This window comes from Gymnodinialimonas ceratoperidinii (assembly GCF_019297855.1).
GTDB lineage: Bacteria > Pseudomonadota > Alphaproteobacteria > Rhodobacterales > Rhodobacteraceae > Gymnodinialimonas > Gymnodinialimonas ceratoperidinii.
In genome coordinates this window covers 560,834-602,500 of record NZ_CP079194.1, presented here as the reverse complement: position 1 = coordinate 602,500, position 41,667 = coordinate 560,834, and the positions used below count along the sequence as shown (strand labels likewise).

The window sequence follows — 41,667 nt, the reverse complement described above, 5'->3', positions numbered from 1 at the left end:
ATTCACCCCCGATTCAGGCCGAGTCACCGGTGCGATTCACCCGACTCGAGTCGCGTGAATCGGTGAATCGCCCCAAATCAGCCGCCCACACCCCGGAATCAGGCTCTCAGGATCGAGTCCCTTGGGTGAATCGCTCGCAAACACCCCGTCATCGGGGCGCGTCAGCGGTCTCCTTCCCGCCCCCGCCCCTCGATTCACCTCTCCCGATGCCCTTTGCCCCGCGATTCACCCTCTCCGGAACGACGAAGGGCCCGAACATCTCTGTCCGGACCCTTCTTCTCGTCTGTCTCTCTCTTCTTCAGGCTGTCGCGCGGCGGCGTTGAGGCCAGAATCGCGTCGCCAGAAGGAGTATGGTGATCGCGAGGTAGATCAGCGGCTCGAACTGGAGCCCCTTCACCAGCCAGACGTAGTGCAACGCCCCCAGAACCGCCGCTGGATAGACCAGCTTGTGGAGCTTGCGCCACCGGATCGGGCCGAGCTTGCGGACGGACCAGTTGTTCGAGGTCACCGCCAGCGGGATCAGCGTCAGGAACCCGGCCATGCCGATGGTCACGTAGGGCCGCTCGAGAATGTCGGCCCAGATCGCCGAGAGGCGCTGCACGTCCAGCACGGCCCAGACAAGGAAATGCGCCAGAACGAAGAAGAAGGCGGTCACGCCGAGCGCGCGGCGCCAGCTGATCAGGTTGATGCCGACCCACTGGCGCAAGGGCGTCACCGCGAGCCCTGCGATGATCAGCTTCAGGGCAACATCCCCGTAAGCATGTTCGAGCGCTTCGATCGGCTCCACGCCAAGGCCGCCCGTGAGGCCAAGGAAGAACAGCCACCCGGCATAAGCGGCCCCCACTATATACAACACCCAACCGGGGACCCGGCGGACGGCCTTGTTGATTGTGGAAGTGACGGTCATGAGCGGCCCCGAAAAGTGGTGTATATAGTGAGCCCCTCACCCATCGCGCTCATGCGCTGCAGACGAGGGGCGATCTGGCGATCCGTGCCGCGTCAGAAGTTGGCGTTCAGGTCCATGCCTTCGTAGAGGCTGGCCACTTCTTCTTCATAACCGTTGAACATCAGGGTCGGCTGACGACGGGCGAAGAGGCCGCCGCCGATCTCGCGCTCGCTGTCCTGACTCCAGCGGCGGTGAGGCACGTTCGGGTTCACGTTACTATAGAAGCCGTACTCGCTCGCGTTGGCCATGTTCCAGCTGGTGGGCGGCTCGTCTTCGGTCAGGGTGATCCGCACGATGCTCTTGATCGACTTGAAGCCATACTTCCACGGCACCACCAAACGCATCGGCGCGCCGTTCTGGTTCGGAATATCGCGGCCGTAGATGCCGGTCGCCATCATCGTCAGCGGATGCATCGCCTCGTCGAGGCGCAGCCCCTCGCGGTAGGGCCAATCCAGAACCGGCACGCGGACCCCCGGCATCTCGTCCGGGCGCAGCGCGGTCTCGAAGGCCACGTAGCGCGCGCCGTCCTGCACGCCCACGCGGTTCAGCAGGTCAGCCAGCTCGAAACCGTTCCACGGCACCACCATCGACCAAGCCTCGACACAGCGGAAACGGTAGATGCGCTCCTCGATCTCGACCTCCGAGAGGATGTCTTCCATGGAATAGGTGCCGGGGTTGTCCACCAAGCCGTCGATCTCCACCGCCCAGGGCGAGGTGGTGAGCGTATGGGCATTGTCGGCCGGGTCGGATTTGCCGGTCCCGAACTCGTAGTAGTTATTGTAGGTGGTGATCTCTTCCCAGCTGTTGGGCTCCAGCGCACCTTGCGCCCGTGCCGGCTCTGCGCCGCCGATCAGGCCCGCGCCCAACAGACCGCCCGCGCCTGCCATGATCTGACGACGGTTGAGGAACAGATGCTCCGGCGTGACATCGTCGTAGGTCAGTTTAGAGGTGTAGCGGCGCGCCATGGAAAGGTCTCCTTGTTCGGGGTTGTCGCGATGTTTCCTTACAATTAGCGCGCCGCCAAGTGCTGACATCTATTCTCACGGAAGGGTTAAGGCTGCGTGAGGCGCCGACCTAGCTTGGGAACAGCTGGTCCATCGGCAGGCTGCTCCCGTCCGGCTGCACCAGCCGCACGTGGGACCGGCGCAGGAGCCTCGGCTCGGAGACGCCGACGGAATGGGCGATGGTCTCGACTTCCTTCACGATGTTGCGGGCGTAATTCGCCACCCGCACCTGCTTGTCGCCGACATCCAGCCCGGCCTGATAGCGCGGGTCGTGAGTGGTGATCCCGGTGGGGCAGGTGTTCTTGTGGCACTTCAGGGCCTGAATACAGCCGAGCGCGAACATGAAACCCCGCGCGGCGTTCACGAAATCCGCGCCTGCCGCCAAGGCCCATGCCACGTCACCGGGGGTGATCAGCTTGCCGCTGGCCACGATCCGGATGCGCTCTTTCAGGCCCGCCCGGGCGCGGGCGTCCGACAGGATCGGCAGCGCCTCGCGGATCGACATGCCGACAAGATCCATCAGCGGCATCGGCGCCGCGCCGGTGCCGCCCTCGCCGCCGTCCAGCGTGATGAAGTCCGGTGCGCTCTCCTCGCCGCGCGCCTTGATCGCGTTGAACAGGTCATCGAAGACCTGCGGATCGCCCATGACGGTCTTGATGCCGACCGGCTTGCCGGTGACCCGCCGGATGCGCGCCACGAGGTCGAGCAGTTCCTCCACGTTCGCCGCTTCCCGGTGCCGGTTCGGGCTCAGCCCGTCGACGCCCCGCGGCAATCCCCGGATCTGCGCGATCTCTTCGCTGATCTTTGCCGCGGGCAGGATGCCGCCCTTGCCGGGCTTGGCGCCCTGGGCCAGCTTCAACTCGAACATCCGCACCTCGGGATGGGCGGCGACCTCGGCCAGCAGCCCCTCGTCGAGGTTGCCCTCCGCGTCACGGACACCGTATTTCGCCGTGCCGATCTGGAATACCAGATCGCAGCCGCCTTCCAGATGGTAGGGCGACAGGCCGCCCTCGCCGGTGTTCATCCAGCATCCCGCCGCCTTGCAGCCATGGGACAGCGCGGTCACCGCGGGCTTGGAAATCGCGCCGTAGGACATCCCCGACAGGTTGAAAAAACTTCTCGCCATATATGGAGTGTCGCAATGGGGTCCGATCACCAGCGGCTCGGAGCTGGCGAACTGGTCGTTCATCGGCGGAAAGGCAGAGGGGACGAACAGCGGCGTCCCCACGACCGAGATGTTCCGGGTGGAGCCGAATGGCACGGTCGAGGATCGTCCCTCGCCTGCGTGTTTCACCCATTCGCGCTGCGCGCGGTTGAACGGCAGCTCCTCGCGATCCATTGCAAAGAAGTATTGCCGGAAAAACTCGCCCAACTCGCTGAACAGGCCCCGGAAGCGTCCGAGCACCGGATAATTGTGCCGGATCGCATCCCGGCGCTGCGAGCGGTCGCGGATATAGAGCACGATGATCGCCAGCACCGCGACACCGATCACCAGCCAGAACGCGATCGCCATGGCCTCCAGAAAGATCGACACCGTCTCCATCGTTGGCATTTCCATCGCGCGCAGGCTCCTTGATCAGTTGCTCGCGTCACCATGGCCGATGCGCCCGTCTGGGTGCAATCACGCATCCGTCACGCGCGGCTTGAGCACGGCCACTGGCACCGCCCATAAAAAAACCGCCCCGCACTTCACGTGCGGGACGGCTTATTGCTTATCCAATCCCCGGCAAACGCCGGAGACCCTTAGTGGACGACAGCGTCATCGGGTGCCGGCCGGTTCGACGGCGCCACGCGGTCTCCCACGATCAGGCCGTCCGCCCCCGCCGTGACCGAGATCTCGGAGCCGTCCTCGGCATCACCGGCAAGGATCATCTCCGCGAGTTGGTCCTGCAGCGTGCGCTGGATCACCCGCTTCAGCGGACGCGCCCCGAAGACCGGGTCATAGCCCTCGTCAGCGAGCCAGGTCATTGCGCCTTCATCGAGGCGAAGCTCAATCTTGCGCTCTGCAAGGCGACGCTCCAGACGGCCCAGCTGGATCTTCACGATGCCGTCCATATCGTCCCGCGTCAGGCGGTCGAAGACGATCATGTCATCCAGACGGTTCAGGAACTCGGGGCGGAAGTGGGCCCGCACCGCGTCCATCACGTCTTTCTGCGCCTGCGCCGCGTCGGCCCCTTCGGGCAGATGGCTCAGCGCCTGGCTGCCGAGGTTCGAGGTCAGCACGATCAGCGTCTGCTTGAAGTCCACCTGACGCCCCTGGCCATCGGTCAGGATACCGTCGTCGAGAACCTGCAGCAGCACATTGAACACCTCCGGATGCGCCTTCTCGACCTCGTCGAAAAGGATCACCTGGTAGGGCCGGCGGCGAACGGCTTCGGTCAGGACACCGCCCTCGTCATAGCCGACATAGCCCGGAGGCGCACCGATCAGGCGGGCGACCGAATGCTTCTCCATGAACTCCGACATGTCGATGCGAACCATCGCCTGGTCGTCGTCGAAGAGGTACTCGGCCAAGGCCTTGGTCAACTCGGTCTTGCCCACGCCCGTCGGCCCGAGGAACAGGAAACTGCCCAAAGGCCGCCCCTCGTCCTGCAAACCGGCGCGCGCCCGGCGCACGGCACGGGACACCGCGCTCACCGCCTGCGTCTGGCCGATCACCCGCTTGCCGAGTTCCTCTTCCATCCGCAGCAGCTTTTCGCGCTCGCCTTCCAGCATCTTGGCCACCGGAATACCGGTCCAACGGGCGACCACTTCCGCGATCTGCTCGGGGCGTACGGCTTCCTCGACCATGACATCGTCAGGCTGCGATTCCGCGGCTTCCAGCTCTTTCTCCAACTGCGGGATCACGCCGTAAGACAGCTCCCCCGCCTTGCCGAGATCGCCGTTGCGCTTGGCCTGGTCCAGTTCGGCACGGGCATGATCGAGACGCTCCTTGATCGAACGCGCCGATTCCAGCTTGTCCCGCTCGGCCTGCCACTTGGCCGTCATCTCCGCCGATTGCTCCTGCAATTCGCCGAGATCCTTTTCCAGCGCTTCGAGCCGATCCTTGGAGGCCGCGTCGCTTTCCTGCTTCAGGGCTTCCGCCTCGATCTGCATCTGCAGGATCTGGCGATCCAGTGCGTCGAGCTCCTCGGGCTTGCTGTCCACTTCCATCCGCAGACGGCTTGCCGCCTCGTCCATCAGGTCGATGGCCTTGTCCGGCAGGAAGCGGTCGGTGATGTAGCGGTGCGACAGGGTTGCCGCCGCGACGAGGGCTGCATCGGAGATGCGCACACCGTGGTGCAATTCGTACTTCTCCTTGATGCCGCGCAGGATCGACACGGTATCCTCTTCCGTCGGCTCTTCCACCACGAGCGGTTGGAACCGGCGGGCCAGCGCCGCATCCTTCTCGACGTACTTGCGGTACTCATCCAGCGTCGTGGCACCCACGCAGTGCAATTCGCCCCGCGCCAGCGCCGGCTTGATCAGGTTGGCTGCGTCCATGGCGCCGTCGCCCTTGCCGGCCCCCACGAGGGTATGCATCTCGTCGATGAAGAGGATGATCTCACCCGCCGCATCGGCGATCTCGTTCAGAACCGCCTTCAGACGCTCCTCGAACTCACCGCGATACTTTGCACCAGCGATCAAGGCCCCCATGTCGAGCGACATCAGCGTCTTGTTGCGCAGGCTTTCAGGCACGTCACCGTTGATGATCCGCAGGGCGAGGCCCTCCGCGATCGCGGTCTTGCCGACGCCCGGATCACCGATCAGGACCGGGTTGTTCTTGGTCCGACGCGACAGAACCTGCATGGCGCGGCGAATTTCCTCGTCGCGGCCGATGATCGGGTCGATCTTGCCCTCACGCGCCGCCTCGGTCAGGTCGCGAGCGTATTTCTTCAGGGCATCGTAGTTGTCTTCCGCCGACGCACTGTCAGCCGAACGGCCCTTGCGCAGATCGTTGATCGCCGCGTTCAGCGCCTGGGCGTTCACGTTGCCCTTGTCCAGCGCATCCTTGGCGCCGGATTTGACCATCGCCAACGCGGTCAGGATACGCTCCACCGGAACGAAACTGTCGCCGGCCTTGGTCGCGACCTTCTCGGCCTCGTCCAGCACCTTGGCGAGTTGCTTGTCCATGTAGATCTGCGCGCCGTCGCCGGTGACGACAGGCAGCTTGGCCATCGCCGCATCCAGCGCTTCGCGCACACGTTCAGGCGCGCCACCAGCGCGTCCGATGAGGTTGGCAGCCAACCCCTGTTCGTCGTCCAATAGAGCCTTCAGTAGATGCTCGGGCACCAGTTTCTGGTGATCCTCGCGTTGCGCTATGGTTTGAGCGGCCTGAAGAAAGCCGCGAGCGCGGTCGGTGAACTTCTCTAAGTTCATGGTTTTTCTCCTTACGTTAAGCGCCCGGATCGCGTCACCCGCCTATGCGGCATGCCGTGCAAGGGCCTCAGAAGCCATATGGGAATGCCGCACGCGCTTCGCAACAGGGGAAGTGGCACGGGATTTTTCCCCCTCGCAGTGCGGCCGCACCCTCCCCATATGGAGTGGAGAAGGCGGTCCCCACCGTCTTGGCTTCGCCGCCTCCCCTTGTGCGAAGCCACCCCTCGCGCCTGCCTTGTCCCCGCAGGCGTCAGCCCGGATCACCGCCCCCAAGAGAACGGTGGTCCGGGCCTTTTTTCGGCTCGGTCTGAAAGTTTACGTTTCGTCAAGGGTAAGGGGAACCATATCTCGACATGTTGCGTTGGCTCATCACATGGTAACTAGAAATGGTGTCCATGTGGCCCGTTTCACTGGAGTAACGCCCATGTCGATCAACTGCCTCAGCCTACATCGCGTCGCCTACGACACAGCCGCCCGCGCGTTCTGCGCCGAGGCTCAGTACGTCAACGCTTCTGGCGTACAGCGTCGGAGAGTCCACTGGCGCGGCCCCTTCACCGCCGAGTTCCAGCGCATCGCTGGCGGCCTGCAAGATGCCGCGTCGCGCCTTGCCCAAGTGGACTTCCCCGACGCACGGGTCTAATCCAGCGTCAACCTCAAGGGGAGACGCAAATGTCGGATGATCGTTTAATCGTGGCGCTGGACGTGCCGAACGTGGTGCATGGCCTCGCGCTGGCCGAGAAATTGGGCGACGCCGTCTCGTTCTACAAGATTGGCCTCGGCATGTTGACCGGTGGCGGACTGGCTCTGGCGAACGAGTTGAAACAGGACCATGGCAAGCGCATCTTCCTCGACATGAAGCTCTTCGACATCAGCGCCACGGTGGAAGCCGCCGTGCGTGGCCTGGCGCAGTTCAACCTCGATTTCCTGACCGTCCACGGCGACCCCCACGTGGTCCGCGCCGCCAAGGAAGGTGCCGCTGGCAGTGCCACCAAGATCCTCGCCGTGACGATCCTGACCTCGCTGGATCGCAGCGACCTCGACGATTCCCTGATCCGCGACGGCGCGATCCCCGACCTCGTGGCCGAGCGCGCGGGACTTGCCCTCGAAGCGGGTGCCGACGGGGTGATCTCCTCGCCGAACGAGGCCGCGATGATCCGCGCGCTGCCGCAAGCCGAGGGCCGCCTGATCGTCACCCCCGGCGTCCGCCCCACAGGCGCCGCCGCCGGCGACCAGAAGCGCATCGCGACCCCCGCGAAAGCCATCGCCGATGGCGCCGACCACATCGTGGTGGGCCGCCCGATCTGGCAACACGAAGACCCCCGCGCAGCGGCGGAAATGGTGCTGTCAGAGCTGGCGTAGGCATTCGGTAGGGTTGCGACCGGGCCGGCGAACCAAAACGCCTCGGGCCGCGGGAACCGCGCCGCCGCTGCAAGACTGCGCGCGTGTCATCGCCGAATGCCAGCGCCGCCGCCCGCAGGGACAGCGGCGCAAAGGCACTCAACTCACTCGTTGATGTCGTGGTCGAAGGTCTTCACCTGGCTCTGATAGACGCCCAACCAGCGACGCAAGCCCAGCCAGGCCAGAAGCGAGACCACCGCGAAGATCAGCAGCAGCGCCGGGATCGAGCCGCCGATCGGGATGCCAACCAGCAAAAGCAACGCCACGACGCCCGCACCGATGCCAAAGCCCAGAAGCACGTAGGAGGGCAAAAGGACCTCGCCCACCGCGAGCGCCACGGCGGCGACGCCCCAAACCCACCATTGTGACCAGAGCGGCTCCATCAGCTGCGTCCTTTCAGCATCTGGAACGCCTTTCCGAAGGCATCCACGGCGTCGGCGGGGACAACGATCGTGTTGCTGCCCTGTCCCGAGGCCATGGTGCCGATGGCCTTCACCTGTTCCAGCGCGATGTTGTATTGCACCGCTTCCAGGCCGCCCTTGGCGATGGCCTCGGCCACGACGCCAGTGGCGTAGGCTTCGGCATCAGCGGTAATCCGGCGCGCTTCGGCAACTTGCTTGGCCTCATAAAGCTCCGCGTCGGCGGCAAGTTCGACGGCGCGGCGCTGGCCCTCGGCGCGTGTCACGGCGGCCCGGCGTTCGCGTTCCGCGTTGAGCTGTTGCAGCATCGCGTCCCGTGTCGCTTGATCAAGGTTCACATCGAGGATTTCTGCACGTGTCACCTCGATCCCCCAGTCGTCCACAGCGGATTCGACCTGCTGCTTGATGGAGGCGATCAGGGCAGAGCGGTTCGATTGCACCTCGTCGAGGTCCATCTTGCCCATCTCGGCCCGCACGATGCCCGCCACCGTGGTGGCAATCGCGCCGTCCACGTCCCGAATCCGGTAGACCGTCTTTTCCGGCTCGAGAATGCGGTAGAAGACCGAGGTGTCGATCTTCACCAGCACGTTGTCTTTGGTGATCGCGTCCTGCTCGGCATTGGGCAACTGCCGCTCCAGCACGGAGACCTTGTGAGCCACCCGGTCGAGGAACGGCACGATCAGGTTGATCCCCGGCCCCAGGACCGACTTCAGGCGGCCAAACCGCTCGACCACGTATTTCTCGGACTGCGGGACGATCCGGATGCCGAGATAGATGCACAGGATAATGAAAAGGGCGATCGCGACGGTCAGAATGCCACCGCCTCCGAGCCCGGCAAGAATATCATCAAGCATGGAAAAAACACCTCTGATTTGGTCTTCAGGCTTCATGCCCGCAGGATAGGCGGCAATGCGGGGCGGGGACTAGCTAAATCGTCACCGCGGGGTTCCGGGCGATGCGGTGCTGCGGATCGGGCGCCCGTGATCGCGGTTGCGCTTCCGGGGGGCTAGCCCCCCGTGCCCCCCAGGATATTTTTGGAACGAGGAAGGAGGAGGGGGGTGTCAGGGCGCTTGCTCAAAGATTGAGTGCGTATTGTGCCCGCCGCGCCTCGTCTTGCTGCTCGCAGAAGGCCTTTACCAAGCGTCTTGCCTTCCGGCCCCGTCCGATTGGGCGTATCATCGCGCCATGCCCGCCCTCTGCCGCGATTGCCTGGAAACCTTCGACGATGCACGCCGCTGCCCGGCGTGCCGCTCGCCGCGCGTGACCAGTCACCCCGAGCTCTATGACCTCTCCATCGCCCATATGGACTGTGACGCCTTCTACGCCAGTGTCGAAAAGCGCGATAACCCGGATCTGCGTGACAAGCCGGTGATCATCGGCGGCGGCCGACGCGGCGTGGTCTCGACCGCCTGCTACATCGCGCGCATCAAGGGCGTGCGCTCGGCAATGCCGATGTTCCAGGCCCTGAAACTCTGCCCCGAAGCGGTGGTGGTGAAAGGCCGGATGGATACCTACGTCCAAGTCTCGAAGCAAATCCGCGAGATGATGGAGGAGCTCACCCCCTCCATCGAGCCCCTTTCGCTGGACGAGGCCTTCATGGACCTCACCGGCACCACGCGCCTGCACGGCAAACCACCCGCGGCGATGCTCGCCCGGCTGGTCAAGCGGATGCGCGACGAGATCGGCATTACCGGCTCCATCGGCCTGTCACACAACAAGTTTCTCGCCAAGATCGCCTCCGATCTCGACAAGCCCCGCGGCTTCTCGGTCATCGGCGCGGCGGAGACGCAGGACTTCCTCCACGACAAGCCGGTCCGGATGATCTGGGGCATCGGCGCCGTGGGGCAGGCTTCGCTCAACAAGGCCGGCATCCACACCTTCTCCGACCTCAAGCGGTGGGAGCGTCAGGCGCTGCACGAGCGCTTCGGCACCATGGGCGAGCGTCTCTGGCACCTGGCCCGCGGCGAGGATCACCGCCCAGTCAAGCGCGACCGCGCCGTGAAGGGCGTCTCCAACGAGACCACCTTCAACGAGGACATCTCCGATCCCGATCTGCTCGACGGCCACCTCTGGCGCATGGCCGAGAAAGTGTCGGACCGCCTCAAGGCCAAATCCATTGCCGGGCGCACCGTGACCCTCAAACTCAAGCGTGCCGATTTCAAACTGATCACCCGGCGCACCACCCTGCCCGACGCCACCCAGACCGCCGACCGCATCTACAACACCGCCCGCACGCTGTTCGATCGCATGACCCACCCGACCCCCTACCGGCTTCTGGGCGTCGGCGTGGCCGACCTCATCCCCGACCATCTCGCGGACCGCGAAGGCAACCTCCTTGATCCGCAGGAGGCCGCGCGCCTCAAGGCCGAACGCGCCACGGACGCGATCCGAGACCGCTTCGGCGCCGATGCGATCCTGAAAGGCCGGGCGCTCCGCTGACGCCGCTCCCTCCTTCATCTTGGCCGATACAACTCCGGGGTCAGCGCATCTTGATGCGCAAGGGGCAGCGCCCCTTCTCTCTTCATGAAAGCAATCCGCCGAAGGCGGACAATGTCCAAGGATTACTCGGCGGCGAGCGGAATACGCCCCGGCATCGCGCCGATGACGCGGGCCAGAACCTGCGCCACGATCTGCGCGAGGGCGTCGAAATTGCCGTTCGGCCGGATCGTGCGCTCGTCCATGTAGAGTCGCCGGTCGATTTCGATCTGGATCGCGTGATGGCCGCGGTCCGGCTTGCCGTAGCGCTGCGTGATATAGGCGCCGGCGAAGGGCGCGTTGCGGCTGACGGTCAGCCCCGCCTCTACGAAACCCGCCTCCAGCACATCGACGATCTCGCTTGCCGCCGAAGCTCCAAATCGGTCGCCCAGCACGATCTCCGGGCGCGGCAGCCCGGGCCGGACCACTGACTCCAGCGCCTCGTGGGGCATCGAATGGAAATCGAGCAGCACCGCCCGGCCGAACTCGGCCCGGGCCGCGTCCATCAGCGCGGCCAGCTTGCCGTGGTACGGGTGCCAGATCGCGGCGATTCGCACCTCGGCTTCGGCGCGGGTCAGCTTGCCCCGGTAGATCGCGCGTCCGTTGGCCACGACCCGCGGCACTACGCCCAGCCCCGAGTTGATCCGCGGCGTCTGCGCCCCGCGCGCCACGCCCTCCACGACCGCCGGGTCCAGCTCGTCCACCGACCGGTTCAGATCGAGGTAGGCGCGCGGCCATTCCGCCACCAGAAGCGGCGCACCCAGCGCTGGCGCCTCGGCCACCACGCGGTCAATAAACGCGTCCTCCGAGGACCGGATCGCGCGCTCGTCCAGCACCGATGCCGCCAGGAAGGACGGCGCGTAGTGGCGTCCCGAATGGGGCGAGGCAACAACGACGGAGCTGGTCGTTTCCCGCGGCAGGTGAAGACGATAAGGGGGGTGCATTGAGGCTCCGGACGCGAAAGGACTGGGGCTGATCATAGCTTGAAATTTTGCCACTCCAAAAGCCCTTGCACGTGGGCAGGCAACCTTTTATACGCCCACTCACCCACGCGGTCTCCGCGCCCGGGGCCGTGTCGCAAGATGGGCCAAAAGGTGCGTTCCAAAGGGGCAAGGGCGATTAGCTCAGCGGTAGAGCACTTCGTTGACATCGAAGGGGTCACTGGTTCGATCCCAGTATCGCCCACCAGCTGCATTTTCCACGGAAAATGTCAGCAACCTGAGTTTCGGCTTTGCGTGCAGAGCCCGGAAACAGGACAAGGACAGAGGCTCCGCCAGGGGCCACGACATTCACCGGGCGCCGCGAAAGCGCCCAGACCGTAACCAGGCGCAGCTGACGCGCCGCGACGAAGGAGAGACCCATGAAGGTCAAGAACTCGCTCCGCTCGCTCAAGAACCGCCATCGCGATTGCCGCGTTGTGCGCCGTAAGGGCCGCGTCTACGTCATCAACAAGACGCAGCGCCGGTTCAAAGCCCGCCAGGGCTAAGGTCATTCGAGCGACCCAGACTTCGAAGAAGCCGCCTCACCGGGCGGCTTTTTTCATGGGCTGATGTAGCGAAGAGCCGCCCCCTCCCGCGCGATTTGCCGCCGCTCTCACGGGTCAGGTTCTCCGCCATATGCCGGCGGCACGCGTCGCGCTAACGTGCGCCGGTATTCGACCGAAAGGCCCTGCCATGCTGATCCGAACGCTTTTCTGCGCGCTCGTCGCTGTCGCCGCGCCGCTGCACGCCGTGGCGCAAAGCCAGCCGGACTGCGATCCGACGACCACCACCTGCCCCGCCCCGAGCCCGGACGGCACCACCGGGGTGAACGTCGATCCCTGAGTTGCCCCTAGCGCTCGCGGTCCTGCAACTGACGGTAAGTGTAGCTCGCCGCGATGGGGCCGGCGTCACCCGGCACGAAGCCCGGATCCTGTCCCATGCACCCCAGCCCGCAGACCTGTCGCGCCTCGGCGCGGCGGTAGTCAATGTACCACAGACGCCCGCCCGGCGTGGCAACATAGCCGTTCACCCGTTCCTCGATATCACCGCGCATGTCGTTGGTGCTCGGCACCTCGCTGTCGGCGCCACGGTCGAAGCCCGCATGGGTGTGAAAACTTGCGACGATTTCGACGAAACGGCTTTCGTTGGCGCGGCTCAGACAGCCCCAACTGTCGCCCCGCGTGACCTCGGTGGCCGTAAGCCGCCCGTCCGGCAGGCGTCCGACATAGCCGCAATATTCGACATTTTCGGCGAAACTGCGCGCCTGCAGTTGCAGCAGCGCGCCACGGGCCGCGGCCAGTTCGGCCGCGTCCTGCGCGCAGGCCGCACCGGCGATGGCCGCAAGAAGGGCCGCAAGGGCTGCGGCCCGCCAAGGGGTATTATTCAATCAACCACTCCGTTCAGCTGCAGGATGCCGCCGACGGTTTCTGCCAGCAGTCGCACGACGACGTTCTGGTTGAGATAACCCGTCACGTCCATCCCCCGCGATTGCTGATACCGCCGGATCGCGCGGCGGCTGCGGTTGTCGAACCGCCCGTCGACCCGCCCCGGCTCCAGCCCCAGGACCTCCAGCCGTTGCTCGATGAGGGACCGCGTGACCGTCGGCAGGTTCAGCGCGGCTTCGCGGGCCTCGAACTCCGCGATCTGCGCCTGGTTGAAGCCGCCCCCGCCGTTGCCGCGCCCGTTCAACTGATCGATTCGCGCCTGCGCCTGCTGTCGGAACGCGCCCTCGGGGTAGGTCTCGAGGTAGTCGCGGTAGGCGGCCACCGTATCGGCGCCGCGCGTGGCGTCCCAGGCGGCCCGGTCACGGGCCTCGGCTTCCGCGCGGGCCGCGCGCTCGGCTTCTGCCAGCCGCGCTTCGGCCTGCTCTGCGAACAATCCGTCGGGGTAGCGCTCAAGGTAGGTGCGCGCGCCCCGCTCCGAGGTACCCTGCCCGGTGACCTGCCAATAGGCGCGATCCTCACGCTCGCGCGCTTCCTGTGCGATGCGCGCGGCTTCCTCCAGTTCTGCGGCACGGGCCGCGGCCTGCTGGCTCAGGGCGTTGACCTGCGACCGGGTCAGGTAGCCGGTAACCTCGAAGCCGCGCGCCGATTGCCAGCCGCGAATGGCCGAGCGGGTGCCGTTGCCGAAAATCCCGTCGATGCCCCGCGTGTTGTATTCAAGGATCGAGAGGTTGCGCTGAATCTGCTGCCGCTGCGACCGGTCCAGCCCCAGGGCATCCTCGGTGGCCCGCGCCTCGGCCTCGGGATCGGCCTCGAATCCATCGACCCGGGCCTGGGCCTCACCGGCAAAGGTGCCGTTGGGATAGCGGCGCAGGTAGGCGCGGTAGGCGCCAAGGGTATTCAGCTCGATCGCCGCCTCCCACAGGGCAACTTCGTCGGCGTTGGCCTGGCTCGGTTGCGCCGGTGGCGTCGGCCGTACCTGCTCCTCCGCCTCGTCGGTCTCCGCCGGGATGAAGGAGACGGCGGAGGAGACGAAACCGAACGCGCGCAGGTTACCCGCATCCCGCAGGGCTTGCGTCATGTCGCTGCCGGGGGTCAGCAGGTAATCGGTTGTGAACGCGGCCAGGTCATCGGGCGTACCGGCCAGAACCGTCACGCCCTGCGGCGCCTCGATGCGGCCGATGCCAGCGCTCAATCCGCGGCCGAGGTCGATCCGCCGCCGCTCCAGCCCCAGCATCACGACCGCCCGTCCCTGTGCGCTTTGCGCTGCTTCCAGCATGACCGAGAGGCTCAACCCCTCGCCGCCGACCGAGGCGAGGGAGGGCTCGTCCGTCGTGGTGCCGAGGAGCCAGCTATCGCTGTCGGCCCGCGCGAAATGGCCGACGGCAGCGATCAGGATGCGGCCTTCCTCCTCCGCATCGAGTAGCCGCGAGAGCCCCTCGCGCAGGTCGCCGCCATCGCCATCGGTGACGGTGATCACATCGAAACCGGCGTCGAGCAGCTCGGCCCGCAGTTCTTCCACCGGCTCGGCCTGCCGCAGGTTTTGCGCGTTGCGATAGCGGTCGTTGACCATCAAAAGCGCCGTGTCCGCCTGCGCGGCGGGGGCGGTGAACCCGCCCAGGGCCGAGGTCATCAAGGCGGTGACAAGTACGGGAGCACGCAATGGCATTGGAACATTCTCCGAAATAGAATCGTTGATCTCCCGAACGCTAGCACGGGTTGCAGCGGTTAAAGGATAACGAAGCAAAGAGGTTCCGTCCCGATCGGCGGTCATTGAATAGCAATCGGCAGAGCGCTGCCAATTCTCACATGATCCCGCCGCCAGACATGGATTTTCCGCGCGCCATCCCCATCTATCCGGGGCGGTCGCCTGAATGTCACGGACCCCTGCCAGATTGTCCGAAACGGCCACGCCCGTGCTCTAGACCCAAGGAGTCGACGATGCCCCGTATCCTGATTGCAGCCCTTTCGGCCGCCGCCCTGCTCTCGACCGCCCCGGCAACGCAAGCCGTGGCACAGTACGAAGATCAGGCCGTGCAGTTCTTCCTCGCCGCCGATGCCAACGGTGACGAGCTGCTGACCCTCGAGGAATTCCGCGTGTTCATCCAGCAGATGGCCAATGCAGGCGCGCCGATGTCCGTGCGCATCCAGCAGCTGTCAGCCTACCGCGTGGCCTTCGCGCGCGTGGACGCCAACGGCGACGGCCTCGCCACCCCGGCCGAGCTTCGCGCGGCTGAGGCTTCGAACTAAAGCAACGTCGCCCGCTCCACCCAAAAGCCTTGCAAGGCTTTTGCCGCGCGCCGTCACCGCGCGGCCCAGCTTTTTCGAAAAAGCTGCCCAAGGCCCTTGCAAGGGCCTTCCCCCTCACACCGCCGCTGGGCCACGCCCGCGCTCAGTCGTAGCTGCGCTGATCGTCGATCACCTTGCCGTCGTTGGGCAGTGTGCCCTCGGCCACGACCTCGACCGTGCCGCTCAGCTTCAGGGTCTCCTTCACCGCCGCATCCAGATCCGCGCCGCCCGCGCCCTCCATCTGCACCAGCATCACGTCCTTCTCGCCCTCGCGCCGCGCGATAACCCGTGCCTTCCGCGCGCCGGTCTTCGCGACAAGATCCGCCACCTGCTCGGGGCGCACGAACATGCCCTTGATCTTCGTTGTCTGGTCCGCTCGGCCCATCCAGCCCTTGATCCGCCGGTTGGTCCGCCCACAAGGGCTCTGCCCTGCCATGAAGGCGCTCAGATCGCCGGTGGCAAAGCGGATCAGCGGATAATCCGGGTTCAGCGAGGTCACGACGACCTCTCCTACCTCGCCCTCGGTCACCGGATCGCCGGTGCCGGGTCGCACGATCTCCACGATCACCCCCTCGTCGAGGATCATCCCCTCCATCGCCGCGCTCTCGTAGGCGATGTTGCCCAGATCCGCCGTGGCATAGCATTGCAGGCAGGTGATGCCCCGGTCCGCATATTCCTGCCGCAGGCTCGGGAACAGCGCGCCCCCGCCCACCGCGGCACGGGTGAAGGACAACGCCTCCCCCATCTCGTCCGCGCGGTCGAGGATCACCTTCAGGTAATCCGGCGTGCCGGCGTAAGCGGTGCAGCCGATGTCTTTCGCCGCGCGCACCTGCAACTCCGTCTGCCCGACGCCCGCAGGCAGGACGGCCGCCCCCACCGCCCGCGCGCCGCTCTCGAAGATCATGCCGGCGGGTGTCAGGTGATAGCCGAAACAATTCTGGACGATGTCCCCCTCGCCGATCCCCACCGCATGCAGGAACCGCCCCATCCGCCACCAGTCATGGCTGAGGCCCCCCGGCTCGTAGATCGGCCCCGGAGACTGGAACACATGGGCGAGGTTGCTCACCACCATGCCGCCAAACGGCGGCTGCGCTGCTTGCCGCGCCACGAGGTCCGATTTGCGCAGCACCGGAAGCGCGGCAAGCGCGTCCAGCCCCTGCAGCGGCCCAGCATCCGGCAGGGCCTCCGCGTCCTGCTCCCGCAGCCGCGCCAGTTGCGCGTTCAGCGCCTGCAATTGCTCGGCGGTCCGCTGATCCTCGGACCGGGTCTCCAATGCGTCGAAATGCGGTTGGCTCTTATCAAGCATCCCAATGATCCTTTCCCCGCCCCTCGGGGCGTCCACATCTTCCCTAAAATGACCTGTCACCCCGCCGCGCTGTCCCGCGCGACGCCTGCCTTCAGCTCAGCCAGCGCTTCCGACGCCGATACGAGCGGACATCCCGGAACGATTTGCGCCCGTCCTCCGACATGCCGAGATAGAATTCCTTCACGTCCGGGTTCTCGCGCAATTCCGCCGCCGGACCATCCATCACCACGCGCCCGCTCTCGAGGATGTAGCCGTAATGGGCAAACCGTAGCGCCACGTTGGTGTTCTGCTCGGCCAGCAGGAAGGTCACCCCCTGCTCTTCGTTCAGCCGCTTCACGATGCCGAAGATCTGCTCCACCAGTTGCGGCGCTAGACCCATGCTCGGCTCGTCCAGCAGGATCGTCTCGGGCCGTGACATCAGCGCCCGCCCGATCGCACACATCTGCTGCTCCCCGCCCGAGGTATAGCCCGCGAGCGAGGTGCGGCGCTCCTTCAGACGCGGGAAATATTCATAGACGAGGTCCAGATCCGCCGCCACCGCTCCGCGCCCGTCCTTGCGGGTGTAGCTGCCGGTCAGCAGGTTCTCTTCCACCGTCAGATGCTCGAAACAATGGCGGCCTTCCATCACCTGTATCACGCCGCGTTCCACGAGGTCCGAGGGGTTCAGGTCCTGCACCCGCTCGTCGCGATACTTGATCGACCCCTTGGTGACCTCCCCGCGCTCGGAATGCAGCAGGTTCGAAATCGCCTTCAGCGTCGTCGTCTTGCCCGCGCCGTTGCCGCCCAGAAGCGCGGTGATCCCGCCCTTGGGCACCTTCAACGACACGCCTTTCAGCACGAGGATCACGTGGTTGTAGATCACCTCGATATTGTTGACCTCCAGCAGCGTATCCGCCTGCGCGTCAACCTCAGTCACCTGATCCAGCATCCCGTCATTCCCTGTCTCGAAGCGCGCGTCGGGCCATTCCGGCACCCCACCGCTCCTTCATCTTGGCAAATACAACTCATTCCGGCGGCAGCCCCGAAGCGCCGCCGCCGGAGGGTTTCAGATCAGCTCTCGGCGCACTGGGGCTCGATGCCGTTCTCTTCGGCATATTGCGCCGAGTCCTCTGCGATCAGCGGATCGATGACGCTGTCATCGGGGGCAATGAAGTCGGTCAGCGTGACCCACTGCTCGCCGTCCCACTGCTGCATGATCGCCATGCCGTTGCCGCCATGGTTCTCGCAGGTCACCGAGAACTCCGGCCCGATTCCCGGCATACCGGCTGCGGCCATGTCCTCTTCGGTGATCTCCAGCGCTTCCATCGCGTCGCGCATCATCGAGGCGTCGATCTCCGCCACGCCGCTCATCTCCTGCGCCAGCTCTGCAGCTTCGGCAGCAAGGAAGGCCGCGTACATGCCGCGGGTGTAGAGCACGTTGCCGAGGTTCGAGCCGTCGCCCGCCGCAAGGCCCGCATCGTGGACATGCTCGCGGATCTCGTCGAAGACCGGCATGTCGCCCAGACGCGTCATGTTGAGCGAACGGTAGCCCGCGGCGTCGGCACCTGCCGATTCGACGTCATGGTCGGCACCGGCCCACCAGTTACCGATGAAGTTCTCCATCGGATAACGGATGTTGATGGCTTCCTGCACGGCCACTTGGTTCATCACGCCCCAGCCCCACATCACGACGTAATCGGGACGCTCGCGGCGGATCTGCAACCACTGGTTGCCCTGCTCCTGACCGGGATGGTCGACGGCCAACTGCGTCAGCTCGAAACCATGCATCTCCGACAGCGTCTCCAGCGTGCGGATCGGCTCACGGCCATAGGCGGAGTTGTGGTAGATCAGCGCGATGGTCTTGCCTTCGAGCGAGCCGTCGTTCTCTTCCAGAAGCTGGTTCACGATGGCCGAGGCCGCGTCCCAGTAGTTCGCTGGGTAGTTGAACGTATGGCTGAAGACATTGCCGTTCGACGCCGAGGTCCGGCCATAGCCCATCGTGTGCAGCGGGATGCCGTCGGCGGCGGTGCGCGGGATCAGCTGGTAGGTGATGCCGGTGGACAGCGGCTGGTAGACCAGCGCGCCCTCGCCGCGGGTGCTTTCGTAGCATTCCACGCCGCGCTCGGTGTTGTAGGCCGTCTCGCATTCGGGCACGCGGGTTTCGACCCCGCCGATGCCGCCATCGCGCTGGTTCAGCAACGTCATGTAGTCGGCATAGCCGTCCGCGAAGGGGATGCCGCCCGCCGCATAGGGGCCGGTCCGGTAGCTGAGCGACGGGAACACGAGGTCCGCTGCCGCCGGGCTGCCTGCGGCAACCGCTGCTGCGACCGCCAAGAGTGTCAGTTTTTTCATCGGGTCATTCCTCCCATGGATTATTGTCCGATTTCCTTGCCCGCGCCTCCCAGCTACGGGGTCTTTCGTGGCCTCCCCTAGTGGGGGAACGGCCACAATCTCAGTTTCTCTTTCGCCAGCGACCAGAGCCGCGCCAGACCGTGCGGCTCGACGATCAGGAAGAACATGATCAACCCACCGACGATGACGAACTCGAAATGGGTCGCCAGCGCGCTGTCCCAGCTCATCGTGCCGGTCAGGAAATTGCGCAGCACCACCGGCAGGATCACCATGAAGGCGGCGCCGGCGAAGCTCCCGAAGATGGAGCCAAGCCCGCCAATGATGATCATGAACAACACGAGGAAGCTCTTGTTGATGCCGAATGCCTCGCCCACTTCCACGGCACCGAGGTAGACGGTGAACAGAAGCGCGCCCGCGACGCCCACGTAGAAGGACGAAACGGCAAACGCGGTCAGCTTGGCCTTCAGCGGGTTCACCCCGATGATCTCGGCAGCAATATCCATGTCGCGGATCGCCATCCACTGCCGCCCGACCGAGCCGCGCGTCAGGTTGCGCGCCACCCAGGCCAGCACGAAGACGAAGAGGAAGCAGAACAGGTACTTCGCCCAGCTCTCCGCGTTCGGGCCGGTGACGGCCACATCGGTGAAGTAGAAGAAGTTCCGCTCCGGCGCCGAGATCTGCCCCGAGGCCGAGTAATTGTAGAACCACGGCACCTTGTTGAAGAGCCAGACGAGGAAGAACTGCGCCGCCAGTGTCGCCACCGCGAGGTAGAACCCCTTGATCCGCAGCGACGGCAATCCGAACGCCACGCCGACCATGGCCGTCATCACGCCCGAAAGCAGCGTGACCGAAATCATGTCGAGCCCCGGAAAGGCCGTCATCAGCTTGTAGGACGTATAAGCCCCCACCGCCATGAACCCGCCGGTCCCGAGCGAGACCTGCCCGCAATAGCCCGTCAGGATGTTCAGCCCGATCGCCGCGATGGCGTAGATCAGGAACGGGATCAGGATCGAGTTCGCCCAGTAGTCGTTCAGGACGAAGGGAATGACCAAGGCACCGATCAACAGCACGATGTAATAGCCATACCGGTCGAACATGATCGGGAAGGTCTGGTTGTCCTCGGCGTAGGACGTCTTGAAGTCCCCCGATTCGCGGTAAATCATCCGGTTTCTCCCTGATCGTCTCTGTAGTCGCCGCCATGCACCGCGTAGCAGGTCTCAAAGGCTTCTCTATTGTTCGCCCGCATCGCGCGCCCCATGGCCGCGCGGGACAGGTAGCTCAGCACGCCGGGCCGCTGGTCGGCGGCGGTGCCGGCCACGCATTGGCACAGGGCGCTGGTGCGATAGCTGCCCGGCCTGTGTCTTTCGTCCATTTCCCGGTCGCAGCTGACGCGCCCGGCCAGCATCGCCCGGTCCTCCCATGTGCCGGCATTGACCCACATCATCAGCCCGGCCGCGAAGGCGCCGATGAAGACGACGGTGCCGAGTCCGATGGCGAGATAGTTTGTCATGCTCAGGGCCATGTCTCAGACCCTCTCGATGATTTTTTCGCCGAACAGGCCCTGCGGCCGGAACACGAGGAACACCAGCGCCAGCACGTAGGCGAACCAGTTCTCCGTCGCGCCGCCGATCATCGGACCGACCGCGAACTCGAACAGCGCCTCGCCGACCCCGATGATCAGCCCTCCGACAATGGCTCCGGGGATCGAGGTGAAGCCGCCCAGCATCAGCACCGGCAGCGCCTTCAAGGCGATCAGCGAGAGCGAGAACTGCACGCCCGATTTCGAGCCCCACATGATCCCCGCCACCAGCGCCACGATGCCCGCCAGCGACCAGACCAGCACCCAGACGTAGTTGAGCGAGATACCCACGCTCAGCGCCGCCTGATGGTCGTCGGCCACGGCGCGCATGGCGCGGCCGTTCTTGGTGTATTGCGAATAGGCGATCAGCCCCATCACGAGGATCGCCGCGATCAGCGTCGCCGCCATGTCGAGGTTGTCGATGAAGAAACCGTAGCCGAAGATCTCGAAAGTGGTGACGTCAATCCAGTCGTTGATCCCCTGCGGCAGGCCCACGTCGAGGTTGCGGATTTCCGAGCCCCACATCAGGTCGCTGATCCCTTCAAGGAAATAGGCCAGACCGATGGTGGCCATGAACAGGATGATCGGCTCTTGGCCCACGAGGTGCTTGAAGACGAAACGCTGCACCAGATAGGCGAAGGCAATCATCACCAGCACCGTCAGCAGGATCGCCCCCAGCGCCGGGACGTGCCAGCCGAATTGGTGGATCTCGGTCCCGAATATCTCGTTGATCAGATGCGCGAAGGGCACCCGGCCTTCCTGGATGCCCACCAGCGTCATCGCCGCGAACAGTGCCATGACCCCCTGGGCGTAGTTGAAGATGCCCGAGGCCTTGAAGATCAGCACGAAGCCCAACGCCACGAGCGAATACATCACCCCCGTCATCAGGCCGTTGAGCGTGACTTCCATCGCGAAGATCAATTGGTCAGGCATGTCGCAGCTCTCCTGTCTGAATGGATGCGCGCGCAGGCGCGGCGATGCGGTGGCGCTCAGTCATGGGCCACCCCCAGGTAGGCGTCGATCACTTCCTGGTTGTTGCGCACCTCGTCCGGCGTGCCGTCCCCGATCTTCTTGCCATAGTCCATCACGACCACCCGGTCGGACAGGTCCATCACCACGCCCATGTCATGCTCGATCAGCACGATGGTGGTGCCGAATTCGTCGTTCACGTCGAGGATGAAGCGGCTCATGTCCTCTTTCTCTTCGACGTTCATGCCCGCCATCGGCTCGTCCAGCAGTAGGATCTGCGGCTCGGCGGCCAGCGCGCGGGCCAGCTCGACGCGCTTCTTCAAACCGTAAGGCAGGCGGCCCACCGGCGTCTTGCGGATCGCCTGAATTTCCAGAAAATCAATGACTTCCTCTACCTTCGCGCGGTTGGCGACCTCTTCGGCATCGGCGCTGCCCCACCACATCGCCTGTCCCAGAAGGCCGGTCTTCATGTGGTTGAGCCGCCCGGTCATGACGTTGTCCAGCACGCTCATCCCCTCGAAGAGCGCGATGTTCTGGAACGTCCGGGCGATGCCCTGCCGCGCCACCTGGTAGGGCTTCATCGGCGGGCGCTTCTCGCCGCGATACATCACCTCGCCCTCCTGCGGATTGTAGAACCCGCTGATGACGTTCAGCATCGAGGATTTGCCCGCCCCGTTCGGTCCGATGATCGCGCGGATCTCGCCTTCGCGCACGTCGAACGAGATGTTCTTGATCGCCTCCACACCGCCGAAACGCAGCGTGATCGCGCGCATTTCCAGTACCACGGGGCCGATCTTGCGGCCATCGGCGGTCACGTGACCTTCTGTTGCACTATCGAGCATTCAGGACGTCTCCTCAGCAGCGGTCCGAGCGGGATGGAGGGTGGGGCGAAGGGCGAGGCCCGAGCGTCTTTGCGCAGCAAACCCGCCCATCATTCCGCCGCCATCCGGCCGTGATCGACAGCCACCGTTTCGGCGTCGATGATCTTCAGCGTGGCCGAGATCTTGCCCTTGCGGCCGTCCTCGTAGGTCACTTCCGTCTCGGTGTATTGTTCGGACTTGCCGCTGTAGAGCGCGTCGATCAGGTCGGCGAATTTCTCTTCCACGATCTTGCGGCGCACCTTGCGGGTCCGGGTCATTTCGCCGTCATCGGCGTCCAGTTCCTTGTGCAGCACAAGGAAGCGCTGCACCTGGCAATGGGCCAGCATCGGATCTTCCGCGACGGAGCGGTTGACCGCCTCCACGTGTCCCTTGAGCGAGGCCAGAACCTGCGGATGCCCCGCAAGCTCCTGATAGGAGGCATAAGCGATGTTGTTGCGCTCGGCCCAGTTGCCCACGGCGCCGAGGTCGATGTTGAGGAAGGCGGTGCAATATTCGCGCTCGTTGCCGAAGACGACCGCTTCAAGGATGTCGGGGTAGAACTTCAGCTTGTTCTCCACGAACTTCGGCGCGAACAACCCGCCCTGCGCCATCTTGCCCACGTCCTTGGCGCGGTCGAGGATGCGCAGATGGCCGGTGTCTTCCTCGATGAAACCCGCGTCACCGGTGGCGACCCAGCCTTCCGCGTCCTTGGTGGAGGCGGTGCTTTCAGGGTTCTTGAAGTATTCCACGAAGGTGCCGGGAGAGCGGTAGAAGACCTCGCCATTCTCGCCGATCTTCAGCTCCACGCCGGGTGACGGGACGCCCACGGTGTCGGGACGCACCTCGCTGTCGGGTTGCTGGGTGATGAAAACGCTCGCCTCGGTCTGCCCGTAGAGCTGCTTCAGGTTGATGCCCAGCGCCCGGTAGAAATCGAAGATCTCCGGCCCGATCGCCTCGCCCGCCGTGTAGCCCACCCGCACGCGGCTCATGCCCAGCGTGTTCTTCAGCGGCCCGATCACCAACAGGTTGTCCATCGCATAGGCCAGTTTCTCGCCGGCGCTGACGGGCTTGCCGTCGAGGATTTTCGGCCCGGTCTCTTTCGAGCGCGCCATGGCCCGGTCGAAGAGCTTCTTCTTGAAGCGGCTCGCGTCCTCCATCCGGATCATCACGCTGGTCAGCAGCGATTCGAAGACGCGGGGCGGCGCGAAGAAATACGTCGGCCCGATCTCGCGCAGGTCGGTCATCATCGTCTCGGCGCTTTCCGGGCAGTTCACGCAGAAACCGCTCCAATAGGCCTGTCCGATGGAGAAGATGAAATCGCCGACCCATGCCATCGGCAGATAGGCCAGCACCTCGTCATCGGCGCGCAGCCCGTCGAATTCGCAGGAGGCACGCGAGGTCTCGATGATGTTGCGGTTCGACAGGACCACGCCCTTGGGCTTGCCCGTGGTCCCCGAGGTGTAGAGCATCACGCAGGTGCTGTCGTAATCCAGCTCCGCCTCGCGGGCTTGCAGCTCGGGCAGCAGCCGCTCGCGCTCTTCGCGACCGCGCGCCTGCACCTCGTCGAGCGGGCTCATCAAGCTGTGGTCGTATTTCCGCATCCCGCGCTTGTCGACGTAGATGATCTGCTCGATGCCCGACAGCGTCTCCTGCGCCTCGATCACTTTGTCGACCTGCTCCTGATCGCCGCCGATGACGAACCGCGCGCCGCAATGTTCCAGCACGAAGGTCATCTCCTCCGACACCGCGTCCTGATAGAGCGGCACCGGCACGCCACCGGCCATCTGCACGGCGACCATGGACCAGTAAAGCGCCGGTCGGTTGCGGCCGATGATGGCGACGTAATCGCCCCGCGCCAGTCCAAGCGACACCAGCCCCAGCGACAGCGCCTCGATCTCTTCCAACGCCTCGGACCAGGTCCAGCTCTGCCAGATCCCGTATTCCTTTTCGCGGTACGCCGCCTTGCTCCCATGCTCGGCCGCGTTACGGCGCAGCAACGCGGGCACGGAATGCAGCGCGTCCGAAGACGTCTTGATCTCAGCCATTTATCCTCCCTTCGCCGACCCTCCCGGTCGACGTGCGTCGGGCGCCCTCTCGAAGCGGAGCGTTTCCCGACGGCACCACCGTGCCACAGAAGCATAATCGATCAAGCGTTACCTGACTTTGTCGCAAACCTTTCGAATTGTTACAGCGCCGCGCGCGACCTTGGCGAAGCGCCGCCGGGCCGCTAGCCATGGAGGATGGCAAGCGACCCCAAGACAAGCACTTACACCCGCGCCGGGCTGAACCTGATCCAGCAGGCGCTCTCGATCTATGACGCCGATCTCAGGCTCGCCGTGTCGAACCGCCCGTTCAAGGAGATGTTCGGCCTGCCCGATCACCTCACCACCCCCGGCGCCCGTTTCGACGAGACCATCGCCTTCCTTGTCGCCGCCGGCGAATACGGCAAGGTCGCCGACCCCGAGGCCTTCATACAGGAACGCGTCAATCAGGCGCTCGCCTTCGTGCCCCACTACGTCGAGAGGGTCCGCGCCAACGGCCGCGCGATCAGTGTCGAGGGCTCGCCCCTACCCGAGGGCGGCTGGGTCACCGTCTACACCGACATCACCGACACCAAGCGGCAGGAGGCCCTGCTGCGCTCCCGCTCCGAAGAGCTCTCGGATCAGGTCCTGACCCATGCCGAGGAACTGGCGCTCACCAACCGCCGCCTCGCCGCCACCATCGGCCAGTTGCAGGAGGCCAAGGCCGCCCTGACCGAGATGGAGGCCCGCACCCGCCGCGTCACCGAGATGGCGCCCGCCCACATCAGCCACATCGACGCCAACGGCATCTACACCTTCACCAACCGCCGCCTGTCGTCCCTGTTGCCGGACCGCGGCAACGACATCATCGGTCTGTCGTTCGAGGAAGCGCTCGGACCCGAAGTCGCGGCCCTCCTGCGCCCGACGCTGGCCCGCGCCAGTGCTGGCGAGGCCTCGGTGATGGAATTCACCGACCCCGCCTCCGGACGGCGAATCCGCACCGCCTTCTCGCCCGACGAGCAGGCCAGCGGCAGCGTCTACCTGCTCTCTACCGATGTGACGGAAGAGGCCCAGGCCCGCACCGCGCTGGAACAGACCCACAAACGAGAACTGGCCGCCCAGCTTACCAGTGGCCTCGCCCATGATTTCGCCAACCTGCTCACGATCATCCTCGGCCTGCAGGGACGGCTGGAGAAACTCCCCCTGCCCCGCGGCGCCCACGAGCTGACCGGAGCGACCCGCATGGCGGTGCGGCGCGGAGGCCTCCTGCTCGACAAGATCGCCAACATGACCGGCGCGCGCGAGATCCGCCCGGCGCCCGTGGTGGTGCAGGACTTCCTCGCCAGCTTCACGCCCCTCGCCGAAGCCACCCTGCCGGACGACATCACGCTCAGCGTTGCCGTGGACCTGCCTCACCCGGCCCTGATGCTCGACGCCGGATCGCTGCAGGACGGGCTGCTCAACCTTGTACTCAACGCCCGCGATGGTATCGGCGCGGGTCCGGGCACCATCGCCCTGTCGCTGCGCAGCGTGCAGGACACATGGCTCGAGATCACCGTCGACGACAGCGGTCGCGGCTTCACCGAGGCGGCGCTGGATCAGGCGCTGAATCCCTTCTTCACTACCAAGGGCGACGAGGGATCGGGGCTCGGCCTCACCATGGTCTACGACCTCGTGAAGCTTGCGGGCGGCACGGTCCGGCTCTCCAACACAGCCCAAGGCGCGCGGGTTCTCCTGCGCCTGCCGCTGCGCCCCGCCGAGGCCGAGGCGCGCCCCCGTCTGATCCTGCTCGTCGATGACATCGCCGAGATCCGCGCCCATGTGCGGGACCTGCTGACAGACCTCGGGCATCAGGTGATCGAGGCCGCCAGCGCCGAGGAGGCCCGCGCCCTCGCCGACCTTCCGGGGCTGGATTGGGTCCTCTCGGATGTTCACCTCGGCGACACAGATGGTGTCGACCTGCTCGGCACCATCGCCGCACGCCATACGACGCTGCGGCTGGCGCTGATGACTTCGCTGCCCCCCGATGATCCGCTCTTCGTCGCCGGGGCCCGCCGCTGGCCGGTCCTGCGCAAACCGCTCGACGCCGGGGCACTGGCCCAGCTATTGGCACTGGAAACCGCCCTGCCCGAGCGCATAGCCACGAGCGACACCGCATGACCGACCCCGCATTGAATGCCACCACCGCCGCCCCACTCGTCACGATCCTCGATGACGAGCCGCAGATCCGCGCCATGCTGTCCGAGGCGCTCTCGGATGCGGGCTTCCGCACCGCCGCCTTTGCCCGCGCCACCGAGTTCGAAGCGGCCCTGCGTCATACCACCCCCGATGTCTGCCTCGTCGACCTCGGCCTGCCCGACCGCGACGGGCTCGCCGTGGTGCACCGGCTGGCACTGGAATCCGGCGCGGCGATCATCATCATCTCGGGCCGCGCCCAGGTGCAGGACCGCGTCACCGGACTGGAACTCGGCGCTGACGATTACATCATCAAGCCCTTCGATCCGGCCGAAGTCATCGCCCGCGTCCGCGCCCGCCTGCGCAGCCCCAAGGCGCCTGACCGCGCCCAGAACACGGCGCGATTCAACGGCTGGACGGCGCATTTCGACAGCTACATGCTGACCGACGAGAACGGAGAAGAGGTGCCCTTTTCGCACGCCGAGGGCGAGGTCCTGCGCCTCTTCCTCAACGCCCCCAAGCGGCTGATTTCCAGGCAACAGATGCAAGAGACCCTCGGCGGCGCCGCAGGCGACAGCTTCGACCGTGCCATGGACGTCCGCATCTCGCGCCTGCGCACGAAACTGGGTGAAGACCCCAAGAACCCCCGCCTGATCAAGACAATCTACGGCGCCGGCTACATCTTCCTCGGCGAAGTCACCTGGTCCTGAGCCGCACAATTGCTCTCTCAGCGTTTCTGCCTCTGGCGTAGTCTTGCGCGGCAACGTCGGATTGAGTTATATTTTCCAAGATGAAGGAGGAGCGTCGTGCTCCCAATGAAGCTGTGCGTCAGGCAGAAACGTGGTCTGAGTTTTTGGCATTGGTGGGGAGGACGGTGCCCTCCCTTTGCCGCCCCGCCTTGCCAGTTCAAGAAGCGACGCGCGCGCCTCAAACGCAGGCGCCGAGGTCACTTACCTCCGCTGCTCCCTTCATCTTGGCAAATACAACTCAATCCCCCTCTCTCCCCACGCGCCCTGGCCCGAAGCGGCTTCGCAACGGCTCGCACCTCAACCGGCGCTAGCGCGAAGCGGCGCAGCCTGCTAGCCTTGCTGCCATGGATATCCTCGCTCTCACTTTCTACGCCTCCGTCTGTGGTGTGCTCTCCCTCGCGTCGCCGGCGCTAGGCACGGCGCTGCTGCGGCTCGCCGCCGGGGCGGTCGTGGGCATAGCCGCCGCATCGGCATTGCCGCTGATCCGCAGCACGATAGGCTATTGATGCATCTCTGGGTCCGGGCCGAGGAACGCGCGAACGAGCGCCGCGTGGGCATCACCCCACAGGGCGTCGCGCGTCTTCTGGCGGAAGGGATGGAGGTCACGGTCGAGGAAAGCCCGACCCGCGTGTTGCCGATCGACGCGTACCGCCGCGCCGGCGCGCAGATCGCGTCCTCGGGTGCTTGGCGCAACGCCCCTGATGACGCCGTGATCTTCGGGCTCAAGGAGCTTCCCGCCGACACCGGCCCGCTTAGGCACCGCCACATCCTTTTTGGCCACGCCTTCAAAGGCCAGCCCGACGGTCAGGACCTACTGGCCCGTTTCAAGGCCGGGGGCGGCGCGCTCTACGACCTGGAGTATCTCGTCGACGAAACCCAGCGGCGCGTTGCCGCTTTCGGCTATTGGGCGGGCTTCGTGGGCGCCGCGCTCAGCACCGCCGCCTGGGCCGCCCAGCACCGGGGTGCCTCGATGGCGGCAGTCACCACCTGGCCCGATCAGGCCGCTCTCGTGGCGGACATCAAGGCTCAGCTCGGCGAGGCCGGGGCGCCGCCACCGACGGCGCTGATCATCGGTGCGCTGGGCCGAACCGGCACCGGCGCCGCGGCCTTCCTGCGAGAGATCGGCGTCACCGCGATTCCGTGGGACATGGCCGAAACCGCCCACGGCGGCCCGTTCCCCGAGGTCCTCTCCCACAACATCTTCCTCAATTGCATCCTCGCGATGGAGGGCGTTCCGGTCTTCGTCCCCGCCGACGCCGCCGAACATCCCCGCGCCCTGCGCGTCATCGGCGACATCGCCTGCGATCCGGACTCGGATTTCTCGCCGGTCAAGGTCTACGACCGCGTCACCACCTGGGCCGAACCGACGCTGCGCGTCGCCGAGAACCCACCGCTGGACGTCATGGCGATCGACAACCTGCCCTCGCTCCTGCCGCTCGAAAGCTCCGAGGATTTCGCCGCGCAGCTTCTGCCCCACCTCTTGACCCTGCCGCAGATCGACACCGGCATCTGGGCCCGCGCGCACGAGACCTTCCGCCAAGCCCTCTGAACCGCGCCCCTGAGGCGTCAGAGCAGATCGTCCTCCTGCCCAGCCACGTCCAGATCCAACGCCTCGGCGCCCGCTTCCAAATGGTCCGCAAAATGCGGGCTCCCGAACAGGTAATCCGCGGTCGGCACCGTCGCCTCGCGCAGCGCCACCGCCCGCGCTTCGGCGAATTCCTCGGCGTCGAAACTGCCGCGGCCGACCCAGAAAATCGCTACCAGTTCGGCCTGCTCCTCTTGGCCCAGCCGCTCGATGAACCCGCGCAATTCGCCCTCGGCGCGGCCCATTTCGTGGCCCATCAGGATCACCTGCGCCACCGCTCTCGCTGAAATCTCCATCTGTCCATCCTCCTGTCCACCCCGGCACGACACCACGCCCCACCGCGTCTCGCCTTGATGCAGAACAAACCCACCCCCGCTCCGGTGCCAGTCATTGTGATCCACTCTGGCCGCCCCATCGTAACATGAATAAGCTGATCACGAGCGGCCACGGCACCAGACCGTGGGTGCGACGGCGGATGGGGCAGAATTCCATTCGGCAACAGAGACTTGTGGAACGATCGTGACGGCAGACGAAGACTCTCAGGCGCAATGGGCCACGCAAATGGCCGCCATCGCGCAGAACCAGGATCAGGCCGCCTTTGCCGAATTGTTTCGGCATTTCGCCCCACGGGTAAAGGCGTTCCTGATGAAATCCGGGGCCGATGCCAGCCTCGCGGAGGATTGTATGCAGGACGTCATGGCCACCCTCTGGCGCAAGGCTCACATGTATGACCCCGCACGCGCCTCCGTGGCGACGTGGATCTTCACCATCGCCCGCAACCGCCGGATCGACCTGCTGCGCCGCGCCGCCCGGCCCGAGCCCGAGGATCTGCCCTGGGGCCCCGAAGCCCCGCCCGAGCAGGCCGAGGCGCTTGCCCTGCAACAAGATACCGAGCGGCTTGCCGCAGCGCTGGCCAAGCTCCCCGAAAAGCAACGCAGCCTCGTGCAGCGCGCCTATTTCGGCGATCTCTCCCATGCCGAGATCTCGCTCGAAACCGGCCTGCCCCTTGGCACCATCAAATCCCGCATCCGCCTGGCGCTCGACCGCCTGCGCCATGCCATGACCTGAAGCGAACCGATGACCGACACGCACCATACCGCCCCCGACGACGTGCTGATGGGCTATGCGACCGGCACGCTGTCGCAAGCCTTCGACCTCGTGCTCGCCACCCATGTCTCGCTCAGCGACGACGCCCGCGCCCGGCTGGAGACCTTCGAGGCACTGGGCGGGGCCGTGCTCTGCGATCTCGATGCCGAGGATCTGGACCGGGCCGCGCCCGCGCCGGACAGCCTGCAACAAACGCTCGCCAAAATAGACGGTGCAGCGCCGGCCCCGCGCCCCACCCCGCACGCGAAGGGTCTTTTTCCCGCGCCCCTGCAAGACGCGGTCGGCGGAGATGAGACCGCCGTCTCCTGGCGCGCCGTGGGCGGCGGCGTGAAGCAATGCGTGCTGCACAGCGACGAGGGCGGCATCGCCCGGCTCCTGCTGATTCCCGCGGGCCGCGAAATGCCGGTGCACAGCCACCACGGCTCGGAAATGACGCTGGTGCTGCAAGGCGCTTACCGGGATGAGGGCGGCCGCTTCGCCCGTGGCGATCTGGAGGTCGCGGACACGGAGATCACCCACCAACCCATCGCGGAGCCGGGAGAGGATTGCATCTGCCTCGTCGCCACCGACGCGAAACTGCGCTTCCGCAGCCTCCTGCCGCGGCTGGCACAGCCCTTCATCGGCATCTGACTGCGCCCCTTGGCCCGCGCAGTAATTCCCCCCCACCTAGGCGCGCGGGGGCTTTGCTGCTATGGCCTGCCTCGTACACCGGCCAAGACCCTCCGGAAGGCACCACCAATGACCGTCGCGCAGAGCATTCTCCTCACCCTGCAAGGGCTCGTGTTTCTGGCCTGGGCCTTCATGATGTTCCGCACCCTGTTCCTTTTTCGCCGCCGCAACGCCGAACAGAGCCGCGCAATGTTCCCCGGCGTGGGCGCCTTCCTGAGGCAGGCGAAATACTGGCTCACCAGCGCCGAGGATCAACGCGACCGTCGCCTCCTCCTCGCGCTGACCCTCGCACTCTTCGCGTTCAATTTTCCCGCCTTTCTGAAAGCGCAGTGACCCCCCGTGAGTTCTGATTTCGTCTATTCCCCGCCCGAGACCCCGCTGGACATCCTCCACGAGGATCACGAGCTCCTGCTGGTCAACAAACCCGCGGGCCTCCTGTCGGTGCCCGGCAAAGGCGAGCACCTGTCCGATTGCCTGATCGCCCGCCTCCAGGCCGCCTTCCCCGAGGTTCTTCTCGTCCACCGTCTCGACATGGACACCTCCGGCGTCATGGTCTTCGCCCGCACCCCGCACGCGCAACGCCACCTCGGCCTGCAATTCGAAAAGCGGCAGATGAAGAAGACCTATGTCGCCCGCGTCTGGGGCGAAGTGGCCGAAAAAGAAGGCCACATCGACCTGCCCCTCATCGTGGATTGGCCCAATCGTCCGCTGCAACACGTGAATTATGAAACCGGCAAACCCGCGCAGACCGACTGGCGCCGGATGCGGATCGAGGACGGCACCACCCGCATGCGGCTCTACCCCCGAACCGGCCGCTCCCATCAACTCCGCGTCCACATGCTCGAAATCGGCCACCCGATCCTTGGCGACCCCTTCTACGCCAAGGGCCCCGCGCGCACCTTCCCGCGCCTGATGCTCCACGCCGAAAGCCTCAAACTCCGCCACCCCGACGGCGGCATCGGCATGACCTTCCGCGCCAAGGTGCCCTTCTAGCCCTCAACCCGCGCCCCACCGCTCCTTCATCTTGGCCGATACAACTCCCGCCGGAGGCTCCCCCCGCCGCCGCGTACGCTGCTGCCCGAGAGTGCGCGCGCAATCGTCGCGCGGTCAGAGGGAGCGCCGCTCAGAAACGCCGACCGAAACACCATACGGGAGGGCGGGAGGGGCGATGCCGAAGGCAAGCGCCGCCCCCTCCAAAAAAGAAAAACCGCAGCTTTTCAAGCCACGACACCGCTGCGATCAAGAGGAAAATAAAATATTTTCAGTCAATTAGACTCAGTGCGCACGCCTGCACACCGAAAACTCAGGCGTGCGGGAAACAACTCCCCCGCACGCCAAAAATTTCTCAGCCCCAGCCGGAAACCGCCTTGGTCTCGAGGAACTCGTGCAGGCCGAAGCGCCCCCCTTCGCGCCCGTTACCGGACTGCTTGTAGCCCCCGAAAGGAGAGCCCTGGGCAAAGCCGTTGCCATTACCCTCGACCATGCCCGAGCGCAGCTGCCGCGCGACCCGGCGCAGCTTCTCGACATCGCCCGTCTGGACGTAGTTCGTCAGGCCGTAGTCCGTGTCATTGGCAATCGCCACTGCCTCGTCTTCGCTGTCGAAAGGCATGATCGACAGGACCGGTCCAAAGATTTCTTCCCGGTAGATCGTCATGTCCGGCGTCACATCCGCGAAGACCGTGGGGCGGATATAATAACCGCGGTTGAGGTTCTCCGGACGGCCAGTCCCGCCCGCGATCAGCTTGGCACCCTCGTCGATGCCGACCTGGATCAGGTCCTGGATCTTGTTGAACTGCAGCTCCGACACCGCCGGCCCGATATGGCGGCCTTCTTCCGAGGCCGGACCCACGGTGACCTTGGCCGCCGTCTCGGCCGCCTGCTCCACCGCTTCGTCGTAGCGCGAGCGCTCGACCAGCATCCGGGTCGGCGCGTTGCACGACTGACCGGTATTGCGGAAGCAGCGGATCACGCCTTGCTTCACGGCCTTCTCGTCGGCATCCGCGAAGATGATGTTCGCCCCCTTGCCGCCCAACTCGAGGCTGATGCGCTTGATCGTGTCAGCGCCCGCTTTCGAGATCAGACGCCCGGCCCGGGTGGAGCCGGTGAAGCTGACCATATCCACGTCCTTGTGCGCCGACAGCTGGCTGCCAACGCCCGGTCCGTCACCGTTCACCATGTTGTAGACGCCCGCAGGCACGCCCGCCTCGTCCATCATCTCGGAGAACAGGATGCCCGAGAGCGGCGCGATCTCGGAGGGTTTGAGTATCATCGTGCAGCCGGTCAGCAACGCAGGCACGACCTTCAGGACGATCTGGTTCATCGGCCAGTTCCACGGCGTGATCAGGGCGCAGACACCGATCGGTTCGTAGACCGTCCGCTCGTTCGGGGCCCAGTCGCCCAGGGGATGATCCCAGACGAAATCCTTCGCCGCCTTGATGAACCCTTCGAGGTGCCAGGAGCCGGCGCCGACCTGTTGCGCGCGGGCGAGGTCCTGGGGCGCGCCCATCTCGCGGCTGATCGCCTGCGCCATGTCCTCGGAACGGGCCTTGTAGACCTCCAGCAACTTCTCGGCCACCGCGATGCGCTCGGCCGGGTCGGTCTGGCTCCAGCTGGTGAAGGCGCGGCGCGCCGCGGCCACGGCGGCGTCGGTGTCGGCTTGGTCGCCGAGCGAAATCGTCTCGCAGACTTCCTCGGTCGAGGGGTCGATGACGGCCAGATCGCGGGCCTTGGCCGGGGCCACCCATTTGCCGTCGATGTAGAAATTCTTTGCGTTGCTCATCGGAGCCTCCGGTCTGTTTCGCGCGAGACCGTGACATTGCGGCGACGCCACCGCAAGACCCTGCGTTCGCCCCTGTGGAGACAGTCGGAACGCCCGTTCGCGGAGGAAGCCTCGGCGCCGATGACAGCCCTTATCGCGCGCGGTACCTTCACCCCTTGCCGGAGACCCCCTATGTAGAACCCGAACTGCCACCAAACAGGAAAGGAACGAGACATGGGCCTTCGCATCAACGACGAGATCCCGAACATCACGGTCGAGACCGACCAAGGCACCACTTCGCTGCACGATTTCGTGGGCGATCAGTGGGCGATCCTGTTCTCCCACCCCAAGGATTTCACGCCTGTCTGCACCACCGAGTTTGGCGCCGTCGCACAACTGGCCGACGAATGGGCCGCTCGGAACACCAAGGTGATCGGCGTCTCCGTGGACGGCGTGGAAGAGCACAAGCGGTGGAAGAACGACATCCAATCCGTCGCCGGCGCCGAGCCGACCTTCCCGATCATCGCCGACCCCGAGCTGGAGGTCTCCAAGGCTTTCGACATGCTCCCCGCCGAGGCCTACCTGCCTGACGGTCGCACGCCAAATGACACCGCCACCGTGCGCGCGGTCTTCATCATCGGTCCGGACAAGAAGCTGAAGCTGACGATGACCTACCCGATGAACGTGGGCCGCAACTTCGCCGAGGTGCTGCGTGCGCTCGACGGGTTGCAGACCGCTGCAAAGGAAAACGTGGCCACGCCCGCGAACTGGACACCGGGTCAGGATGTCGTCGTGCCGGTCGCCGTCTCGGACGAGGATGCGATCGCGAAATACGGCTCGATCGACACGAAGCTGCCCTACCTGCGGATGGCGAAGCTGCCGGGCTGAGGCCTTCAGCGAAGACCAGCATACAGCACACCAAAGACGAGAAAGCCCCGGCATCGACCGGGGCTTTTTCATGGGCGCAATTGTCAGGTGAACCTAGCTGTGCAGGATCGCCCGGCGACCGGGCGTCACGTTCTCGGCCAGCGCGATGACGTGGTCGTTGACCAGACGCACGCAACCGGACGAGGCCGAGGTACCGATCGACCACGGCTGCGGCGTGCCATGGATGCGCAGGTACGTGTCGCGACCGCCCGCGTAGAGGTAGAGGGCACGGGCGCCCAAGGGGTTGTCGGGGCCACCGGGAACGCCGCCCGCATATTGGCCGTAAACCTCAGGCTCGCGGCGGATCATGTTCGCGGTGGGCGTCCAGGACGGCCACTCCACCACACGCTGGATGCGGAAGTTGCCGGGCTGGTAGAGCCCTGCACGCCCCACGGCGACGCCGTAACGCATGGCGGTTCCGCCCTCTTCGATGTGGTACAGGAAGCGCGCTTTCGGATCCACGTGGATGTCGCCAGCGTTCAGGCCATCGTTGGCGGCGACGCGTGTCGGCATGAAGCGGGGATGCAGGCCCCAGGGGTTCTGGCCCCCGGCACCACCGGTATCGGGTGCTTCGTCGATCTCGATCCCAACGGCATCTTGCGCAAGCGCGGGGGACACCAGAGCGCTGGAAAACAGCGTCGTCGTGGTGACAATGAAATGGCGGCGGGTCAGCATTTTATTCGTCCTTATCGGTCGTATAGCGGATTTTCATCCAAGAATCAGTCGTTTCTATTGTTTGCATTGTAACCTCTGCGAACAAGACCCCAGAGGGTCGCGCCCAGTCACAATGATGTAAGGAAAACCGTAACATCGGCGTAAAAGTTCCTGCCGCTACTTTTTTCGTGAAGAAGGCTGTGGCCTGGACCTTCCCGCGACGACAAGAACAGTCACCGGGAAACACCATGATCAGCCAGAACCATCTTGCGGCGCATGGCGCGGGAATTGCGCAGGGAGAGGCCGCCGTTCTTCGGAATATGGATAAACAGATGTTTGACGATGCCCAGATGATACCGGGCAATCGCCTTTAGCTGCCGGGACGAGAATTTGTCTTCAAACCTCGTCCCGAGAAGTGCCTTAGGCATCTGCCTTGGAGACTTCTTCGCCAGTTTCCTGGTCGACCATCTTCATCGCAAGGCGGACCTTGCCGCGATCGTCGAAGCCCAGGAGCTTGACCCAGACTTCCTGGCCCTCGGAGAGGACGTCGGAGGGGTGGTTCAGGCGCTCGTTCTTGATCTGGGACACGTGGACCAGGCCATCGCGCTTGCCGAAGAAGTTCACGAAGGCGCCGAAGTCGACGATCTTCACGACCTTGCCCTTGTAGATCTTGCCCTCTTCCGGCTCCGCCACGATCGAGTGAATCATGTCGTAGGCCTTCTTGATGGCTTCACCGTTCGGCGAGGCGATCTTGATGATGCCTTCGTCGTTGATGTCGACCTTGGCGCCCGAGACTTCCACGATCTCGCGGATGACCTTGCCGCCCGAGCCGATCACTTCACGGATCTTGTCGGTCGGGATCTGCATGGTCTCGATGCGCGGCGCGTGCTCGGAGAACTCACCCGCTTCGGACACGGCTTTCGCCATCTCGCCGAGGATGTGGAGACGACCGGCTTTCGCCTGCTCCAGCGCCTTTTCCATGATCTCTTGCGTGATGCCGGCGACCTTGATGTCCATCTGCAGGGACGTGATGCCCGCTTCGGTACCGGCAACCTTGAAGTCCATGTCGCCGAGGTGATCTTCGTCACCCAGGATGTCGGACAGGATGCCGTAGGAGCCGTCCTCTTCCAGCACCAGACCCATGGCGACACCGGCAACCGCTGCCTTCAGCGGAACGCCCGCGTCCATCATGGAGAGGGAGCCACCGCAAACGGACGCCATGGAGGACGAGCCGTTGGATTCAGTGATCTCGGAGACCATGCGCACGGTGTAGGGGAAGTCGGTCGGGGCGGGCAGAACCGCCTGCAGGGCGCGCCATGCCAGCTTGCCGTGACCGATCTCGCGGCGGCCCGGAGGGCCCACGCGACCTGCTTCGCCGACCGAGTAGGGCGGGAAGTTGTAATGCAGCAGGAAGTTGGATTTGAAGTTGCCGTGCAGCGCGTCGATGAACTGCTCGTCGTCACCGGTGCCGAGCGTGGTGACGCAAAGCGCCTGGGTCTCGCCACGGGTGAACAGCGCGGAGCCGTGGGTCCGGGGCAGGACCTTGGTCTCGGCCACGATGTCACGGATCTCGTCCAGGGCACGGCCGTCGATGCGGCGACCGTTCTTGACGACGTCCGAACGAAGCACGGTGGATTCCAGCTTCTTCAGGGCGGCGGAGAGGTTCGGATCCTCCAGCTGCTCCTCCGAGAGGCCTTCCTTCACGCCTTCCTTGACGGCGGCAACGGCGGCCTGACGCTCCAGCTTGTCGGAGATCGCATAGGCTTCGCGCATCTTGTCTTCGCCGGCGGAACGAACGGCTTCGAACAGCTCCGAGTAATCGGGGGCCTGGAAGTCGAACGGCTCTTTCGCGGCGTCTTCGGCCAGATCGATGATCAGGTCGATGACCGGCTGGATGCTGTCGTGGGCGAATTTCACCGCGCCGAGCATTTCGGATTCGGTCAGCTCATAGGCTTCCGATTCCACCATCATCACGGCGTCCTTGGTGCCTGCAACAACCAGATCGAGGCGCTGATCGGGGTTGTTGCGCAGATCGTGCATGTCGTCGATCTCGGGGTTCAGGATGTATTCGCCATCCTCGAAGCCCACGCGGCAACCGGCGATCGGGCCGCGGAACGGCGCACCGGAGATGGTCAGCGCAGCGGAAGCCGCGATCATCGCGACCATGTCGGGGTCGTTGACGAGGTCGTGGGACAGCACGGTGCACATCACGAGGGTTTCGTTCTTGAAACCGGGGACGAACAGCGGGCGGATCGGACGGTCGATCAGACGCGCGGTGAGTGTTTCCTTCTCGGTGGGGCGGGCCTCACGCTTGAAGAAACCGCCGGGGACCTTGCCCGCAGCGTAGTATTTTTCCTGGTAGTGAACCGTAAGCGGGAAGAAATCCATTCCGGGCTTCGGTTGCTTGGCGAAGGTCACGTTCGCCATGACGGAGGTTTCCCCCAACGTCGCAATGACAGACCCATCGGCCTGGCGAGCCACACGGCCGGTTTCCAGCGTCAGCGTTTCTTCGCCCCACTGGATCTCTTTCTTAACAATGTTGAACATCTAGTTTCCTATTCGAGGGCACTCCGCGCCCCTGCGCGGTCCCTCATCCATATGGCGGCCCCATTGCCGCCGACCCCTGTCCTTTGCGAACGCCGGGGTCAGAGCGTCTCGTCTCAGATAGAGCGCCCATACAGTAATTTTTGTTGTTTGGAAACCGTCTCGCGCATAGAGACGGATGAACGGCGAATTTGCTGCAGATACGCCGTGCATTGCCATATCGGAACTAACAGCTATCTAAGCCGAAACAATCTGTTACTCTGAAGAACGTTCGTTAAGCCTGAGGAATGGTCTGATTGGGGGGGCCTCCATGCGACCTGATAGTTACAGAATGCCTAAACCACTTGATAACGAGGGCGAATTTCCGAGCGTCGCCCCTCAGGACCACGAACAGATTCTAGGCGACACCGAGCGTCTGAACAGTCTGGCCCAGACAGGGTTGATGGACTCGGACAAGGAAGAGGGCTTCGACCGCCTTTCGCGGCTGGCGTCCCGGCTGCTTGGCGTACCGGTCAGCCTCGTGTCCCTCGTCGATTCCAAGCGCCAATTCTTCAAGGCAGAAGAGGGTTTGCAGGGTCATTACGCGGAAACGCGCGAAACCCCGCTGACCCATTCGTTCTGCCAATATGTTGTCACCACCGAAGAAAGCCTCGCCGTGGTCGATGCGCGCGAACATCCCCTGCTATCGGACAATGCCGCGATCGAGGATCTGAACGTCATCGCCTACCTGGGCGAGCCGCTGCACGCGCCGGACGGGGCGATCATCGGCTCTTTCTGCGCGATCAGCGACCAGCCCCGGACGTGATCGGACGAAGATCGCAAGATACTCCGCGATGTCACCAACCTTGCAGAAGACCAGATGCGGCTGCAGGCCAACGCCCGGCGCAACCTGATGCTGGTCGAGGAAATGAGCCACAGGCTGAAGAACCTCTTCACGGTAACCAGCAGCCTTCTGCGTCTTTCGGCGCGCGAGGCAGAGGACAAGGCCAGCATGGTCAATCTGCTGGAGGGACGGATCACCGCGCTGGCCCGGTCCCATAACCTCGCGCTTGGCAAGGACGATGATCACATCACCGGCCTGAAGGTCTTGGTCGAAGCGGCGCTGGCGCCCTACGCCGATGCCGAGGGCCTCGACCTGCACCTGACAGGTCCGCTGCTCGACCTGACGCCGGAAGCGGTGACCTACATCGCGCTGACCTTCCACGAATTGGCCACCAATGCCTCGAAATACGGCGCGCTGAGCCGTCCCGGAGGGGCGCTTCACGTGACGTGGAGCCAGACGGACGAGGGAATCGAATTGTTCTGGGAGGAACGCGCCGAGGTTGAGAACCTCGAGGCATCCTCCGGCTTCGGGTCAGATCTTCTGAACGATGCAGTCCAGTTCGGCCTTGGCGGAGAGCTTCAGCGCGACTTGAAGGAAACCGGGATACATTACCGGATCACCCTGCCGCTGACCGTGCTCAACAACGCATCCGAGGCTTGATCCGATCCTACCGCGCCCGACCCCGGTGCGGCATGGACGGCAGTCCCCACGCCTTGCGCGCCGTGACGAGGCGTAGGTCCTCGGGATCCATGCCCATCGACAGGATCGTTTCAGGATCGAACCGGTCCCGCGCCTGCTCTCGCTGGTAGGTGGTGCCGAACAGGCGGTCGATCCATCCCATACCGAACGAGACGTGAAACGTCGCGTCGTGATCGTTGAAATGATGGCGCAGATGGCTCTGCGTGACGGCTTTGCCAAACCATCCCTTCGGCACCTGCAGATGGGCGAGCGTGTGGCAGTATTCGTAGAACGCAAAGGCGCTGACCGACCCGCCGAAAAGCGCGACGTAGGACAGGAAGGCGGCGGTCTCGAGGCCCAGAAACGGCCAGAGCACAAGCGTGTGCAGCAGGGTCGAGACAAGCCCGAACCTGACCGCGTACCAATTGTCACCGCCGGTGAAGAACTCGGGATTGGCCGGAAACTCGTGGTGTCCGATGTGGCTCCGGTAGAGCTCGTTGAAGGGGCTCTGGTCCGTTGGCGGCTCGCGATGCAGCAGGAAGCGATGCATCACGTATTCCACGAAGAACTGCACCACGATGCCATAGAGAAGCGCCGGGATCAGTAGGGGCGTCCAGAAGGCGACGGCCGGCCCGACCGCTAGCAGCCACAGGGGGAAGAGCCGTTGCAGGCTTCCCATGTTCGCCAACACCCGCAAAGTAGGTATCATCGGCCGTCCTCCCGCCAAAAACCTACGAAGGCCGCGGGCACCGATCAATCCTGACGCTACGTTTCCTGCTGTCCGCGCAATCCGGCGTGCCAAACGCAAAACGCCCACCGAAAGGCGGGCGCTGCAAGATCTTCTGACCGGGAGCCGTCTTAGCGACGGATGCCCAGGCGCTTGATCAGGTCCTGGTAACGGGCCTCATCCTTGGCGCGTGCGTAGTCCAGAAGCTTCCGGCGCTGCGCAACCATCATCAACAGACCACGACGGGAGTGGTTGTCTTTCTTGTGGCTTTTGAAGTGCTCGGTCAGGGTCGCGATACGGCTGGTGAGGATGGCAACCTGAACTTCAGGGGAGCCGGTGTCGCCTTCTTTGGTGGCGAACTCTTTCATCAGACGTGCTTTTTCTTCAGGCGTAATCGACATCGGGGTCTCCTTCGAGATTAAGGGTTATGGCGCAAGCCGGGATGTCGTCCAGCAGGGCCCATGGAGGGTCTGACCCGGGTTTTCCGGCACAGATGCGCGCAGCTACACCGAATCGCCGCACGATGAAACCCCCCGCGTCACTTGCGCCCGAGATGACAGGGCTCCGTTAACCACAGCCGCAAAAACAAGGCGAATTTGGCTGAAATAATGCGTATGAAGCCCCCGAGGCTTTAGATTTCAGCAATGCCTTGTCCATAGAAATGGACGCCCCGGTGGTCTGACCGCGATCACGCTCGACGCGTGGCGCCCGTGTCGACCATCCGGCCTGTTGCCAGAAGGCAGGGGCCCGGCCCGTCGCAGCCTTGCGTCCGGCCAGCATTCGTCGCCCGCCACGCCACCGCCGCTGTCAACCAGACCGGAAAACCCGAGGGATCTGCCATGATCATCGCCGGAAGTCTTCTTGCATTGCTCCTCATGGGGCTCGCCCTCGATGGGTTCGTGAACCCGATCGAAAAGGAAACCGATGAGGACGAAACTGATGAGGCCGCTGGAGAGGCGGCTTCCGATCTGTCCGACGATGTCGACGGGCTCGCCGACCTGCTCGACGCCCACGCCGACACCGTCGAGATGGAGGCAGAACCGCAAGACGCCCTGCAATCCGACGCGCCAGGTGCGGCCGAGGTCGAACTGACCCCTGACGAAAGTGAAGCGTTCGAGGTTCAGGAAGCCCGTGCCGACAGCGCCTGGGCCGAGGCCGCACAACCCGACGCGGCGCGGCACTACATCGAGGTCGATGCCATGATCGAGACCGATAGCGGCGAGACCGTGTCCTACGTCGACAGCTTCGACACCGAGACAGACGCACTCGTGCTGGAATTCGACGGCGACGCCGCCGACGCGCCCGATATCGACACCGTCCATGATCCGAAGCGCAACGCAACGCTCGTCCTCGCCAATGGCCTCCCCGTGTCCATGGTCGCCGGCACCGAGGGCCTCTCCCCCGATCACATCCGCATCGTCATGCAGGACGCGGCCCCGCAGACGCTACCTGCCTCCGACGCGCAGCCTGAACCCGCCACGCCCCCCCGCGATCCCGGCTCAGATGGACCCCTGACCCAGATGCAGAACCCCGATCCGGCGCAGGCCGCCGATCAGACGGATGCCGATCTGGATGCTGTGCTGGATCAGGTCGCTAGTGAAATGAGCGGACCCGGCGGCATTGAAGAGATGCTGACCGCCCGCGCCACGATTGACGATATCTTCGACACCGGCGGCGACGATGCGATCACCGGCACCCTCAATGATGACCACCTGACAGGCACTGCCTCAACCGACGCGCTGTTCGGGGATGAGGGCGACGACACCCTCACCGCTGGCCAAGGCAACGACGAGCTCCATGGCGATACCGGCGACGACAACCTGCAAGGTGGCGGCGGCATCGACTTCCTCACCGGCGGCGACGGGCATGACACCCTCGACGGCGGCGGAGACC

At 64.8% G+C, this 41,667-nt stretch carries 42 protein-coding genes and 1 tRNA gene (1 of these 43 running past the window's edge); 19 read left to right on the top strand and 24 right to left on the bottom strand.

The annotated features are described in order from the left end of the window. Positions 1-298: 298 nt before the first annotated feature. From msrQ to clpB, 4 genes are all read right to left on the bottom strand, one after another. The gene (msrQ, locus tag KYE46_RS02950; RefSeq protein WP_219003345.1) at positions 299-907 is read right to left on the bottom strand and encodes a protein-methionine-sulfoxide reductase heme-binding subunit MsrQ; all 609 of its coding nucleotides are present in this window, start codon (positions 905-907) and stop codon (positions 299-301) included. A gap of 92 nt (positions 908-999) precedes the next feature. Next, positions 1,000-1,911 carry a protein-methionine-sulfoxide reductase catalytic subunit MsrP gene (gene msrP / locus KYE46_RS02945; protein WP_219003344.1) on the bottom strand — a complete coding sequence of 304 codons (912 nt, stop codon included), beginning with the start codon at positions 1,909-1,911 and terminating at the stop codon, positions 1,000-1,002. 109 nt (positions 1,912-2,020) lie between these two features. Next, a complete protein-coding gene (locus KYE46_RS02940; protein ID WP_219004986.1) occupies positions 2,021-3,502 on the bottom strand; it encodes an FMN-binding glutamate synthase family protein in 1,482 nt (493 codons plus the stop codon). Positions 3,503-3,693: 191 nt separating this feature from the next. After that, a complete protein-coding gene (clpB, locus tag KYE46_RS02935; RefSeq protein ID WP_219003343.1) occupies positions 3,694-6,309 on the bottom strand; it encodes an ATP-dependent chaperone ClpB in 2,616 nt (871 codons plus the stop codon). A gap of 424 nt (positions 6,310-6,733) precedes the next feature. Between clpB and KYE46_RS02930 the strand changes: the two genes are divergently transcribed. Together KYE46_RS02930 and pyrF are read left to right on the top strand one after the other, a co-directional pair. After that, on the top strand, positions 6,734-6,949 hold the full coding sequence (locus KYE46_RS02930; RefSeq protein ID WP_219003342.1) for a hypothetical protein: 216 nt from the start codon (positions 6,734-6,736) through the stop codon (positions 6,947-6,949). 29 nt (positions 6,950-6,978) lie between these two features. After that, positions 6,979-7,668, top strand: coding sequence for an orotidine-5'-phosphate decarboxylase (gene pyrF / locus KYE46_RS02925; protein ID WP_219003341.1), 690 nt, complete (start codon positions 6,979-6,981; stop codon positions 7,666-7,668). A gap of 143 nt (positions 7,669-7,811) precedes the next feature. Here the strand turns inward: pyrF and KYE46_RS02920 are convergent, their stop codons facing one another. Both KYE46_RS02920 and KYE46_RS02915 read right to left on the bottom strand, forming a co-directional pair. After that, positions 7,812-8,090, bottom strand: a complete 279-nt coding sequence (locus KYE46_RS02920) for an NfeD family protein (protein ID WP_219003340.1) — start codon at positions 8,088-8,090, stop codon at positions 7,812-7,814. Beyond that, entirely contained in the window at positions 8,090-8,980 is an 891-nt protein-coding gene (locus tag KYE46_RS02915; protein WP_219003339.1) for an SPFH domain-containing protein, read from the bottom strand. The genes KYE46_RS02920 and KYE46_RS02915 overlap by 1 nt, the downstream gene beginning before the upstream one ends. Before the next feature lie 331 nt (positions 8,981-9,311). Here KYE46_RS02915 and KYE46_RS02910 point away from each other — a divergent pair, with 331 nt between their 5' ends. Next, entirely contained in the window at positions 9,312-10,565 is a 1,254-nt protein-coding gene (locus KYE46_RS02910; protein WP_219003338.1) for a DNA polymerase IV, read from the top strand. Positions 10,566-10,687: 122 nt separating this feature from the next. Here the strand turns inward: KYE46_RS02910 and KYE46_RS02905 are convergent, their stop codons facing one another. Next, the gene (locus KYE46_RS02905) at positions 10,688-11,545 is read right to left on the bottom strand and encodes an N-formylglutamate amidohydrolase (RefSeq protein ID WP_219003337.1); all 858 of its coding nucleotides are present in this window, start codon (positions 11,543-11,545) and stop codon (positions 10,688-10,690) included. A gap of 169 nt (positions 11,546-11,714) precedes the next feature. Here KYE46_RS02905 and KYE46_RS02900 point away from each other — a divergent pair. The 3 genes from KYE46_RS02900 (at position 11,715) to KYE46_RS02890 (ending at position 12,424) form a co-directional block, all read left to right on the top strand. Further along, a tRNA-Val gene (locus KYE46_RS02900) sits at positions 11,715-11,789 on the top strand. A gap of 172 nt (positions 11,790-11,961) precedes the next feature. Continuing rightward, positions 11,962-12,087, top strand: a complete 126-nt coding sequence (gene ykgO / locus KYE46_RS02895) for a type B 50S ribosomal protein L36 (protein ID WP_008562923.1) — start codon at positions 11,962-11,964, stop codon at positions 12,085-12,087. A 187-nt stretch (positions 12,088-12,274) separates the two neighbouring features. After that, positions 12,275-12,424, top strand: coding sequence for a hypothetical protein (locus KYE46_RS02890; RefSeq protein WP_219003336.1), 150 nt, complete (start codon positions 12,275-12,277; stop codon positions 12,422-12,424). Positions 12,425-12,431: 7 nt separating this feature from the next. On the opposite strand, the gene KYE46_RS02885 is transcribed toward KYE46_RS02890, so the two are convergent. Both KYE46_RS02885 and KYE46_RS02880 read right to left on the bottom strand, forming a co-directional pair. Next, positions 12,432-12,968: a DUF4329 domain-containing protein gene (locus tag KYE46_RS02885; RefSeq protein WP_219003335.1), complete on the bottom strand. Its 537-nt coding sequence runs from the start codon at positions 12,966-12,968 to the stop codon at positions 12,432-12,434. Continuing rightward, the gene (locus KYE46_RS02880; RefSeq protein ID WP_219003334.1) at positions 12,965-14,692 is read right to left on the bottom strand and encodes a peptidoglycan-binding protein; all 1,728 of its coding nucleotides are present in this window, start codon (positions 14,690-14,692) and stop codon (positions 12,965-12,967) included. The genes KYE46_RS02885 and KYE46_RS02880 overlap by 4 nt, the downstream gene beginning before the upstream one ends. 272 nt (positions 14,693-14,964) lie before the next feature. On the opposite strand from KYE46_RS02880, the gene KYE46_RS02875 reads away from it, so the two are divergent. Then, positions 14,965-15,273 (top strand): EF-hand domain-containing protein, encoded by a 309-nt coding sequence (locus KYE46_RS02875; RefSeq protein ID WP_219003333.1) that lies wholly within the window; start codon positions 14,965-14,967, stop codon positions 15,271-15,273. A gap of 142 nt (positions 15,274-15,415) precedes the next feature. On the opposite strand, the gene KYE46_RS02870 is transcribed toward KYE46_RS02875, so the two are convergent. The 8 genes from KYE46_RS02870 to KYE46_RS02835 all read right to left on the bottom strand — a co-directional run bounded on the left by KYE46_RS02870 (position 15,416) and on the right by KYE46_RS02835 (position 24,402). Then, positions 15,416-16,618, bottom strand: a complete 1,203-nt coding sequence (locus KYE46_RS02870) for a phenylacetate--CoA ligase family protein (protein ID WP_219003332.1) — start codon at positions 16,616-16,618, stop codon at positions 15,416-15,418. 91 nt (positions 16,619-16,709) lie between these two features. Then, positions 16,710-17,546, bottom strand: a complete 837-nt coding sequence (locus tag KYE46_RS02865) for an ABC transporter ATP-binding protein (protein ID WP_219004985.1) — start codon at positions 17,544-17,546, stop codon at positions 16,710-16,712. Positions 17,547-17,668: 122 nt separating this feature from the next. Next, the gene (locus tag KYE46_RS02860; RefSeq protein ID WP_219003331.1) at positions 17,669-18,949 is read right to left on the bottom strand and encodes an ABC transporter substrate-binding protein; all 1,281 of its coding nucleotides are present in this window, start codon (positions 18,947-18,949) and stop codon (positions 17,669-17,671) included. A 77-nt stretch (positions 18,950-19,026) separates the two neighbouring features. Next, positions 19,027-20,112, bottom strand: coding sequence for a branched-chain amino acid ABC transporter permease (locus KYE46_RS02855; RefSeq protein ID WP_219003330.1), 1,086 nt, complete (start codon positions 20,110-20,112; stop codon positions 19,027-19,029). Next, positions 20,109-20,459 carry a hypothetical protein gene (locus KYE46_RS02850; RefSeq protein ID WP_219003329.1) on the bottom strand — a complete coding sequence of 117 codons (351 nt, stop codon included), beginning with the start codon at positions 20,457-20,459 and terminating at the stop codon, positions 20,109-20,111. The genes KYE46_RS02855 and KYE46_RS02850 overlap by 4 nt, the downstream gene beginning before the upstream one ends. A 15-nt stretch (positions 20,460-20,474) precedes the next feature. Continuing rightward, complete coding sequence (locus tag KYE46_RS02845; RefSeq protein WP_219003328.1) at positions 20,475-21,461, bottom strand: branched-chain amino acid ABC transporter permease; 987 nt, start codon at positions 21,459-21,461, stop codon at positions 20,475-20,477. 56 nt (positions 21,462-21,517) lie between these two features. After that, positions 21,518-22,339, bottom strand: coding sequence for an ABC transporter ATP-binding protein (locus tag KYE46_RS02840; protein ID WP_219003327.1), 822 nt, complete (start codon positions 22,337-22,339; stop codon positions 21,518-21,520). Between the two features lie 89 nt (positions 22,340-22,428). Continuing rightward, a complete protein-coding gene (locus KYE46_RS02835; protein ID WP_219003326.1) occupies positions 22,429-24,402 on the bottom strand; it encodes an AMP-binding protein in 1,974 nt (657 codons plus the stop codon). 195 nt (positions 24,403-24,597) lie between these two features. Between KYE46_RS02835 and KYE46_RS02830 the strand changes: the two genes are divergently transcribed. The 4 genes from KYE46_RS02830 to KYE46_RS02815 all read left to right on the top strand — a co-directional run bounded on the left by KYE46_RS02830 (position 24,598) and on the right by KYE46_RS02815 (position 28,851). Beyond that, complete coding sequence (locus KYE46_RS02830; protein WP_219003325.1) at positions 24,598-26,538, top strand: PAS-domain containing protein; 1,941 nt, start codon at positions 24,598-24,600, stop codon at positions 26,536-26,538. After that, positions 26,535-27,263, top strand: coding sequence for a response regulator transcription factor (locus KYE46_RS02825; protein WP_219003324.1), 729 nt, complete (start codon positions 26,535-26,537; stop codon positions 27,261-27,263). Before KYE46_RS02830 ends, KYE46_RS02825 begins: the two co-directional genes overlap by 4 nt. A gap of 383 nt (positions 27,264-27,646) precedes the next feature. Next, positions 27,647-27,808, top strand: a complete 162-nt coding sequence (locus KYE46_RS02820) for a hypothetical protein (RefSeq protein WP_219003323.1) — start codon at positions 27,647-27,649, stop codon at positions 27,806-27,808. Continuing rightward, positions 27,805-28,851: a saccharopine dehydrogenase gene (locus KYE46_RS02815; RefSeq protein ID WP_219003321.1), complete on the top strand. Its 1,047-nt coding sequence runs from the start codon at positions 27,805-27,807 to the stop codon at positions 28,849-28,851. The genes KYE46_RS02820 and KYE46_RS02815 overlap by 4 nt, the downstream gene beginning before the upstream one ends. A 17-nt stretch (positions 28,852-28,868) precedes the next feature. On the opposite strand, the gene KYE46_RS02810 is transcribed toward KYE46_RS02815, so the two are convergent. Further along, positions 28,869-29,183 carry a DUF3775 domain-containing protein gene (locus KYE46_RS02810; RefSeq protein ID WP_219003319.1) on the bottom strand — a complete coding sequence of 105 codons (315 nt, stop codon included), beginning with the start codon at positions 29,181-29,183 and terminating at the stop codon, positions 28,869-28,871. A gap of 265 nt (positions 29,184-29,448) precedes the next feature. Here KYE46_RS02810 and KYE46_RS02805 point away from each other — a divergent pair, with 265 nt between their 5' ends. The 4 genes from KYE46_RS02805 (at position 29,449) to KYE46_RS02790 (ending at position 31,656) form a co-directional block, all read left to right on the top strand. Next, on the top strand, positions 29,449-29,955 hold the full coding sequence (locus tag KYE46_RS02805; protein ID WP_219004984.1) for a sigma-70 family RNA polymerase sigma factor: 507 nt from the start codon (positions 29,449-29,451) through the stop codon (positions 29,953-29,955). 9 nt (positions 29,956-29,964) lie between these two features. Then, a complete protein-coding gene (locus KYE46_RS02800) occupies positions 29,965-30,624 on the top strand; it encodes a ChrR family anti-sigma-E factor (RefSeq protein ID WP_219003317.1) in 660 nt (219 codons plus the stop codon). 108 nt (positions 30,625-30,732) lie between these two features. Then, the gene (locus tag KYE46_RS02795; protein WP_219003315.1) at positions 30,733-30,996 is read left to right on the top strand and encodes a hypothetical protein; all 264 of its coding nucleotides are present in this window, start codon (positions 30,733-30,735) and stop codon (positions 30,994-30,996) included. A gap of 6 nt (positions 30,997-31,002) precedes the next feature. Then, positions 31,003-31,656: an RluA family pseudouridine synthase gene (locus KYE46_RS02790; RefSeq protein ID WP_219003313.1), complete on the top strand. Its 654-nt coding sequence runs from the start codon at positions 31,003-31,005 to the stop codon at positions 31,654-31,656. A gap of 352 nt (positions 31,657-32,008) precedes the next feature. Here the strand turns inward: KYE46_RS02790 and KYE46_RS02785 are convergent, their stop codons facing one another. After that, positions 32,009-33,442, bottom strand: coding sequence for an aldehyde dehydrogenase family protein (locus KYE46_RS02785; RefSeq protein WP_219003311.1), 1,434 nt, complete (start codon positions 33,440-33,442; stop codon positions 32,009-32,011). A 213-nt stretch (positions 33,443-33,655) separates the two neighbouring features. Here KYE46_RS02785 and KYE46_RS02780 point away from each other — a divergent pair, with 213 nt between their 5' ends. After that, positions 33,656-34,309: a peroxiredoxin gene (locus KYE46_RS02780; protein WP_219003309.1), complete on the top strand. Its 654-nt coding sequence runs from the start codon at positions 33,656-33,658 to the stop codon at positions 34,307-34,309. 93 nt (positions 34,310-34,402) lie between these two features. On the opposite strand, the gene KYE46_RS02775 is transcribed toward KYE46_RS02780, so the two are convergent. From KYE46_RS02775 to pnp, 3 genes are all read right to left on the bottom strand, one after another. Further along, entirely contained in the window at positions 34,403-35,023 is a 621-nt protein-coding gene (locus KYE46_RS02775; protein WP_219003306.1) for a L,D-transpeptidase, read from the bottom strand. 212 nt (positions 35,024-35,235) lie between these two features. Further along, positions 35,236-35,430, bottom strand: a complete 195-nt coding sequence (locus KYE46_RS02770) for a hypothetical protein (RefSeq protein ID WP_219003304.1) — start codon at positions 35,428-35,430, stop codon at positions 35,236-35,238. Beyond that, on the bottom strand, positions 35,423-37,549 hold the full coding sequence (pnp, locus tag KYE46_RS02765) for a polyribonucleotide nucleotidyltransferase (RefSeq protein ID WP_219003303.1): 2,127 nt from the start codon (positions 37,547-37,549) through the stop codon (positions 35,423-35,425). Before pnp ends, KYE46_RS02770 begins: the two co-directional genes overlap by 8 nt. Positions 37,550-37,877: 328 nt before the next feature. Between pnp and KYE46_RS02760 the strand changes: the two genes are divergently transcribed. Then, positions 37,878-38,351 carry a GAF domain-containing protein gene (locus KYE46_RS02760; protein ID WP_219003302.1) on the top strand — a complete coding sequence of 158 codons (474 nt, stop codon included), beginning with the start codon at positions 37,878-37,880 and terminating at the stop codon, positions 38,349-38,351. Positions 38,352-38,405: 54 nt separating this feature from the next. After that, a complete protein-coding gene (locus KYE46_RS02755; RefSeq protein WP_219003301.1) occupies positions 38,406-39,029 on the top strand; it encodes an HWE histidine kinase domain-containing protein in 624 nt (207 codons plus the stop codon). A gap of 7 nt (positions 39,030-39,036) precedes the next feature. Here KYE46_RS02755 and KYE46_RS02750 read toward each other — a convergent pair whose 3' ends face one another. Continuing rightward, complete coding sequence (locus KYE46_RS02750; RefSeq protein ID WP_219003300.1) at positions 39,037-39,756, bottom strand: sterol desaturase family protein; 720 nt, start codon at positions 39,754-39,756, stop codon at positions 39,037-39,039. A gap of 149 nt (positions 39,757-39,905) precedes the next feature. Continuing rightward, a complete protein-coding gene (gene rpsO, locus KYE46_RS02745) occupies positions 39,906-40,175 on the bottom strand; it encodes a 30S ribosomal protein S15 (protein WP_219003299.1) in 270 nt (89 codons plus the stop codon). Between the two features lie 438 nt (positions 40,176-40,613). Between rpsO and KYE46_RS02740 the strand changes: the two genes are divergently transcribed. Beyond that, positions 40,614-41,667, top strand: partial view of a calcium-binding protein gene (locus tag KYE46_RS02740; protein ID WP_219003298.1) — the 5' portion only. It continues 488 nt past the right edge of the window; only the first 1,054 of its 1,542 coding nucleotides appear in the window; its start codon is at positions 40,614-40,616; its stop codon lies off the right edge, out of view.

Bases quoted from the DNA above. Each gene is read 5' to 3' on its own strand.
- msrQ (WP_219003345.1), bottom strand. From the start codon at position 907: ATGACCGTCACTTCCACAATCAACAAGGCCGTCCGCCGGGTCCCCGGT.
- msrP (WP_219003344.1), bottom strand. From the start codon at position 1,911: ATGGCGCGCCGCTACACCTCTAAACTGACCTACGACGATGTCACGCCG.
- KYE46_RS02940 (WP_219004986.1), bottom strand. From the start codon at position 3,502: ATGCCAACGATGGAGACGGTGTCGATCTTTCTGGAGGCCATGGCGATC.
- clpB (WP_219003343.1), bottom strand. From the start codon at position 6,309: ATGAACTTAGAGAAGTTCACCGACCGCGCTCGCGGCTTTCTTCAGGCC.
- KYE46_RS02930 (WP_219003342.1), top strand. From the start codon at position 6,734: ATGTCGATCAACTGCCTCAGCCTACATCGCGTCGCCTACGACACAGCC.
- pyrF (WP_219003341.1), top strand. From the start codon at position 6,979: ATGTCGGATGATCGTTTAATCGTGGCGCTGGACGTGCCGAACGTGGTG.
- KYE46_RS02920 (WP_219003340.1), bottom strand. From the start codon at position 8,090: ATGGAGCCGCTCTGGTCACAATGGTGGGTTTGGGGCGTCGCCGCCGTG.
- KYE46_RS02915 (WP_219003339.1), bottom strand. From the start codon at position 8,980: ATGCTTGATGATATTCTTGCCGGGCTCGGAGGCGGTGGCATTCTGACC.
- KYE46_RS02910 (WP_219003338.1), top strand. From the start codon at position 9,312: ATGCCCGCCCTCTGCCGCGATTGCCTGGAAACCTTCGACGATGCACGC.
- KYE46_RS02905 (WP_219003337.1), bottom strand. From the start codon at position 11,545: ATGCACCCCCCTTATCGTCTTCACCTGCCGCGGGAAACGACCAGCTCC.
- ykgO (WP_008562923.1), top strand. From the start codon at position 11,962: ATGAAGGTCAAGAACTCGCTCCGCTCGCTCAAGAACCGCCATCGCGAT.
- KYE46_RS02890 (WP_219003336.1), top strand. From the start codon at position 12,275: ATGCTGATCCGAACGCTTTTCTGCGCGCTCGTCGCTGTCGCCGCGCCG.
- KYE46_RS02880 (WP_219003334.1), bottom strand. From the start codon at position 14,692: ATGCCATTGCGTGCTCCCGTACTTGTCACCGCCTTGATGACCTCGGCC.
- KYE46_RS02875 (WP_219003333.1), top strand. From the start codon at position 14,965: ATGCCCCGTATCCTGATTGCAGCCCTTTCGGCCGCCGCCCTGCTCTCG.
- KYE46_RS02870 (WP_219003332.1), bottom strand. From the start codon at position 16,618: ATGCTTGATAAGAGCCAACCGCATTTCGACGCATTGGAGACCCGGTCC.
- KYE46_RS02865 (WP_219004985.1), bottom strand. From the start codon at position 17,546: ATGCTGGATCAGGTGACTGAGGTTGACGCGCAGGCGGATACGCTGCTG.
- KYE46_RS02860 (WP_219003331.1), bottom strand. From the start codon at position 18,949: ATGAAAAAACTGACACTCTTGGCGGTCGCAGCAGCGGTTGCCGCAGGC.
- KYE46_RS02855 (WP_219003330.1), bottom strand. From the start codon at position 20,112: ATGATTTACCGCGAATCGGGGGACTTCAAGACGTCCTACGCCGAGGAC.
- KYE46_RS02850 (WP_219003329.1), bottom strand. From the start codon at position 20,459: ATGACAAACTATCTCGCCATCGGACTCGGCACCGTCGTCTTCATCGGC.
- KYE46_RS02845 (WP_219003328.1), bottom strand. From the start codon at position 21,461: ATGCCTGACCAATTGATCTTCGCGATGGAAGTCACGCTCAACGGCCTG.
- KYE46_RS02840 (WP_219003327.1), bottom strand. From the start codon at position 22,339: ATGCTCGATAGTGCAACAGAAGGTCACGTGACCGCCGATGGCCGCAAG.
- KYE46_RS02835 (WP_219003326.1), bottom strand. From the start codon at position 24,402: ATGGCTGAGATCAAGACGTCTTCGGACGCGCTGCATTCCGTGCCCGCG.
- KYE46_RS02830 (WP_219003325.1), top strand. From the start codon at position 24,598: ATGGCAAGCGACCCCAAGACAAGCACTTACACCCGCGCCGGGCTGAAC.
- KYE46_RS02825 (WP_219003324.1), top strand. From the start codon at position 26,535: ATGACCGACCCCGCATTGAATGCCACCACCGCCGCCCCACTCGTCACG.
- KYE46_RS02820 (WP_219003323.1), top strand. From the start codon at position 27,647: ATGGATATCCTCGCTCTCACTTTCTACGCCTCCGTCTGTGGTGTGCTC.
- KYE46_RS02810 (WP_219003319.1), bottom strand. From the start codon at position 29,183: ATGGAGATTTCAGCGAGAGCGGTGGCGCAGGTGATCCTGATGGGCCAC.
- KYE46_RS02805 (WP_219004984.1), top strand. From the start codon at position 29,449: ATGGCCGCCATCGCGCAGAACCAGGATCAGGCCGCCTTTGCCGAATTG.
- KYE46_RS02800 (WP_219003317.1), top strand. From the start codon at position 29,965: ATGACCGACACGCACCATACCGCCCCCGACGACGTGCTGATGGGCTAT.
- KYE46_RS02795 (WP_219003315.1), top strand. From the start codon at position 30,733: ATGACCGTCGCGCAGAGCATTCTCCTCACCCTGCAAGGGCTCGTGTTT.
- KYE46_RS02785 (WP_219003311.1), bottom strand. From the start codon at position 33,442: ATGAGCAACGCAAAGAATTTCTACATCGACGGCAAATGGGTGGCCCCG.
- KYE46_RS02780 (WP_219003309.1), top strand. From the start codon at position 33,656: ATGGGCCTTCGCATCAACGACGAGATCCCGAACATCACGGTCGAGACC.
- KYE46_RS02775 (WP_219003306.1), bottom strand. From the start codon at position 35,023: ATGCTGACCCGCCGCCATTTCATTGTCACCACGACGACGCTGTTTTCC.
- KYE46_RS02770 (WP_219003304.1), bottom strand. From the start codon at position 35,430: ATGCCTAAGGCACTTCTCGGGACGAGGTTTGAAGACAAATTCTCGTCC.
- pnp (WP_219003303.1), bottom strand. From the start codon at position 37,549: ATGTTCAACATTGTTAAGAAAGAGATCCAGTGGGGCGAAGAAACGCTG.
- KYE46_RS02760 (WP_219003302.1), top strand. From the start codon at position 37,878: ATGCCTAAACCACTTGATAACGAGGGCGAATTTCCGAGCGTCGCCCCT.
- KYE46_RS02755 (WP_219003301.1), top strand. From the start codon at position 38,406: ATGCGGCTGCAGGCCAACGCCCGGCGCAACCTGATGCTGGTCGAGGAA.
- KYE46_RS02750 (WP_219003300.1), bottom strand. From the start codon at position 39,756: ATGATACCTACTTTGCGGGTGTTGGCGAACATGGGAAGCCTGCAACGG.
- rpsO (WP_219003299.1), bottom strand. From the start codon at position 40,175: ATGTCGATTACGCCTGAAGAAAAAGCACGTCTGATGAAAGAGTTCGCC.